The sequence below is a fragment of the Isoptericola hypogeus genome, assembly GCF_039531145.1.
GTDB lineage: Bacteria > Actinomycetota > Actinomycetes > Actinomycetales > Cellulomonadaceae > Isoptericola > Isoptericola hypogeus.
Genome location: NZ_BAAAPM010000003.1, coordinates 622,464 through 669,932, shown reverse-complemented (window position 1 = coordinate 669,932; position 47,469 = coordinate 622,464). Strand labels below are relative to the sequence as shown.

General features: G+C 74.6%; 41 protein-coding genes. 28 read left to right on the top strand and 13 right to left on the bottom strand.

The features are described from left to right. The coding region (gene ccsB / locus ABD254_RS05370; protein ID WP_344246367.1) for a c-type cytochrome biogenesis protein CcsB at positions 1–789 on the top strand (789 nt) is incomplete at its 5' end. Between the two features lie 96 nt (positions 790–885). Here ccsB and ABD254_RS05365 read toward each other — a convergent pair. Then, positions 886–1,266 carry a PLD nuclease N-terminal domain-containing protein gene (locus ABD254_RS05365; protein ID WP_344246365.1) on the bottom strand — a complete coding sequence of 127 codons (381 nt, stop codon included), beginning with the start codon at positions 1,264–1,266 and terminating at the stop codon, positions 886–888. Positions 1,267–1,360: 94 nt separating this feature from the next. On the opposite strand from ABD254_RS05365, the gene ABD254_RS05360 reads away from it, so the two are divergent. Further along, a complete protein-coding gene (locus ABD254_RS05360) occupies positions 1,361–1,705 on the top strand; it encodes a DUF4229 domain-containing protein (protein WP_344246363.1) in 345 nt (114 codons plus the stop codon). Between the two features lie 10 nt (positions 1,706–1,715). Here the strand turns inward: ABD254_RS05360 and ABD254_RS05355 are convergent, their stop codons facing one another. Both ABD254_RS05355 and ABD254_RS05350 read right to left on the bottom strand, forming a co-directional pair. Then, positions 1,716–2,585, bottom strand: a complete 870-nt coding sequence (locus ABD254_RS05355) for a 1,4-dihydroxy-2-naphthoate polyprenyltransferase (RefSeq protein WP_344246361.1) — start codon at positions 2,583–2,585, stop codon at positions 1,716–1,718. An 84-nt stretch (positions 2,586–2,669) separates the two neighbouring features. Continuing rightward, positions 2,670–4,043 carry an AMP-binding protein gene (locus tag ABD254_RS05350; RefSeq protein WP_344246359.1) on the bottom strand — a complete coding sequence of 458 codons (1,374 nt, stop codon included), beginning with the start codon at positions 4,041–4,043 and terminating at the stop codon, positions 2,670–2,672. A gap of 183 nt (positions 4,044–4,226) precedes the next feature. Between ABD254_RS05350 and ABD254_RS05345 the strand changes: the two genes are divergently transcribed. Beyond that, positions 4,227–5,351 carry a DUF3048 domain-containing protein gene (locus ABD254_RS05345; RefSeq protein ID WP_344246357.1) on the top strand — a complete coding sequence of 375 codons (1,125 nt, stop codon included), beginning with the start codon at positions 4,227–4,229 and terminating at the stop codon, positions 5,349–5,351. Between the two features lie 54 nt (positions 5,352–5,405). Beyond that, the gene (locus tag ABD254_RS05340; protein WP_344246355.1) at positions 5,406–6,461 is read left to right on the top strand and encodes a DUF3048 domain-containing protein; all 1,056 of its coding nucleotides are present in this window, start codon (positions 5,406–5,408) and stop codon (positions 6,459–6,461) included. A 125-nt stretch (positions 6,462–6,586) separates the two neighbouring features. Here the strand turns inward: ABD254_RS05340 and ABD254_RS05335 are convergent, their stop codons facing one another. The 3 genes from ABD254_RS05335 to ABD254_RS05325 are packed head-to-tail and all read right to left on the bottom strand — an operon-like array spanning position 6,587 to position 10,165. Continuing rightward, complete coding sequence (locus ABD254_RS05335; RefSeq protein ID WP_344246353.1) at positions 6,587–8,203, bottom strand: outer membrane protein assembly factor BamB family protein; 1,617 nt, start codon at positions 8,201–8,203, stop codon at positions 6,587–6,589. Positions 8,204–8,232: 29 nt separating this feature from the next. Beyond that, positions 8,233–9,210, bottom strand: coding sequence for a 1,4-dihydroxy-2-naphthoyl-CoA synthase (locus ABD254_RS05330; RefSeq protein ID WP_344246351.1), 978 nt, complete (start codon positions 9,208–9,210; stop codon positions 8,233–8,235). A gap of 4 nt (positions 9,211–9,214) precedes the next feature. Beyond that, on the bottom strand, positions 9,215–10,165 hold the full coding sequence (locus tag ABD254_RS05325; protein WP_344246349.1) for a DMT family transporter: 951 nt from the start codon (positions 10,163–10,165) through the stop codon (positions 9,215–9,217). A 67-nt stretch (positions 10,166–10,232) separates the two neighbouring features. Here ABD254_RS05325 and pdxR point away from each other — a divergent pair, with 67 nt between their 5' ends. The 5 genes from pdxR to ABD254_RS05300 all read left to right on the top strand — a co-directional run bounded on the left by pdxR (position 10,233) and on the right by ABD254_RS05300 (position 16,878). Then, positions 10,233–11,636 carry a MocR-like pyridoxine biosynthesis transcription factor PdxR gene (gene pdxR / locus ABD254_RS05320; RefSeq protein WP_344246347.1) on the top strand — a complete coding sequence of 468 codons (1,404 nt, stop codon included), beginning with the start codon at positions 10,233–10,235 and terminating at the stop codon, positions 11,634–11,636. 77 nt (positions 11,637–11,713) lie between these two features. Next, the gene (locus ABD254_RS05315; protein WP_344246345.1) at positions 11,714–11,881 is read left to right on the top strand and encodes a hypothetical protein; all 168 of its coding nucleotides are present in this window, start codon (positions 11,714–11,716) and stop codon (positions 11,879–11,881) included. A 141-nt stretch (positions 11,882–12,022) separates the two neighbouring features. Then, on the top strand, positions 12,023–13,060 hold the full coding sequence (locus ABD254_RS05310; protein ID WP_344246343.1) for an o-succinylbenzoate synthase: 1,038 nt from the start codon (positions 12,023–12,025) through the stop codon (positions 13,058–13,060). Further along, positions 13,057–14,946 carry a 2-succinyl-5-enolpyruvyl-6-hydroxy-3-cyclohexene-1-carboxylic-acid synthase gene (gene menD / locus ABD254_RS05305; RefSeq protein ID WP_344246341.1) on the top strand — a complete coding sequence of 630 codons (1,890 nt, stop codon included), beginning with the start codon at positions 13,057–13,059 and terminating at the stop codon, positions 14,944–14,946. The genes ABD254_RS05310 and menD overlap by 4 nt, the downstream gene beginning before the upstream one ends. Before the next feature lie 108 nt (positions 14,947–15,054). Next, entirely contained in the window at positions 15,055–16,878 is a 1,824-nt protein-coding gene (locus ABD254_RS05300) for a trypsin-like peptidase domain-containing protein (RefSeq protein WP_344246339.1), read from the top strand. A 232-nt stretch (positions 16,879–17,110) separates the two neighbouring features. Here ABD254_RS05300 and ABD254_RS05295 read toward each other — a convergent pair whose 3' ends face one another. Beyond that, positions 17,111–17,785: a TetR/AcrR family transcriptional regulator gene (locus ABD254_RS05295; protein WP_344246337.1), complete on the bottom strand. Its 675-nt coding sequence runs from the start codon at positions 17,783–17,785 to the stop codon at positions 17,111–17,113. A 176-nt stretch (positions 17,786–17,961) separates the two neighbouring features. Here ABD254_RS05295 and ABD254_RS05290 point away from each other — a divergent pair, with 176 nt between their 5' ends. Next, on the top strand, positions 17,962–18,552 hold the full coding sequence (locus tag ABD254_RS05290; RefSeq protein ID WP_344246335.1) for a DUF6230 family protein: 591 nt from the start codon (positions 17,962–17,964) through the stop codon (positions 18,550–18,552). 19 nt (positions 18,553–18,571) lie between these two features. Then, positions 18,572–20,044, top strand: a complete 1,473-nt coding sequence (locus ABD254_RS05285; protein WP_344246333.1) for a DUF6114 domain-containing protein — start codon at positions 18,572–18,574, stop codon at positions 20,042–20,044. 113 nt (positions 20,045–20,157) lie between these two features. Here the strand turns inward: ABD254_RS05285 and ABD254_RS05280 are convergent, their stop codons facing one another. The 3 genes from ABD254_RS05280 to ABD254_RS05270 form a co-directional block, all read right to left on the bottom strand. Beyond that, the gene (locus tag ABD254_RS05280; protein WP_344246331.1) at positions 20,158–21,579 is read right to left on the bottom strand and encodes an isochorismate synthase; all 1,422 of its coding nucleotides are present in this window, start codon (positions 21,577–21,579) and stop codon (positions 20,158–20,160) included. A 39-nt stretch (positions 21,580–21,618) separates the two neighbouring features. Continuing rightward, on the bottom strand, positions 21,619–23,190 hold the full coding sequence (locus tag ABD254_RS05275) for a nucleobase:cation symporter-2 family protein (protein ID WP_344246330.1): 1,572 nt from the start codon (positions 23,188–23,190) through the stop codon (positions 21,619–21,621). A 178-nt stretch (positions 23,191–23,368) separates the two neighbouring features. Next, positions 23,369–24,727, bottom strand: a complete 1,359-nt coding sequence (locus ABD254_RS05270) for an 8-oxoguanine deaminase (protein WP_344246328.1) — start codon at positions 24,725–24,727, stop codon at positions 23,369–23,371. A 180-nt stretch (positions 24,728–24,907) separates the two neighbouring features. Between ABD254_RS05270 and ABD254_RS05265 the strand changes: the two genes are divergently transcribed. Further along, positions 24,908–25,630, top strand: a complete 723-nt coding sequence (locus ABD254_RS05265; protein ID WP_344246326.1) for a demethylmenaquinone methyltransferase — start codon at positions 24,908–24,910, stop codon at positions 25,628–25,630. A 55-nt stretch (positions 25,631–25,685) separates the two neighbouring features. Here ABD254_RS05265 and ABD254_RS05260 read toward each other — a convergent pair whose 3' ends face one another. Further along, a complete protein-coding gene (locus ABD254_RS05260; protein WP_344246324.1) occupies positions 25,686–25,847 on the bottom strand; it encodes a YtxH domain-containing protein in 162 nt (53 codons plus the stop codon). A 312-nt stretch (positions 25,848–26,159) separates the two neighbouring features. On the opposite strand from ABD254_RS05260, the gene ABD254_RS05255 reads away from it, so the two are divergent. The 16 genes from ABD254_RS05255 (at position 26,160) to ABD254_RS05180 (ending at position 45,736) form a co-directional block, all read left to right on the top strand. After that, a complete protein-coding gene (locus ABD254_RS05255; protein ID WP_344246322.1) occupies positions 26,160–27,485 on the top strand; it encodes a geranylgeranyl reductase family protein in 1,326 nt (441 codons plus the stop codon). Positions 27,486–27,641: 156 nt separating this feature from the next. Then, positions 27,642–28,004, top strand: coding sequence for an NADH-quinone oxidoreductase subunit A (locus ABD254_RS05250; protein ID WP_344246320.1), 363 nt, complete (start codon positions 27,642–27,644; stop codon positions 28,002–28,004). 100 nt (positions 28,005–28,104) lie between these two features. Further along, positions 28,105–28,656 (top strand): NuoB/complex I 20 kDa subunit family protein, encoded by a 552-nt coding sequence (locus ABD254_RS05245; protein ID WP_344246318.1) that lies wholly within the window; start codon positions 28,105–28,107, stop codon positions 28,654–28,656. A 164-nt stretch (positions 28,657–28,820) separates the two neighbouring features. Continuing rightward, on the top strand, positions 28,821–29,546 hold the full coding sequence (locus ABD254_RS05240; protein ID WP_344248501.1) for an NADH-quinone oxidoreductase subunit C: 726 nt from the start codon (positions 28,821–28,823) through the stop codon (positions 29,544–29,546). Then, positions 29,543–30,889, top strand: a complete 1,347-nt coding sequence (locus tag ABD254_RS05235; protein WP_344246316.1) for an NADH-quinone oxidoreductase subunit D — start codon at positions 29,543–29,545, stop codon at positions 30,887–30,889. Before ABD254_RS05240 ends, ABD254_RS05235 begins: the two co-directional genes overlap by 4 nt. Further along, positions 30,886–31,896 carry an NADH-quinone oxidoreductase subunit NuoE gene (nuoE, locus tag ABD254_RS05230; protein ID WP_344246314.1) on the top strand — a complete coding sequence of 337 codons (1,011 nt, stop codon included), beginning with the start codon at positions 30,886–30,888 and terminating at the stop codon, positions 31,894–31,896. The genes ABD254_RS05235 and nuoE overlap by 4 nt, the downstream gene beginning before the upstream one ends. After that, on the top strand, positions 31,889–33,241 hold the full coding sequence (nuoF, locus tag ABD254_RS05225) for an NADH-quinone oxidoreductase subunit NuoF (protein ID WP_344246312.1): 1,353 nt from the start codon (positions 31,889–31,891) through the stop codon (positions 33,239–33,241). Before nuoE ends, nuoF begins: the two co-directional genes overlap by 8 nt. Next, the gene (locus tag ABD254_RS05220; protein ID WP_344246310.1) at positions 33,241–35,901 is read left to right on the top strand and encodes an NADH-quinone oxidoreductase subunit G; all 2,661 of its coding nucleotides are present in this window, start codon (positions 33,241–33,243) and stop codon (positions 35,899–35,901) included. Before nuoF ends, ABD254_RS05220 begins: the two co-directional genes overlap by 1 nt. Next, positions 35,898–37,262: an NADH-quinone oxidoreductase subunit NuoH gene (gene nuoH, locus ABD254_RS05215; protein ID WP_344246308.1), complete on the top strand. Its 1,365-nt coding sequence runs from the start codon at positions 35,898–35,900 to the stop codon at positions 37,260–37,262. The genes ABD254_RS05220 and nuoH overlap by 4 nt, the downstream gene beginning before the upstream one ends. Continuing rightward, complete coding sequence (gene nuoI / locus ABD254_RS05210) at positions 37,259–38,050, top strand: NADH-quinone oxidoreductase subunit NuoI (RefSeq protein ID WP_344246306.1); 792 nt, start codon at positions 37,259–37,261, stop codon at positions 38,048–38,050. Before nuoH ends, nuoI begins: the two co-directional genes overlap by 4 nt. After that, positions 38,047–38,859, top strand: coding sequence for an NADH-quinone oxidoreductase subunit J (locus tag ABD254_RS05205; RefSeq protein ID WP_344246304.1), 813 nt, complete (start codon positions 38,047–38,049; stop codon positions 38,857–38,859). The genes nuoI and ABD254_RS05205 overlap by 4 nt, the downstream gene beginning before the upstream one ends. After that, positions 38,859–39,158: an NADH-quinone oxidoreductase subunit NuoK gene (gene nuoK / locus ABD254_RS05200; protein ID WP_344246302.1), complete on the top strand. Its 300-nt coding sequence runs from the start codon at positions 38,859–38,861 to the stop codon at positions 39,156–39,158. Before ABD254_RS05205 ends, nuoK begins: the two co-directional genes overlap by 1 nt. Positions 39,159–39,174: 16 nt before the next feature. Continuing rightward, complete coding sequence (nuoL, locus tag ABD254_RS05195; protein WP_344248500.1) at positions 39,175–41,103, top strand: NADH-quinone oxidoreductase subunit L; 1,929 nt, start codon at positions 39,175–39,177, stop codon at positions 41,101–41,103. A 70-nt stretch (positions 41,104–41,173) separates the two neighbouring features. Continuing rightward, positions 41,174–42,805 carry an NADH-quinone oxidoreductase subunit M gene (locus ABD254_RS05190; protein WP_344248499.1) on the top strand — a complete coding sequence of 544 codons (1,632 nt, stop codon included), beginning with the start codon at positions 41,174–41,176 and terminating at the stop codon, positions 42,803–42,805. Further along, positions 42,802–44,589, top strand: a complete 1,788-nt coding sequence (gene nuoN, locus ABD254_RS05185) for an NADH-quinone oxidoreductase subunit NuoN (RefSeq protein WP_344246300.1) — start codon at positions 42,802–42,804, stop codon at positions 44,587–44,589. The genes ABD254_RS05190 and nuoN overlap by 4 nt, the downstream gene beginning before the upstream one ends. 145 nt (positions 44,590–44,734) lie before the next feature. After that, positions 44,735–45,736 carry a polyprenyl synthetase family protein gene (locus ABD254_RS05180; protein ID WP_344248498.1) on the top strand — a complete coding sequence of 334 codons (1,002 nt, stop codon included), beginning with the start codon at positions 44,735–44,737 and terminating at the stop codon, positions 45,734–45,736. A 52-nt stretch (positions 45,737–45,788) separates the two neighbouring features. On the opposite strand, the gene ABD254_RS05175 is transcribed toward ABD254_RS05180, so the two are convergent. Together ABD254_RS05175 and ABD254_RS05170 are read right to left on the bottom strand one after the other, a co-directional pair. Next, positions 45,789–46,379: a prepilin peptidase gene (locus ABD254_RS05175; protein ID WP_344246298.1), complete on the bottom strand. Its 591-nt coding sequence runs from the start codon at positions 46,377–46,379 to the stop codon at positions 45,789–45,791. 178 nt (positions 46,380–46,557) lie between these two features. Continuing rightward, positions 46,558–47,424: a UbiA family prenyltransferase gene (locus tag ABD254_RS05170; RefSeq protein ID WP_344246296.1), complete on the bottom strand. Its 867-nt coding sequence runs from the start codon at positions 47,422–47,424 to the stop codon at positions 46,558–46,560. Between the last annotated feature and the right edge of the window lie 45 nt (positions 47,425–47,469).

Here is a 47,469-nt window from a genome sequence, read left to right as displayed (position 1 = left end):
CCGCCCGCGCGGCGCCGGGCGGCCGGCATCGCGATGTCCACGACGTGGCTGGGCACCGCCCTGCTGCTGGTCGCCATCGTGCTGCGCGGCGTGGCTGCGGGCCGGACCCCGTGGGCGAACATGTACGAGTTCACCCTGGTGGGCACGTTCGTGGCCCTCGCGGTCTTCCTCGGCCTGAACCTGCGTCGCGACGCGCGGTTCCTCGGGCCGTTCGTCACCGGGCTCGCGGTGCTGTTCCTCGTCCTTGGGCTCAACGTGTTCTACGTGGCCGCGACCGGCGTGCAGCCGGCGCTGCAGAACTACTGGCTGGTCATCCACGTGGGCGTGGCGATCAGCGCGACGGGCATCTTCACCGTCGCCTTCGTGTCCTCGGTGCTCCAGCTGCTGCGCGACAGCCGGGACTCCGGGTCGCCGTACCTGCTGCGCCCCGGCTTCCGCTGGCTCGATCGCGTGCCCACCCCGATCTCGCTGGAGACGCTGTCCTTCCGGCTCAACTCCGTGGCCTTCGTGCTGTGGACATTCACGCTCATCGGCGGCGCGATCTGGGCCGAGCACGCCTGGGGCCGCTACTGGGGCTGGGACCCCAAGGAGGTCTGGAGCTTCGTCGTGTGGGTCGTGTACGCGGCATACCTGCACGCCCGCACGACGCGCGGCTGGGACGGCCGGCGGGCGGCGTGGTTCGTCGTCGTCGGCTACGCGTGCGTGCTGTTCAACTTCACGGGCGTGAACCTCATCTTCAACGGCAAGCACTCGTACTCGGGCCTCACCACCGACACCGCCGGCGGCTGACCGCCCCCCTCGTTGTGAGCATGAATATGGCCCGGTTCCGGCGACGGAACAGGGCCATATTCATGCTCACAACGGGAACGGGGCGGGGTCGTGCCGTCAGCCGCCGTTGCCGTTGCCGCCGTCGTCCTGCGCCGGGCCCCGGCCGGCGTCGCGCTCGCGGCGGCGCTTCTCCTGGTCGAGCTTCCACAGGAAGTCCGGGTCGTCGTCCGGGGCGACGGGACCCGACGGGCGGCGCGGCCCGCGGCCGGGACCGGTGCGCGGGCCGCGGCCCGACGGCCCGCCGCCCGGGGTGCGCCGGCTCGCCTGCTTCACGACGATCCACGCCACCGCGCCGAACACCGGCAGCAGCACGATGATGACCACCCACAGCCAGCGCGGCAGCCCGCCGCGGTCCTCCTCCTTGGACCCGGCGAGGTCGAGGAGGGCGTAGAGGGCGAGCCCCAGCACGAGGAGCGGCAGGACCACACGGACGAACATGGCTCCAGCCTAGTTCGGTGGCGGGTCGCTCATGTCACGGCGGGGTCGTCGGGCCGTGGCCGGGTCGCCCCGGAATCCCGCCTACCCTGGAGGGGTGCCCCTCGTGCTCTACACCCTCTGGCGGATCCTGCTGTTCGCCGCCGCGCTCGGCGCGGGCTACCTGCTCGGCCTGCGCAGCTGGCTGCTCGTCCTGGTGGCGGCCGTCGTCGCCTTCGCCGTCTCGTACCTGGCGCTGAGCAGGCCGCGTGACTCCGCCGCCCGGTGGCTCGCGGAGCGCGACGCGCGTCGCCGCGCGCAGCCCCGGGTGGTGCGGGACGAGGACACCGACTTCGAGGACTCCGTCGTCGACGCGGATTCGGGAGACACCGACCCCTCGACCCTTCGACAGGCCCAGGACGACGCAGGCTCAGGACGGCGAGGGGACGAGCCCGCGGGCTGAGCCCGCGCCGTCAGAGCGCCAGGCCGAGCCCGAGCAGGACGCCGTAGGCGAGCTCGAACATCCCCGTGCCGGCGAGGACGGGCACCAGCAGCCGCCCCTGCGCCCCAGCGATCACGGGGACGACCAGCAGCACGGCCGGCAGCAGCAGCACCGTGACGAGCATCGCCCACGGCGACCATGCCGCGCAGACCATCCCGAGCACGACGGGCAGCAGGATGCACGCCGCGTACGCGCGCCGGGCCCGGTGGTCGCCCATCCGCACGGCGAGCGTCCGCTTGCCCGCGACGACGTCGGTCGGGATGTCGCGGACGTTGTTGACCATGAGCAGCCCGCAGGCGATCAGCCCCACGCCCACGGCACCGAGCACCGACGGCCACGTGACCCGGTCGGCCTGCGTGTACGTGGTGCCGAGCGTCGCGACCAGCCCGAAGAAGACGAAGACGCCGACCTCGCCGAGCCCGGCGTACCCGTAGGGCCGCCGGCCGCCGGTGTAGAACCAGGCGGCGAGCACGCACGCCGCGCCGACGGCCAGCAGCCACCAGTGGCCGCTGAGGGCGCACAGCGCGAGCCCCAGCACGCCCGCGACGCCGAAGGAGCCGAACGCCGCCCACTTGACCTGTCCCGGGCGCGCGGCGCCCGACGCGGTGAGCCGCATCGGGCCCACGCGGTCGACGTCCGTGCCGCGCACCCCGTCGGAGTAGTCGTTCGCGTAGTTGACGCCGATCTGCAGCGCGAGCGCGACGCCGAGCGCGAGCACGGCCGGCAGCCACGCGAACGCGTCGACCTGGGCGGCCGCGCCGGACCCGATCAGGACGGGCGCCGCCGCCGCGGGCAGCGTCCGGGGGCGGGATCCGGCGACCCACTCGCTCGTCGTGGCCAAGGGTCCTCCGTCGGTGGTCGTGCCCGGTGCCAGGCCCGCCCTGGCGGAGCCGGGCGGCCGGACGGCCGGGGGTGCGAGCAGGGATCAGGCGTGCGCCTCGTGCTCGCGGACGAGGTCGACGACGCCGCCGCGGTCCACCTTGCCGGGGCCGCGCACGGGGAGCGCGGCGGCCCGGTACACGCGGCGGGGCGCGGACGGCCCGCCCAGCCTAGTCGTCACCGCGGCCCGCACCCGCGCCAGCTCGGCGTCGCTGACGGCCCTGAGCCGCGACTCGTCATCGTGCGTGCTGACGTGATCCTCATGGCTCGGGTTCGAGGAGAGAGCCAGCACGCTCGTTGCGGACGCCGTGACGACGGCGACCAGCGCCTGCCCCCACTCCGGGTCGGGCACGCCGACGACGCACGCCTCGCCGCCGAGGAGCTCGCCCAGCAGCGCCTCCACCGGCGCCGGGGCGACGTTCTCCCCGCCGGTGACGACGACGTCGTCCGCCCGCCCGAGCACGTGCAGCGTGCCGTCCGGGTCGACGCGCCCGAGGTCGCTGGTGCGGAACCACCGCTCGCCGGTGCCCGGGCCGGTGCGGAACGCGGCCGCCGTGGCGGCGTCGTCGCCCACGTAGCCCGCGGCCAGCGTCGGGCCGGCGAGCTCGATCACGCCCACCGCCCCGGAGCTGTCGGACCCGCGGGGCGCCTGACCGTGGCGTGGGACCGACGCGTCGTCGCGTGGGACCGACGCGTCGGGGGAGGCGAGGCGGACCCGGACGTCGCGGAGCGGGACGCCGTCGTACACGCAGCCGCCGGCCGTCTCCGACATGCCGTACGTCGTGATGACGCGCACCCCGGCCTCGCGCGCCTGCCGCAGCAGGAGCGGCGGCGTCGCAGCGCCACCGAGCAGCACTCCGGCGCACCGGGCCAGGGCGCGCAGGCCGCGCGGCGCGCCCCCCGCGGCCGCGGCCACGAGCCGGTGCACCTGGGTGGGGACCAGCGACGCGTAGACGGGGTCGTCGCCGGCGTCGCGCAGCGCGGCGTCGAGCAGGTCGGCGAACGTCTCGGGCGCGAACCGCACGCCCGGTTCGGCTGCGGTCAGCGGCGTCCCGGCCAGCACGGAGCGCACCACCACCTGCAGCCCGGCCACGTGCGTCGGCGGCAGGGCGAGCACCCAGCGGCCGGGGCCGCCGAGGCGCTCGTGCGTGGCCGTGGCCGACGCCCGCAGCGCCGGCGCCGTCAGCGCGACCTCCCGCGGGGTTCCGGTGGAGCCCGACGTGCGGACCAGGAGCGCGGTCCCGTCGGGGAGCGGGGTGCTCGTGACCCGGGGGAGCGGGACGACGGCGGGGCCGCCGTCGAGCGCCCGGCGCACGGCCGCGGTCAGGGTGTCGGTGCTCGGTTCACCGGCGGTCGGTTCACCGGCGGTCGACGCCGGCACGGCCGGTCCGGGGACGGGCGGGGGCTGGACGGGCTGCACCGGCCCAGGGTAGGCACGCTGCCGGGGAGGCTGGCGGACGGCGGGTTGGGTCCCGGGCGTCCCGCCTCGTATGGTGGGCGCTCCTCGCCCGCCGAGACCGGCCGTGCGCGGCCCTGCAGGCGCCGGCACGGCACGCGCCATCGCGTGGGGAGGTACGTAGTGAGCGTCGTCGAGGAGGACCTGATGCCCGGACCGCACGCCGACCCGGGGGCCCCCGGGGCCCGCCGGTCGCGCGCCGTCGTCGCCGTGGGAGTGGCGCTCGCGCTGCTCGCGACCGCGGGCTGCGGCGCGGGCGACGACCAGGCGCCGACCGTCACCGTCGCGCCCGACTCCGCGGCGCCCAAGGCCGCGCCGCCGAAGCCCGAGCCGAAGCCCGAACCGAAGCCGAAGCCCAGGCCGGCGCCGGTCGTGTGGCCGCTGACCGGTGGGAAGACCGGGACCAAGAAGGTGCCGAAACGCCCGGCCGTCGCCGTGAAGATCGAGAACGCCCCGGAGGCGCGCCCGCACCAGGGGCTGGAGCGGGCCGACATCGTGTGGGAGCAGGTCGTGGAGGGCGGCATCTCCCGCTTCGTGGCCGTCTACCACTCGAAGCAGCCCACCACGGTGGGGCCGGTCCGCTCGGTGCGCCCGATGGACCCGGCGATCGTGGCGCCCATGCACGGGATCCTCGCGTACTCGGGCGGGCAGCCGCCGTTCATCGAGGACGTGGGCGAGGCCGGCGTCCAGTCCGTGTACATGGACCGCGGGGACGCCGGGTTCCGGCGCAGCGGCGACCGGCTCGCGCCCCACAACGTCTACGGCAACGTGCGGACCTTCACCGCGCAGGCGAACAAGAGCCGGACGGAGCCGCCGAAGGCGCAGTTCGCGTACGCCCGCAAGGTCGGCGACGGGACGGCCGCCCAGGGCCGCAAGGTGAAGGTCGCCGACGTGCGGCTCAGCGCGTTCCAGCAGACGGTCTGGTCGTGGCAGGCCAAGGCGAAGAAGTACGCCCGCAGCGACGGCGGCTCGTCGTCGTTCTCGTCCGGCGAGCGGGTCAGGGCGCGCAACGTGCTGCTGATGTCGGTCGCGGTGGAGAACACGAGCTTCCGCGACCCCAGCGGCGCGCCCGTGCCGAAGACCGTCATGGTCGGCAAGGGGAAGGGGGCCCTGCTGTCGGGCGGCCGGGTGATCCAGGTGTTCTGGTCGAAGTCCGGCAAGGGCAAGCCGGTCAAGCTGAAGACCCGGCAGGGGGACCCCGTGCGGCTGGACCCCGGCAACCTGTGGGTCGAGCTCGTGCCACGCGGGGACGGGGACTGGCGGCTGCGCTGAGCACCCCGTCGTAGGGTGGGCTCGCACGTGACCAGGATCACCCACGGAGGCGCGATGACCCGCACGACCCCGTTCCGCACCCGGTCCGCCGCGGCCGCCGCGCTCGTCGTGCTGGCGCTGGCCGCGTGCACGTCGGGCGGCGACCCGGGGCCGGCGGTCACGCCCGGCGCCACCGTGGACAAGAGCGGCCCGCCGAGCCCCGCGGGCCCGCCGACGTGGCCCCTCACCGGGGTGCGGGCCGAGAAGGTCGCGCAGCGCCCGGCGCTCGCGGTAAAGGTCGAGAACGCGCGCGAGGCGCGGCCGCTGACCGGCCTCGAGGAAGCCGACATGGTGTGGGAGGAGGTCGTCGAGGGCGGCATCACCCGCTTCGTCGCCGTCTACCACTCGGCGATCCCGGACACCGTCGAGCCCGTGCGGTCGGTGCGGCCGATGGACCCCGCGATCGTCGCCCCGCTCGGCGGGATCCTCGCCTACTCCGGCGCGCAGCCGCCGTTCATCGAGGCGGTCGAGGACGCCGGCATCCAGTCGGTGATCATGGACCGGGGCGACGCCGGCTTCAGCCGCGACCCGGACCGCTCCGCCCCGCACGACGTGATCGGCGACATGCACGCGTTCCTCGACCAGGCCGACGACGAGCGCACGGTGCCCCCGCCCGCCCAGTTCGCGTACGCGGGCAAGGCCGGTCAGGGCACGGCGAGCGCCGAGGGAAAGGCTGCCGGCACGCTCGAGGTCGAGCTCTCGCCCGCGCAGACCACCGTGTGGGACTGGTCGGGCGACGGCGGCGAGTGGCGGCGCAGCGACGGGTCCACCGAGTCCGTCTCCACGTCGGGGGACCGGCTGGCCGCGACCAACGTGCTGGTGCTGTCGGCCAAGGTCGTGAACACCAGCTTCAAGGACCCGTCCGGCGCGCCGGTGCCCGAGACCAAGCTGGTCGGCTCCGGCAAGGGCGTGCTGGCCTCCGGCGGGAAGACCGTCGGCGTGCGGTGGTCGAAGAAGGACCTCGCGTCGCCGGTCGAGCTGACCCGCGGCGGCGAGCCCGTCGAGCTGGACCCCGGCAGCACCTGGATCGAGCTCGTGCCCCGCGGCTCCGGGAGCTGGTCGACGTCCTGACGCCGCTCGACCGACGTGACCCGCAGGTTGAGCTTGTCGAAACCGGGTCTCGACGGGCTCGACCGGCGTGTCCCGCAGGTTGAGCTTGTCGAAACCGGGTCCGACGGGCTCGGCCGGCTCGGCCGTCAGCCGAGACCCTGCACGGTGCCGCTGAAGGTCACCGGGTGCCCGCCGACCGACTCCAGCCCTTCGAGGTAGCCCTCGCCCGGCCGTTCCCACGTGGTGGCACCGTCCCGGGCGTCGACGGCGATCAGTCGGTACCCCTCGCCGCCCGTGACACCGAGCAGCAGCCGGGTGCCGTCCGTGACGGCTCCGGCGACCCACGCGTCCGAGCCGTCGGCCGACCGGTCGAGGACGTCGTCGCGGACCCACCGCTCTTCTCCGGTGGCCGCGTCGAGGCCGACCAGCCGCGTGTCGTCCTGCACCACGACCGTGCCCGCCACCCGCGCCAGCACGCCGGAGAACTCCCCGGTGGCGGCGCTCCACTCCTCGTCGCCGTCCCGCTCGACCGACGTGAGCCGCAGCCCCTGCTCGCCCTCGCCGAAGCCGGTGAGCACGAGATACGTGCCGTGCGGGTCGTCGTCGACGGTCGGCGGGATCAACCAGCCCGGCACGGTCGCGACGACCGATCCGTCGTCGTCGAGCACGGTGCTCGTCTCGCCCGCGACGACCACGCCTCCGCCGGGGAGGGGCTGCGGCCAGGCGCCGTCCGCGTCCAGGTCGAGATGCAGGCTCGTCCCGTCGGGGGCGAGGACGGCCGAGGCGCTGCACACCGACAGCGCTGTGAACGACGGGGACGCGTAGACCGAGGGGGTGGTCATCAGCGTGGGCTCGCCGACGCCGTCCTCCATATACCCGCAGTCCTGCAGGTCCTCCGCCCTCAGGGGCAGCGTGGCCTCGCCCCGCACCTCGCCGGTGAGCGCGTCCTCGAGGCGCAGCGTCGGGTCCACCCAGCCGTCGGCGCGCAGGGCCCGCAGCGTGTCCGCGGCGGGCACGTCGTCGCCCGGCCAGGCGGCGGTGGCGCCGGTCACGCCCTCGACCACCGCGATCGCGCCCGCGGCGGCGGGCACCACCACCGGTGCGTCGGCGTCGGCCCCGTCGGTCGGCTCGTCGAACGGGTCGTTCCGCGCGGCGGGCATCGGTCGTTCGCCGACGACGGCGCCGTCCGCGTCCAGCACGGCGACCGTGCGGTCGTCCGCCTCGCCGGTGAGGCAGACGGCCACGTCGGCGGGCCGGAGCTGCTCGTGCGGGAAGAAGGTCTGCGGGCCGCACGTCGGGAACGGCCCGAGGTCTCGCCGCCAGACCTCGCCGCCGTCGGCGGCGTCGACGGCCACCGCGTCCGTGCCCTCGGTCGTGAGCAGGAGGCCGCCGGGGAACGTCGCCACGACGCCGTCGCCGGCCGGGAGCTCCCAGGTCTCGGTGAGTGGCTCGGACAGGTTGCCGACCGCGCCGGGCAGGCCCCGCACCGCCTCCGCGCGCAGCCGCTCGCCCCGGGCGTCGAGCAGGGGCGGCGCCGCCACGGCGGCCGCGGCACCCAGCACGACGACGGCGGTCCCGGCCGCGACGACCGCTCGGCCCTTCCGGGACAGCCCGCCCCAGCGCTGCACCGCGCGCGAGCGGAGGGTGGGGCGGTCGGCCCCGGCCTCGTCGCGGTCCGCCGACCAGGGCGCGTCGTCGCGCTCGTCGTCGGGGACCAGCTCGAACGTCGCCATCGGCTCGGGGCGACGGAACCGCGGGGGCATTCTCGGAGCGTAGCCCGCAGGGCAGGAGGTCAGAAGGCGTACGGGAAGCGGGACCAGTCGGGGTCGCGCTTGGCGAGGAACGCGTCGCGGCCCTCGACGGCCTCGTCGGTCAGGTACGCCAGGCGGGTCGCCTCGCCGGCGAAGACCTGCTGCCCCATCAGCCCGTCGTCGGCGAGGTTGAACGCGAACTTCAGCATCCGCACCGCCTGCGGCGACTTGCCCGCGATGGTCCGCGCGTACTCGATCGCGAGCCCCTCGAGGTCGTCGTGCTCCGCGACCTCGTTGACGCCGCCCCAGCGCTCGGCGTCGTCGGCGGAGTACTCGCGGGCGAGGAAGAAGATCTCCCGGGCGCGCTTCTGGCCGACCTGCCGGGCGAGGTACGCGGAGCCGTAGCCGCCGTCGAACGACCCGACGTCCGCGTCGGTCTGCTTGAACCGCCCGTGCTCGCGGCACGCGATCGACAGGTCCGCCACGACGTGCAGCGAGTGCCCGCCCCCCGCCGCCCAGCCGTCGACGACGGCGATCACGACCTTCGGCATCGTGCGGATCAGCCGCTGCACCTCGAGGATGTGCAGCCGCCCGGCGCGGGCGGGGTCGACGGCGTCCGGGCCGTGATCCTCGCCGCCGCCGTCCTCGGCGGTCGTGTACTGGTAGCCGGACCGGCCGCGGATGCGCTGGTCGCCGCCCGAGCAGAACGCCCACCCGCCGTCCTTGGGCGAGGGGCCGTTGCCGGTGAGGAGCACGGTGCCGACGTCGGACGTCATGCGGGCGTGGTCGAGCACCCGGTACAGCTCGTCGACCGTGTGCGGGCGGAACGCGTTGCGCACCTCGGGGCGGTCGAAGGCGACGCGGACCACGGCCAGGTCGCGCACCACGACGCCCGCGTCGTCGCGCTCGACCCCCCGGTGGTAGGTGACGTCCGTGAGGGCCTCGAAGCCGGAGACCTCGCGCCAGCGGGCGGGGTCGAACGTCGCGGACACCGGGCGGGGGAGGGAAGCGCTGCTCACGCCGTCACCCTAGTTCGTCCCGGCGACGCCGGGACGGCCCGGGCGCCAGGCCGATCGCGAGCCCGGAGGCGACGACGATCGACCCGACGACGGCCTGCGGCGTCGCGGTCTCGGCGCCGAGGGCGAGCGACGTCGCGAGGGCCGCCACGGGCATCAGCCCGGCGAACAGCCCGGCCCGGGCAGCTCCGAGGCGGGCGAGCCCGCCGTACCAGAGCAGGAACGCGACCGCCGTGAGGACGACGGAGAGGTAGGCCAGGGCCACGAGCTCGCCGGCCTCGGGGACGGCGAGGAACGGACCCGGCGCCAGCAGGCCGAGCGCCACCAGCTGCGGGACGGCCGCGCAGCAGGCGTAGGCGGACACGCGCAGCGGGCCGAGCGTCGGCAGGAGCGGCACGGCGAGCAGCGAGAACGCGGCCTCGCACGCGAGGGCGCCGACGGCCAGGGCCAGCCCCAGCGGGTCGGCGGAACCGAGCCCCTCCACGACGGCGACGCCGAGCGTCACCACGACGGCCGCGGCGAGCGTGCGGGCCGCCAGCCGGCGCTCGCGCACGGCCTGGGTCACGGCCAGGACGACGGGCGTGGCCCCCACGACGGCGCCGATGAGGGACGGGTCGGCGTGCCGGGTGGCGAGCACGACGAACGCGCTGAACCCGGTCAGGCCGGTCGCGGCGAGGGCGGTCAGCCGGCCGGCCTGGCGTGGGCTCGGCAGCACGAACGGCACCCGCCGCCACCGCAGGACGGCGAGCAGGCAGAGCGCCGCGACGGCGTACCGGACGGCCTGGCCCCCGAACACCGGGTAGTCGGAGAGCGCCGCGGAGGCCACGAACGACGACCCGACGACCGACATCGCGAGGGCGCACCAGACGTAGGCGACGGCCGTCGAACCGGGCGTGCGGGCGGACGCCGCCGACGGGCGGCGGGCGACGTCGGCGCCGCTGGTCGGAGGGTGGGGCATGCCGACGACGCTACGGCGACCCTGGCTTGATGAGCAGGGCCAGTTCGTTGCTGGTTCACTGTGCCAGATGAGGCGACTGCAGCCGGACGACCTGCTCCTCGTCCTGGGTCCCCGGCCCTCGGTCGACGTCGGCGCCTGGCTGCGTGACGGCCTGCGCGAGGCGATCCGGTCGGGGCGACTGGACCACGGCGTCGTGCTGCCGTCGGCGCGGACGACGGCGTCCGGGCTGAGTCTCGCCCGCGGGACGGTGTCGTCGGCGGTGGACGAGCTCGTGGGGGAGGGGGTGCTCGTGAGCCGGCCGCGGTCGAGCGTCGTCGTCGCGGACGTCGCGCGGCCCGCGGGCGGGGAGGACGCCGCCGGCCCGGTCGTGGTGCGCCCTGCCAGCGTGGGCACCCCCGATCCGGCGCTCTTCCCCCGGGCGGCGTGGGCCCGGGCCGTGCGCGAAGCAATGCGCGACCTGCCCGACGCGGACCTCGGCTACCCGGACCCGCAGGGCCTGCTCGCGTTGCGCGAGGCGCTCGCCGCGCACCTGCGGACCACGCGTGCCGCACCCGTGTCGGCCGACGACGTCGTGGTCGTCAGCGGCGTCGCGCAGGGGTTGGCCCTGGTCGGCGGGGTGCTCGCCGGTGCCGGTGCCGGTGCCGGTGCACGTCGCGTCGTCGTCGAGGACCCGGCCTCTGCCGGCGCTCTCGAACAGCTGCGGGGCGCCGGGCTCGACGTGGTGCCGGTGCCGGTCGACGACGCGGGGATCCGGACCTCCGAGCTGCCGACGGCCGACGCGGCCCTGGTGACGCCCGCGCACCAGTACCCCCTCGGCGTCGTCCTGGCCCCGGACCGGCGTCGCGACCTGGTCGCGTGGGCGCGGGACGGCGACCGGCTGCTGCTGGAGGACGACTACGACGCCGAGCTGCGGTACGACCGGCAGCCCGTCGGTGCCCTGCGGGGCCTCGACCCGCAGCGCGTGGCCCTGATGGGCTCGGTGTCCAAGCTGCTGTCCCCGGCGCTGCGCCTGGGATGGGTCGTCGCACCGCCCGGTCTGCGCGCGGCCCTCGTGGACGCCAAGCGCCGCGCCGACCTCGGCTGCTCGGTGCCGGAGCAGGCCGCGTTCGCCAGGCTGATCGCCACGGGCGCGTATGCGCGCCACCTGCGACGGACCCGCCTCGCGTACAAGCGCCGGCGCCAGGTGCTCCTCGACGCCCTCGGCCGGGCGGCCCCGCGTCTCACGGTCGAGGGCGTGGCCGCCGGGCTGCACCTCGTCGTGCGGATGCCGGACGCCGCGGCCGAGGCCCACGCGGTGGCCGGGCTGCGCGGGCGAGGCGTGCCCGCCGACGCGCTGTCCGCGGCGTCGGCCCGGCCCGCCGCGTGGGGCGTCGTCATGGGGGTGGCGCGGGTGCACGGCGCCGTCGTCGCCGAGGTCGTCGACGTCCTGCGCGCCGCCGCTGACGGCGGTCTGGTGCCGATGGTCCGCTGACGACGCCTCGGTGACCACGGCGCGGCACGCCCGGCGGGCTCCCGGGGCGCGGGGCCGCCCGGGCGCACGATGAACCCATGAGCACGTCAGCACCCGAGGACGACGTGGTGGACCCGGCGGACGTCGCGCACGAGATCTTCGTGTACGACGCCGAGACGGTCCGCCGCGACGCCCAGCGCATCGGCGGCCGCCCGGCGCCGAGCGCCCTCGCGTTCGAGCCCGAGCTGGTCGATTTCACCGACTGAGGCGAAGGTGCAGGCAGCGGAACCGCAGCCTCAGGCGATGGCGGCACCGACTGAGGGCCCCGCGCGGGCCCGACTCGGCCGAGCGGCCTCGCGCGCGCCGCGGCCGGGCGGCCGTCGGCGCCGCTCACTTAGGCTGAGGTCGTGCCGACTCCCGACCTGCTCCCGCCCGTGGTCTGGTCGACGCCGCTGCGCACCCGGTTCCGCAACCTGGACGTGCGCGACGGAGTCCTCCTGCGTGGCGAGGCCGGCTGGGGCGAGCTGTCCCCGTTCTGGGACTACGACGACATCGAGTCGGCGACGTGGCTGCGGGCGGCGCGCGAGGCCGCCGACCTCGGGTTCCCGGCGCCCGTGCGCGACCGCGTGCCGGTCAACGTCACGGTGCCCGCCGTCGGGCCCCGGCGGGCGCGCGAGATCGTGCTCGCGTCGGGCGGCTGCCGCACGGCGAAGGTCAAGGTGGCCCAGCGCGGGCCGTCCGTGCCCGGCGGTCGGCCGGGCGAGGTCGAACCGCTGGCCGCGGAGGCCGTGCGCGTGGCCGCCGTCCGGTCCGCGTTCGACGAGCTGTACGGACCGGGGGCAGGCGCGATCCGGGTGGACGCCAACGGCGGGTGGACGCTCGACGAGGCGCTCGCCCGCATCCCGGCGCTCGACGCGGAGGCGCGCGGGCTGGAGTACGTCGAGCAGCCGTGCGCCTCCGTGCCGGAGCTCGCCGCGGTGCGGCGCCGGCTGGCCGTGAGCGTGCCCGTCGCCGCCGACGAGTCGATCCGGCGCGCCGCCGACCCGCTGCGGGTGGTGCGGGAGGACGCCGCGGACGTCGTCGTGCTCAAGGTGCAGCCGCTCGGCGGCGTGCGCGCCTGCCTGGACCTCGCCGAGCAGGTGGGGCTGCCGGTCGTCGTCTCGTCGGCGCTCGAGTCGTCGGTGGGGCTGGCGGCGGGGGTCGCGCTCGCCGCCGCCCTGCCGGACCTGCCGTACGCCTGCGGACTCGCCACGGCCCAGCTGCTGACCCGCGACGTCGTCGCCGAGCCCCTGCTCCCGACCGACGGCGCGATCGCCGTCAGGCGCCCGGAGCCCGATCCCGCCGCGTGCGCCGCCGCGGCCGCCGACGACGCCACCCGCGACCGCTGGCTCGCCCGGTACGCCCGCCTCGCCGAACTGCAGGCCCGCGACGGGGTGCCGGCATGAGAGCGCTGCCGCCGGCGCTCGCCGCGGCGCGCGCCGCGGTGACCGACCTCGCGCTCCAGGGGGTGCGCGACGTCGTGCTGGCGCCGGGATCCCGCTCCGCCCCCCTCGCGTACGCGCTGGCGGAGGCCGCGGACCGGGGGCTGCTCACCCTGCACGTGCGGGTCGACGAGCGGTCGGCGGGCTTCCTCGCGCTCGGCCTGTCGCGGGGCGCCGAACCCCTCGTGCGTGGCGTGGGCGGTGACGACGGCGACGGGCAGGTGGAGCTCCCGCGGCCGGTAGCCGTCGTCACGACGTCCGGCACGGCCGTGGCGAACCTGCACCCGGCCGTCCTGGAGGCGCACCACGCCGGCGTGCCGCTCGTGCTTCTCACCGCCGACCGCCCGCACGAGCTGCGCGGCACCGGCGCCTCCCAGACCACCGACCAGGTGGGGATCTTCGGCTCGGCCGTGCGGTACGCCGTCGACGTCCCCGCCCCCGACGGGCGCGAGGGCGAGGTGCGCGACCTCCTCGGGACCCTCGCGAGGGCGCACGCCGCGGCCCTCGGCCTGCGCGGCTCCCACCCCGGCCCGGTGCACGTCAACCTCGCGTTCCGTGACCCGCTGCACCCGGCGGCGCCGCTGGTTGAGCCTGTCGAAACCCCGGTTTCGACAAGCTCAACCAGCGAGGGCGTCTGGCCGGAGGGGTTCCGGCGCACGGTCGTCGTGCCGCCCGCCGCCGCCCCGGGCGCCGACCCCGCGCTGTACGGCGACCCGGCGTGCACGCTCGTCGTGGCGGGCGACGGCGCGGGCCCCGCGGCGCGGGCCGTCGCCGAGGCGCAGGGCCGGCCGCTGCTCGCCGAGCCGTCGTCCCGCGCGTGCGGGGGGCCGAACGCCGTCGCCGCCTACCGCTCGGTGCTGGCGCTCGAGGAGCTGACGCGCGACGTCGAGCAGGTCGTCGTCTTCGGCCGCCCGACGCTCTCGCGGCCCGTGCAGCGGCTGCTCGGGAGGCCGGACGTCGCGGTGACCGTCGTCGCGCCCGGCGGCGGCCCGTGGCCCGACGCGGCCCGCAACGCCGAGCGCGTCGTTCCGGCCCTGGCCGAGCGCTGGTCCGCGCCCGCGGGGCACGGCGACGACGCGGCCGACGTCCGCGCGGCCGGCCGGTTCCTCGCCCGCTGGCGCGCGGCGGGCCACGGCGCGGCGGGCGTCGTCGACGGCGCGACGAGCGACGCCGCGGTGGCCGACGGCCTGCTGACCGCGCCGCACGCGGCGCTCGCCGTCGCCCGCGCCGTCGCCTCCGTGCTGGGGCCGAACGACGTGCTCGTCGTCGGCTCGTCCAACCCGGTGCGCGACCTCGACCTGGTGCTCGGCCTCGACCACCCGCAGGCCGGCGACCTGCCCGACGTCGTCGCCAACCGCGGGCTGGCCGGCATCGACGGCACGGTCTCGACCGCGCTCGGCGTCGCCCACGCCGCCGCGCGGCAGGGGCGCCGCACCCGCGCGCTCGTCGGAGACCTCACGTTCCTGCACGACGTCGGCGGGCTGCTGCGCGGCCCGCACGAGCCGGCCGTCGACCTCGAGGTCGTCGTCGTCAACGACGACGGGGGATCCATCTTCGCCACCCTCGAGCACGGCGAGCTGGCGGCTTCCTCACCGGCGGGGCACGCCACGTTCGAGCGGGTCTTCGGCACGCCGCACGGCGCGAACCTCGCCCAGCTGTGCGCGGGGTACGGCGTCGACCATCAGCTCGTGCTCGACGTCGGCTCCCTGCGGCACGCGCTGCAGGCGCCGACCCGCGGCGTCCAGGTGATCGAGGTGCGCGTGCCGCGGGACGACCGGCTCGCCGAGACCCGCGACCTCGCGGCCCGGGTCGCCGCGGCCGCACGCGAGGCCGCCGAACGAGCGGCCTGACGGCGCCGCCCGGGCCCGACACGGACGTTTGCAGCAACTTCACAGGTTGAGCCAAGGACCGCACCAGGGTGGGGTGGTGTGGTGGAGGCACACTTCGAGGAGGCCACCATGAGCACCGACAACACGGGCGCACCGCAGCAGCCGTCGGGCGCCGACCGACCCCACGACCAGCATGCCGAGAACGCCCCGGAGCGTGCCGAGGCACCGGGCTCGGCCGCGACCGAGCGTCCGGCGACCGAGCGTCCGGCGACCGACGGTCCGGCGACCGACCGTCCGGCGGGCGGCTCGCCCGGCGAGCAGCCGACGCAGCGGATCCCGATGCGCCAGGACGCTGACCGGGCGGCGCAGCCGCAGGAGCAGCCGACGCAGCAGCTCCCGACGCCGCCCCAGCCGCCGCAGCAGCAGGCCCCCCACCAGCCGCGGTACGGCGCGGTCGCCCCCGGCTCCGCGTACGGGCAGCAGGGCCAGCCGTACGGCCAGGGCCAGTATGGGCAGAGCCCCTACGGCGCGCCGCAGGGGCATCAGCCGCAGCAGGCCAAGCACGGGCAGCAGGCGCCGGGCGACCCCTACGCCACCGGCCAGGGCCACGGAGCGCCGGGCCAGCCGGCCACGCAGGGTTCCCCGGCCGGCGGGACGAGCACCCGCACGGGCAAGCAGCGCTCCGTGTGGCTGCCCGTCACGTCCGCCGCCGTCGCGGCGGCGGTGCTCGCGAGCCTCGGCACGGCAGCCGCGACCGGCGCCTTCGACGACTCCGACCCGTCGTCGTCGCTCGCCGACGTCGGCACGTCGCGTGCGGCGGACGAGGCGCCGGTGTCGAGCTCGACCGCGGAGAACCCGGACTGGCAGGCGGTGACGGACGCCGTGGCGCCGTCCGTCGTCGCGATCCAGACGTCGAACGCCGAGGGCTCGGGCGTCATCTACGACGACCAGGGTCACGTGCTCACCAACAACCACGTGGTCTCGGGGGCGGAGAACGACACCGTCCAGGTCTCCCTGGCCGACGGCCGGCTGTACGAGGCGACCATCGTCGGCACCGACCCGACGACGGACCTCGCCGTGGTCCAGATCCAGGACCCGCCGGACGACCTCCAGCCGGCGGCGTTCGGCAGCTCGGACGACGTCGTCGTGGGTGACCCGGTGCTCGCCGTCGGCAACCCGCTCGGCCTCGCCAACACCGCCACCACCGGCATCGTGTCGGCCGTCGACCGGCCGGTCTCGGCGTCGGGGGAGGACGGCAGCACCGCGAGCGTGACCAACGCGATCCAGATCGACGCCGCGGTCAACCCGGGCAACTCGGGCGGCCCGCTGTTCAACTCCCAGGGTCAGGTCATCGGCATCACGTCGTCGATCGCCACGATGTCGGGCGGCATGAGCGGCAGCCAGTCGGGCTCGATCGGCCTGGGGTTCGCCATCCCGGTGAACCTCGCGGCGAACGTCGCCGACCAGCTCATCGCGGACGGCACGGCGGAGCACGCGTTCCTCGGCGTCTCGATGACGGACGGGACCGCGACCGCGGACGGCGTCACCCGCCGCGGCGCGCAGGTCGCGGAGGTCACCGCCGGCTCCCCGGCCGCCGAGGCGGGCCTCCAGGCGGGCGACGTCATCGTCGCTATCGACGACGACCCGGTCAACGGGGCGGAGTCGCTCACGGCCCACGTGCGCGAGAAGGAGGCGGACCAGCAGGTCACGCTCACCTATGTGCGGGACGGCGCGACCAGCACCGTCGACGTCACGCTCGCGGTCCGCGAGGAGACGGCGTCGACCGGGCAGGGCGAGGACCAGCAGGGCGAGGACCAGCAGGGCCAGGACCAGCAGGACCAGCAGGGCCAGGACGGCTCGGACGACGGGTCCCAGGGTTCCGACCCCACGTTGCCGGACAACATCCCGGGCTGGCTCGAGGACCTGCTCCAGGGTGGCGGCAGCGGCAGCTGACCCAGACCGCCGAGGGCGCGCGTCCCCTCGCGCCCTCGGCACCATCCCCGCACGTCGCCGTGCGGTGGCGCGGCTCCCCCCGCCGCGCCGACGGCCCCGCGGCCGAGACATCCCCCTCCCGTCTCGCCCGCGGGGCGTCGTCGTGCCCGGCGGGCACGGGTCGGCGGGCACGGGTCGGCGGGGGCCGGGTCGAAGGGGGCCGGGGCGACGGGCTCGGGTCGACGGGGCCTGGTCAGCCGACGACGGGCGGCGTCGGTGCCGACGCACGCTCCGGCGCCGATGCCGACGCACGCTCCGGCGCCGATGCCGATGCTGCCGCCGGGTGCAGCGCCGCGACGACGCCGAGGGCGCTGCGCTCGAGGAAGTCGGCGAGCTCGGCGGGCGCGACGTCCGGGTCGGTGGCTGCCTCGACGAGCGCCTGCTCGGCGAACGAGATCCACGCGTGCAGCGCGACCTCGAGCAGCGGGCTCTGCGCCACACCGATCTCCTGGAAGGCGTCGCGCAGGTGGCCGGCGAGGACGTCGCGTGCGTGCTGCACGGTGGCACGCACCTCGTCGTCCCCGCTCGCTGCGCCGCGGACCAGGGAGTAGAAGGTCGCGTCGTGGTCGCGCACGAAGTCGACGAACCGGTCGAGGGTGTCGCGGAGGCGCTCGCGCGGCGGCAGCTCCGGGCGCGGCTCGGTGGCGTGCAGCATCGCGTCCCGGGCGGTCCGCACGATGGCGGAGTGCAGCCCTTGGCGGTTGCCGAAGTAGTAGTGGACCAGGCCGGGGGAGACCCCGGCCTGCGCGGCGAGGTCCTCGACGGTGACGGCCTCGAGGGGCCGGTCTGCCAGCGCGGCGACGCCGAGCGCGACGAGCTGCTGGCGACGGTCGTCGGGGCTCATGCGGGTGCGCCGCGCTCTGGCCATGTGCCGAGCATAGGGCGCCCTGGCCGGTCTCCCGGGCGGGTCCGCGGCGGTGCGCACGGGTCGTCGCGGGCGGGTGGGCCCGGGGCAACCAACGCTATTGACGGTGCCTCAGTAAACGGCGTACCGTCGCCAGGCGTCGGCGACACAGCGGTCGCCCGTTCGTCTGTGGAGGGGAAATGAAGCTCAGCGCACTCACCCGCACGCGCCGTGGCCGTGCCGTGCTCGCCGCGGTCCCGACCGTCGCGGTGCTCGGGATCCTGATGGGCGGTGTCGCCCAGGGGGCCGTGCCGGTGTCGATGGCGATCTCGGGGCAGCAGTTCAAGATCGCAGCCGACTCCCTCGAGGGGACCGGGTTCTCGCAGTACGCCGGCGAGGCGAAGGACGTGAACGGCAAGGAGCACCCCGTCGCCATCGCCAACATCAAGGACGCGACGCTGCACAACCTGTGCCAGTCGGTGAAGGTCCCCGGCCTGCCGCTCGGGCTGCTGATCTCGGCGGGCACCGACCCGAAGAACCCGGTCAAGGCCACCGACCTGCAGATCGCCATGAGCGACCTGCGCGGCACCGCCACCTTCGGCGACATCCGCATCGGCGTCGACGCGTCCACGGTCAACACCAAGGCCCACGGCGACGAGGGCGACTTCGCGATGGACTCCGACTCGATCGACATCCAGGGCCTCAAGCAGGTCTCGTCGAGCACGTCCGCGGCGGTGTTCCAGCTCACCGACCTGCACCTGCAGATCTCCGACGGCACCGAGTGCTTCTGAGCGGCCCGGGGGAACCCACGTGAACGACGAGAACGCCATCGACGAGGCACCCGGCCGCCGTGAGCGGTTCGCCGCCTGGCGCCGCGGCCGCCCCTTCTGGGGCGGCATCCTCACGGCCCTGGCCGGTGTCGTGCTGTGGTTCTCCGGCAGGCTGCGCCTCGACGGGTTCGAGATCCAGCTCGGCATCGAGGGGATGCAGTCCACGCTGCTGCCGGTGGTGCTCGTCGCCCTCGGCGTCCTCGTCATGGCGCAGCCGCAGGTCCGCGTCTTCTACGGCGTCATCACCCTCGCGATCTCCGTCTACTCCCTGCTCGGCGTGAACCTCGGCGGGTTCGGGGTCGGGATGGTCCTCGGTGTCGTAGGCGGCATCCTCGCGGTCTCGTGGCTGCCGCAGGTCGCCGTCCCCGCCGAGTCGGCGGCGCCCTCCGCCGCGGCGCCGGTCGATCCCGCGCCGGACGGCGAGGAGGAGGTGTGCGCCGACGAGCTCCTGCCGTTCGACCACGAGCCGGCGCACGGCGGGCGGCACGTCGCGGTCATGGCGGCGGTGGCGGTGCTCGCGATCGGGGGGACGTCCGCGACGGCGACCGAGGCGGCCGGCGCCGCGCCGGCACAGGTGGGCGCGGCGGCCGACTGCTGGGACCCGCTCGGGTGGCTCGAGTGGATCTGCGGCGACGGCGACGAGGCGGCGGCGACCCCCAGTCCCTCGCCGTCCGCGACCGGTGACGCCGGAGCCGGTGGCGAGACCGGCGGCACGGGCGACGACGCCGCGGGGAGCGGGGACGACGGCGCAGCCGGCATGGGCGGCCCGGGCGACGGCGCCGCCGAGCCGGGCGGCGAAGCCGTGGACGCCGGCAACCAGAGCAAGGGCAAGGGCGCGGGCGCCGACGGCAGGAAGCCGGCGTCGGACGACGAGCCCGCGCCGGACGAGGAGGCACAGCAGACCGTCCAGGACGCTGCGGAGGTCGAGCTCGGCCCCTGCGCGCGGATCACGTTCGGCGGCGGTTACGACATCAACGTCGCGCTGCCGGGCGACTGCGGCACGCCGGAGGACGCGAACGTCTTCTCGCTCGACGGCGAGCTCGAGACGCGCGACCTGCAGCTCCCGCTCACGGGCATCAACGGGGTCGGCGTCGTGAACGTGCCGGTCACGACCGACGGCCCGCGCCGCGACGCGCTGAAGATCTCGGTGGACGAGGTGAAGGTCCCCGGGTTCTGGCTCAAGACGTACGCCGACAACGACGGGAAGCTCGGGGGCACCGTCACCGATGCCGACTACGTGTCGATGGAGGGCAACGCGCAGATGTACATCTCTTCCATCCACGCGAACCTCCCGGGTGGGGACGACGTCGCGGAGCTGGGCGAGAAGCTCGCGAGCGGCGCGTCGCTCGTCGAGATGCTGCTGGGCCTGACGGACGCCCGGATCGGGCTCATGGGCGCGACGTCCGACGTCCAGGTGTGGTCGGACTTCCGCGAGCAGGTCTGGGAGGACTGACGGCTCCCTCAGGTGCCGAACAGGCGGTTGCTCGCGCTATGCGTCCCGGATCGGGGGGAGAGCGGGAGCGACCGCCTGTTCGGCGTGAGAACTGTTCGGCGTGAGAACGGGGGTCAGTCGTCGCGGAGGGCCCAGCGCATCGGCTCGAGCTTGGCCTCGGACTCCGCGAGCTCGGCCTCCGGGTCGGAGGCGGCGACGATGCCGCACCCGGCGAAGAGCCGTACGTGCCGAGGGTCGGCCTCGGACAGCTCGGCGGAGCGCAGCGCGATGCCCCACTCGCCGTCGCCGTCGGCGCCCACCCAGCCCACCGGGCCGGCGTAGCGGGACCGGTCCATGCCCTCGATCTCGCGGATGAGGTCGCGGGCCGTGACGGTCGGGGTGCCGCAGACCGCGGCCGACGGGTGCAGCGCGGCGGCCAGGGTGAGGGAGGACGGCGCCCGGCCGGGCCGTCCGTCGCCCCCGGGACCCGCGACCCGGTCGAGGACCCCCGTGACGTCGGACGCCAGGTGCATGACGTTCGGCAGGTGCAGCACGAACGGCGAGTCCGGCACGTTCATCGAGGTGCAGAACGGCTCGAGCGCGGCCGCCACGGAGCGCACGGCGTACTCGTGCTCCTCGAGGTCCTTCGACGACCGCGCGAGCTGGGCCGCGTGCAGCAGCGCGTCGTCGTCGGACATCCCCGGCTCACGGCGGATGGTGCCCGCGAGCACGCGCGAGGTGACCAGGCCCTTCTCGCTGCGGACCAGCAGCTCGGGGGTGGCGCCGACCATCCCGGCGACGGAGAACGTCCAGCAGGCCTGGTAGCGGTCGGCCAGCCGGCGCAGCAGCCAGCGCGGGTCGACGGGGCGCTCGGCGGTCGCCACGACCTCGCGCGCCAGCACGACCTTCTCGAGCTCGCCCGCCTGGATGCGGGCGACGCCCTCGCGCACGACGGCGGGCCAGTCCTCCGCGGCGACCGAGCCGTCGGTGGTGGTGACGCGGCCGGGCGGGACGACGGGAGCGCCCCGAGTGTCCCGGAGGGCCTCCGCCCCAGGGACGGCGTCGAGGGCCCCGGTGACGGAGACGGTGGTCATCCACGCGACGTCCCCCCGCCGACCGACCAGCACGCGAGGCACCACCAGCGACCCGTCCGGGCGCGCGGGGCCGTCCTCGGTGTCGTCGTCACCCGGGCCGGCGTCGTCGAACGCGAACGTGCCGAACGCGACCGGGCCGGTGCCGGGCAGCCGGACGTCGTCGTGGACGACCGCCCGCGCGAGGGTGGCCTGCCAGGCGGCCTCCGCGTCGGCGAAGCGGCCGGGGCCGAAGGTGTCGAAGCGCAGCGCCTCGCCCCAGCCGACGATGCCGTCGCCGCGCCGCACCCAGCTCAGCGGCCGGGTGTCGGGCAGGAGGTCGACGAGGGCGGTGAGCCCGCCGGGCAAGGCGTCCAGCCGGGTGGTGCGGACGACGAGCGGGAGCGGCTCGGACGCGGGGCCGGTCGTGTCGCCGGGCACCGGGCCCGGTGACGGGCGCGGCGCCGGCAGGGGCGTGGCGGACATCGGCTCAAGGGTACGCCGACGGTCCGCCACGCCCGCGGTTCACCGGGTCTGCCCGGAGCCGGCCGTGTCGGGTCGCGGTCCGGCGGCCGGGTCGGGTCGCGGTCCGGCGGCCGGGTCGGGTCGCGGCCCGGCGGCCGGGTCGGCCGCGTGCGCCGGGTCGGCCGCGTGCGCCGGCGACCGACGGACCGAGTGGTTGATCACGTCGTCGTCGGCGAGGTCCGCGAGCTGGTCGTCGTCGACGGCCTTGCTCGCCGTGCCCCTGACGAAGACCGACGGGTCCTCGGGGGTGCCCGCCTTGATGTGGTTGAACAGGATGTTCAGCAGGATCGCCATGAGGGCGGCCGAGCTGATGCCCGAGTGGAAGATGGTGCCGAACCACGTGGGGAACTGGTCGTAGAAGTCGGGCTTGGCGATCGGGATCATGCCGAACGAGATCGACGCCGCGACGATGACGAGGTTCATCGAGTTGGCGTAGTCGACCTTCGACAGGGTGCGGATGCCGGACGCCGCGACCGAGCCGAAGAGCACCACGCCCGCGCCGCCGAGCACCGGCGTCGGCACCGCGGCCACGACCCGGCCCAGCACGGGCAGCAGGCCGAGCACGACGAGGATGACGCCGCCCGCGGAGACCACGAAGCGCGACTTCACGCCCGTGATCGCCACCAGGCCCACGTTCTGCGCGAACGCGGACTGCGTGAACGAGCCGAAGATCGGCGACACGACCGACGAGGCCATGTCCGCGCGCAGGCCGTTCGCGATGCGCTTGCGGTCCACCTTGGTGCCGACGATCTCACCGACGGCGATGATGTCCGCCGTCGTCTCCGTGAGCGTGACGAGGATGACGATGAGCATCGAGACGATCGCGGCGACCTCGAAGGTCGGGGCGCCGAACGAGAACGGCGTGGGGAAGGCGAAGACCGGGCCCTCGCCGACGCCGGAGAAGTCGGCCATCCCCAGCGCGAGGGCGATCAGGGTGCCGGCGACGATCGCGATGAGGATGGACAGCCGCGACACGACGCCGGAACCCACCTTCGACAGCAGGATGACGATCGCGAACGTGAGGAAGGCGAGGCCGATGTTGCTCACCGAGCCGTAGTCGGGCGCCTCGGCGTTGCCGCCCATCGCCCAGTTCGCCGCCACGGGCATGAGGGTCAGGCCGATCGTCGTGATGACGACGCCGGTGACCACCGGTGGGAAGAACCGGATGATCTGGGCGAAGAACGGGGTGATGAGGAAGCCGACCGCCGACGCGACCAGGACGGCGCCGAGCACGGCGGGGATCCCGCCGCCGCCCCCGACGATGGCGACCATCGTCGAGACGCCGGCGAACGAGACGCCCTGCACGAGCGGGAGCTGCGAGCCGAAGAACCGGATGCCGACCGTCTGCAGGATCGTCGCGAGGCCGCCCATGAAGAGGGAGGCGGCGATGAGCGTGCCGATCTCGGTGGACGTCAGGCCCGCGGCGCCGCCGACGATGAGCGGCGGGGCGATGATGCCGCCGTACATGGTGAGCACGTGCTGGAAGCCGTACCCGAAGGTGGCGGCGACCGGCAGGCGCTCGTCCTCGGGACGGGCGGGGGTGGACACCGTGCGTTCGGTCGACCTGGCCATAGCGGACCTCCTTGTACGCTGTGAGCCTTCCGCACTACGGAAGAAGAGTTCCACCATTCGACCGTGAAGTGTGACCTGTGTCAACCCCCTGGGCCACATCGGTCGGACCGCGCTCGCCGTCGGCCGAGCCTGTCGAGGCCAGGGCGACGGGTCTCGACAGGCTCGACCGGCGTTGCGCTCAGCCGGCGACGAGCCGGCGGGCCGCCTCGCGGTGCTCCGCGAGCAGGGCCGGCAGGTCGAGGCCGACCACCGCGCCGTCCACGACCCGCCACTCGCCGCCCACCATGACGCGGTCCGCCCGGTCGGCGCCGCACAGCAGGAGCGCCGCGACCGGGTCGTGGGAGCCCGAGAAGCGCGGCTCGTCGAGCCGCCACAGGGCGAGGTCGGCCTGCATGCCGACGGCGAGCACGCCGAGGTCGTCGCGGCCCAGGATGCGGGCCGAGCCGCGGGTGGCCCAGCCGAGGGCGCGCGCCACGGGCACCGACGCGCCGTACTTGAGGCGCTGGAGGTACAGTGCCTGGCGGGCCTCGAGGATCATCGTGGACGCGTCGTTGGACGCCGACCCGTCGACGCCGAGGCCCACGGGCGCGCCGGCGTCCTCGAGCTCCAGCACCCGCGCGATGCCGGACGCGAGCCGCATGTTCGACGTCGGGCAGTGCGCCACGCCCGTGCCCGCCGTCCCCAGGCGCTCGATCTCGCGATCGTCGAAGTGGATGCCGTGGCCCAGCCAGGCGCGGTCGGTGAGCCAGCCCACCGACTCGAGGTAGTCCACCGTGCGCATGCCGAACCGTTCCCGCAGGAAGTCCTCCTCGTCGATCGTCTCGGCGAGGTGGGTGTGCAGGCGCACGTCGTGCCGCTCGGCCAGCGCCGCCGTGTCGCGCATGGTCTCGGGCGTCACCGAGAACGGCGAGCAGGGCGCCAGGGCGATCTGGACCTGCGCGCCGGGCCCCCGCTCGTGGAACGCGGCGATCACCCGCTCGGAGTCGGCGAGGATCACGTCGGGGTCCTGCACCACCGACTGCGGGGGCAGGCCGCCGTCGTCCTGGCCGAGGCTCATCGAGCCGCGGGTCAGCGTCGCCCGCATGCCGAGCTCGCGGACGGCGGCGACCTGGATGTCGACGGCGTCGTCCAGGCCCGCGGGGAAGACGTAGTGGTGGTCGGCGGCGGTGGTGCAGCCCGAGAGCAGCAGCTCGGTGAGCGCGACCTTGGTGGCGAGCTCGTGGGCGCGCGGGTCCAGGCGCGCCCAGACCGGGTACAGGCGGGTCAGCCAGCCGAAGAGCTCGGCGTCCGCGACCGGCCCCCAGGCGCGCGTGAGGGTCTGGTAGAAGTGGTGGTGCGTGTTGATCAGGCCGGGCGTGACGACGTGCCCGGACGCGTCGAACGTCGCGTCCACCTCGGCTGCCGGCCGGCCCCCGGCCGGGACCAGCTCGGCGATCACGCCGTCGGCCACCACGACCCCGCCTCGTGCGTCGGGGGCGTCCGGGGCGTCGTCGGCGGTGAAGACGCCCAGCGGGTTGCGGATCCAGGTCGTGGTCATCGGTGCCTCCAGGCGGCGCCCCGTCGGACCTGCTCGCGGCGCCGCACCATCTCGTGCGGTACCGGCTCAGTGGGCCTGTCTGCCGATCCAGGGACCGACGGCGCGACGCCGTCGTCGCTCCGGACGCTAGGCCAGCGGGCCCGGGGCCGTCAACGATCGCGGCGTGCGACGATGACGCTCATGTCGCGCGCCAGCCTGGACAAGCAGCCCGCCGAGGTCGCGTCGATGTTCGACGGCATCGCCGAGCGCTACGACCTGGTCAACGACCTGGCGTCGCTCGGGCAGGACCGTCGCTGGCGCCGCGCCACCGTGGACGCGGTCGCGGCGACCCCCGGCGAGCGGGTCCTCGACCTCGCGGCGGGCACGGGCACCTCCAGCGAGCCGTTCGCCGACGACGGCGCGCTCGTCGTCCCGTCCGACTTCAGCCTCGGCATGCTGCGGGTGGGCAAGCAGCGGCGCCCGGACCTGTCGTTCGTGGCGGGGGACGCCACCCGGCTGCCCTTCGCGGACGCGAGCTTCGACGCCGTGACGATCAGCTTCGGCCTGCGCAACGTCGTCGAGGTGGGCGCCGCGCTGCGGGAGATGCTGCGGGTCGTGCGGCCCGGTGGCCGCGCGGTGGTCTGCGAGTTCTCCACGCCCACCTGGAGGCCGTTCCGTGTGGTGTACCAGGAATACCTCATGCGCGCGCTGCCCGTCGTGGCGGGCGCCGTGACCAGGGACCGCGGGTCGTACGACTACCTGGCGGAGTCGATCCGCGCGTGGCCCGACCAGCCGGCGCTGGCGCGGCTGATGCTCGACGCCGGCTGGGAGCGCGTCGCGTACCGCAACCTCAGCGGCGGCATCGTCGCGCTGCACCGCGGCGTCCGCCCGGCCTGGACGTCGATCGGTTCGGCAGGAGGTTGATCGGTTCGGCACTCGTTCCTGCCGAAGAGATCCACCTCCTGCCGAACCGATCCGGTCAGACCCCGGGCGCCTTGTCCCTGGCGAGGTCGGCGACCTCCGAGACCTTCTCCTGGACGCGCGGGTCGTTCCAGGTCTCGGTCGCCCAGTCCTTGGCCTTGTCGAGCTGCTGCCGGCCCTTCTCGGTGCCGAGCAGGTAGCCGAGGGCGGCTCCGATCACGAACGCTGGTCCAGCCTTCATTCCACACGCCTCCTGACGCTTCGTGGGTGGTCGCGGTTGCCGGGTCGTGGTCGTCGACGCTAAGGGCCGCGGCGCTTGCACGCACCCCCGACACGCGAGGTGACGTGCGAGGTGACGTGCGAGGTCACGCCGTCGACGGGGTGGTCGCGAGGCCGCCGTCGGGCAAGGAAGGCATACCTTCCTACACAACCCCTGGCGAACGTGACTAGAGTGCTCCCAGAGTTGTGATCGGGTTCACAAGTCGACTCCGGCACCGTCGCCGGGGGCGCTCGAGGGAGCGGAGGTGAGCACGTGCGGGCAGGCCGCGAGGACGTCGCCGACGTCATCGTCGTGGGCGCCGGACCGGCCGGTGCGTCGACGGCGCACTGGTGCGCGACCGCGGGCCTCGACGTGCTCCTGCTCGAGAAGGCTGCCTTCCCCCGGGACAAGGTGTGCGGCGACGGGCTCACGCCCCGCGCGGTCGCCGAGCTGGCGCGGATGGGCGTCGGCACGCAGGCGGAGGACGGCTGGATCCGGAACGAGGGACTGCGGGTGGTCGCCGGCGGGCGGTCGTGGGAGCTGCCCTGGCCCGACCTGGCCAGCTACCCGGGCTACGGCATGGCGCGGGCCCGGATGACGCTCGACCAGCGCCTCGCGCAGCACGCGCAGGCCGGCGGGGCCAAGCTCCTCGAGCGCACCAAGGTCACCGGCCCGCTGCTCGACGAGCGCTCCGGCCGCGTCGTGGGCGTCGTCGCACAGCCGCTCGACACCCGCGGGCGGGCCGAGGGCGCCCCCGTCCAGTTCCGCGCCCCCGTCGTGGTGGCCGCGGACGGGGTGTCCTCACGCTTCGCGACGGCGCTCGGCATCACGCGGCGCGACGACCGGCCCCTGGGCACCGCGGTGCGCACCTACTTCCGTACCCAGACGTCGGCCGGGTCCACGACCCGGCACGAGGACCCGTGGATGGAGTCCCACCTGGAGCTGTGGGACGGCGCGCCCGGCGGGTCGACCCTGCTGCCGGGCTACGGCTGGATCTTCGCGCTCGGCGACGGGACGGCGAACGTCGGCCTCGGCGCGGTCAGCTCGACGCCGGCCCGGCAGTCGGCGGGCGGGCACGACTACCGGGCCCTGCTCGACACCTGGGTGCGGAACACCCCCGCCGAGTGGGGCTTCACCGCCGAGAACCAGGTCGGTCCGGTCCGCGGGGCGGCGCTGCCCATGGGCTTCAACCGCAGCCCGCTGTACTCCGGCGGCGCGGTGCTGGTCGGCGACTCCGCCGGCATGGTCAGCCCGTTCAACGGCGAGGGCATCGCCTACGCCCTGCAGGCGGGACGGGTCGCCGCCGACGCGATCGCGCAGGCGCGCACCCGCACCACCGACGACGCCCGCGAGCGCACCCTCGGCACGTACGCCGACCGGATGCGGGCGGACCTCGGCGGCTACTACACGCTGGGCCGGGCCTTCGTGCGGCTCATCGAGCACCCGCACGTGATGCGGGCGTGCGTCCGGTACGGGCTGCCGCGTCCCGTCGTCATGCGCTTCGTCCTCAAGCTGCTGTCCGACTGCTACGAGCCGCGCGGCGGTGACTGGGTCGACCGGGTCATCGCGGGGCTCACGAGGGTGGTGCCCGCAGCATGAGCGCGAGGAGCCCCCGCGGAGGTACGCCGAGGCACGAGGTGTGCCGGAGCGAGGCACCGCAGCGATCGGGCGGAAGCGACAGGGCATGAGCGGAACCGAGCACGAGGAAGTGGTCGAGATGCCGATCCAGACGGCGCTGCAGGTGGGGGAGGGGCGATGACCAATCCGTACGTCCCGGTGCTGGTCCTCATGGGGATCGCCGCCGTGCTCGCCCTCGGGGGCGTGGCGGCGAGCGCCGTCATCGGCCCCCGGCGGTACAACCGGGCCAAGCTCGACGCCTACGAGTGCGGCATCGAGCCGACGCCGCACGCCGACGGCGGCGGGCGCCTGCCCATCAAGTACTACCTCGTCGCGATGACGTTCATCGTCTTCGACATCGAGGTGGTCTTCCTCTACCCGTGGGCCGTCGACTTCACGGTGCTCGCCGGGTTCGGGCTGGTGGCGATGCTGACGTTCCTGGCGCTCATCACCGTCCCGTTCGTCTACGAGTGGAGACGAGGCGGTTTCGACTGGGTCTGACGACCCCGCGGACCCCGGGGACATCCCGGGGCGACCGAGAACGGCAAGGACGGCAACGGTGCCGGCACGACCGGCACCCCGCTCTTCGGAAGGAGGGGACATGGGGCTGGAGGAGTCTCCGTCGGGCTTCCTGCTGACGACGATCGAGGACCTGGCGGGCTACCTGCGCAAGGCGTCGGTGTGGCCGGTCACGTTCGGGCTGGCGTGCTGTGCCATCGAGATGATGGCGGCCGGCGCGTCGCGGTTCGACCTGTCGCGGTTCGGCATGGAGGTGTTCCGCGCGTCGCCGCGCCAGGCCGACCTCATGATCGTCGCGGGCCGGGTGAGCCAGAAGATGGCACCCGTCGTACGGCAGGTCTACGACCAGATGAGCGAGCCCAAGTGGGTGCTGTCCATGGGCGTGTGCGCCTCGAGCGGCGGCATGTTCAACAACTACGCGATCGTGCAGGGCGTCGACCACATCCTGCCCGTCGACATCTACCTGCCGGGCTGCCCGCCGCGCCCGGAGATGCTCATCAACGCGATCCTCGCGCTGCACCAGCAGATCCAGGACTCGCCGCTGGGCGCCAACCGCAAGGAGGCGGCCGCGGCGGCGGAGGCCGCGGCGCTGGAGGCCACGCCGACCTTCGAGCTCAAGGGGCTGCTGCGGTGAGCGGGACGTCGGGCGGGGGAAGTGCGGAGGGCGCCGACAAGCCGGTGCCGCAGCCTGAGGGATCTGTGGGCGCGGCGAAGCCGGTGCCGCAGCCTGAGGGATCTGTGGGCGCGGCGAAGCCGGTGCCGCAGCCTGAGGAAACCGTCGGTCCGCGGTCGGCAGACCTGCTCTCGGGCAGCGGGTCCGCAGGTCGCGGCGGCCGGGGACCGGAGGTGGTCGAGGTCCGCCGGGGCATGTTCGGCGTGCAGGGGTCGGGCGACACGTCCGGGTACGGCGGGCTCGTGCAGCCCGTCGCGCTGCCGGGCACCGCGACGCGCCCCTACGGCGGCTGGTTCGACGAGGCGGTGGACGTGCTCGCCGAGGTCCTGGACGCCGGCGGCGTCGCGTTCGACGACGCCGTCGAGCGCGTCGTCGTCGACCCGCAGACCGACCCGGTGAGCCCGTACGCCGAGCTCACCCTGGACGTGGCGCGCGAGCACCTGCTCGCCGTCTGCCGGGCGCTGCGCGACGACCAGGACCTGCGCTTCGAGCTCAGCCTCGGCGTGTCCGGCGTCCACTACCCGCACGACGTGGGCCGCGAGCTGCACGCCGTGTACCACCTGACGTCGATCACCCACGGCCGGAGCCTGCGGCTCGAGGTCGCGGTGCCCGACGCCGACCCGCACCTGCCGTCCACGACGTCGGTGTACCCGACCAACGACTGGCACGAGCGCGAGACCTGGGACTTCTTCGGGATCGTCTTCGACGGGCACCCGGGGCTGGCGCGCATCGAGATGCCGGACGACTGGCCCGGCCACCCGCAGCGCAAGGACTACCCGCTCGGCGGCATCCCCGTGGAGTACAAGGGCGCCACGGTGCCGCCGCCGGACACGAGGAGGCAGTACTCATGACCGCGGGCACGTTCACGGCGACCAAGCCGCCCACGGCGGACGAGTTCGACCCCGGCATCCCGGGCTTCGAGGCCTCCGGCGGCGACTGGGACGAGATCGCGCGCGAGGCCGTCGGCGAGGAGCGGATCGTCGTCAACATGGGTCCGCAGCACCCCTCCACGCACGGCGTGCTGCGGCTCATGCTCGAGATCGACGGCGAGACGGTCACCGAGGCGCGCTGCGGCATCGGCTACCTGCACACCGGCATCGAGAAGAACATGGAGTTCCGCACCTGGACGCAGGGCACCACGTTCTGCACCCGGATGGACTACCTCGCCCCGTTCTTCCAGGAGACGGCGTTCTGCCTGGCCACGGAGCGGCTGCTCGGCATCACCGACGACCTGCCGGAGCGGGCGTCGATCATCCGGGTGCTCATGATGGAGCTCAACCGGGTCGCGTCCCACCTGGTCTGCCTGGGCACGGGCGGCAACGAGATGGGCGCGACGACGGTCATGACGATCGGGTTCACCGCCCGCGAGGAGATCCTGCGGCTGTTCGAGGCCGTCACCGGGCTGCGCATGAACCACGCGTACGTGCGCCCGGGCGGCGTCGCGCAGGACACCCCGGAGGGTTTCGAGGACCAGGTCCTCGCGGCGCTGCCGAAGATCCGGCACTACCTCGGTCAGCTCGGCGACCTCATGCTCGCCAACCCGATCTTCAAGGCGCGGCTCACCGACGTGGGCGTGCTCAGCCTCGCCGGGTGCATGGCGCTCGGGATCACGGGGCCGGTGCTGCGCTCCACCGGGCTGCCCTACGACGTGCGCAAGGCCTTCCCGTACAGCGGCTACGAGACCTACGACTTCGACGTCCCGACGTCCACGGACGCCGACTGCTACGCGCGCGTGGTGCTGCGGCTGGAGGAGTGCTACCAGTCCCTGCGGATCGTCGAGCAGTGCCTCACGCGGCTGCGCGACACGTCCGGTGCCCCCGTGATGGTCGCCGACAAGAAGATCGCGTGGCCGGCGCAGCTCGCCGTCGGTGCGGACGGGCAGGGCAACTCGCTCGACCACATCCGCCACATCATGGGCACCTCGATGGAGGCCCTCATCCACCACTTCAAGCTGGTCACGGAGGGCTTCCGGGTCCCGGCCGGCCAGGTCTGGCAGACGGTCGAGCACCCGCGCGGCGAGCTCGGCGTGCACGCGGTGTCGGACGGGGGCACCAAGCCCTACCGGGCGCACTTCCGCGACCCGTCGTTCAACAACCTCCAGGCCGTGTCGGTGATGTGCGAGGGCGGCCAGGTGGCCGACGTCGTCGTCGCCGTCGCGTCCCTGGACCCGGTGCTGGGAGGGGTGGACCGATGACGGCCGAGCCGACGAGCGCGCGCTCCGCCACGCGGTACGAAGCCGAGACCCTGTCGTCCCTGGTGGCCGACGCCGCCGAGATCAAGGCTCGCTACCCCGACCCCCGCTCCGGGCTGCTGCCCCTGCTGCACCTGGTGCAGTCGGTGGACGGCTACGTGAGCCGCGACGGGATCATGTTCTGCGCGGAGCAGCTCGAGCTGACGGCCGCGGAGGTGTCCGCCGTCGCGACCTTCTACACCCAGTACAAGCGGCACCCCAACGGCACCTACACGGTGGGGGTGTGCACCAACACGCTGTGCGCCGTGATGGGCGGGGACGCCATCTTCGACGAGCTGAGCGAGCACCTCGGGGTCGGGCACGACGAGACCACCGACGACGGCGCGATCACGCTCGAGCGCGTGGAGTGCAACGCGGCCTGCGACTACGCGCCGGTCGTGATGGTCAACTGGGAGTTCTTCGACAACCAGACGCCCGAGACGGCGACGGCGCTCGCCGACCGGCTGCGCGCCGGCCAGGAGGTCGCCCCCACCCGCGGCGCCGACAGCGTGTGCACGTTCAAGCAGATGAGCCGCGTGCTGGCCGGCTTCCCCGACGGGCGGGCCGACGAGGGCGGGCTCGCGGGGGAGCCCACGCTCGCGGGACTGCGCCTGGCGCGCGCGGCGTCCGCCGTCGACGGAGCAGGGTCGCCGGCCGAGCCCGCCAAGACGCCTTCGCCGGTCGAGCCCGTCGAGACGCCCTCGCCGGTCGAGCCCGCCGAGACGCCCTCGCCGGTCGAGCCCGCCGAGACGCCCTCGCCGGTCGAGCCTGTCGAGACCACTCAGGCGGCGGATGCGACGAGCTCAACCGACGACGTGCCGCCCGAGACGGGGACGGAGCAGTCCAGCGCCGAGCGGCAGCCCGCCGCGCCGGGGGACGACACCCCCGGCCGGTCGCCGTCGGGCGCCCCCGCGAAGCCCGAACCGGAGAAGGATTCCGAGCCGGAGAAGGAGGGCGAGGGCGATGACTGACCTGATGCCCGTGCTCACGGACACGTGGGACGCCGACCGGTCGTGGCGGCTCGCGACCTACGAGGCGGCCGGCGGGTACGCGGGGCTGCGGAAGGCCCTGACGATGGAGCCCGGCGACGTCGTGCAGGCGGTCAAGGACTCCGGCTTGCGCGGCCGCGGCGGCGCAGGCTTCCCGACCGGCATGAAGTGGGGCTTCCTGCCGCCGCCCGACGGCGGGCCGCGCTACCTCGTGGTCAACGCCGACGAGTCGGAGCCGGGCACCTGCAAGGACATCCCGCTGATGCTGGCGAGCCCGCAGCACCTCCTCGAGGGCATCGCCATCACCAGCTACGCCATCGGCTGCCACCACGCCTTCGTCTACGTGCGCGGCGAGGTGCTGCACGTGTACCGGCGGCTGCTGGCCGCCGTGCAGGAGGCCTACGACGCCGGACACCTCGGCACGGACGTGCACGGCTCCGGCTTCGACCTCGAGGTGACCGTGCACGCCGGCGCCGGCGCCTACATCTGCGGCGAGGAGACGGCGCTGCTCGACTCCCTCGAGGGCAAGCGCGGGCAGCCGCGGCTCAAGCCGCCGTTCCCCGCCGTCGCGGGCCTGTACGCGCGCCCGACGGTCGTCAACAACGTGGAGTCGATCGCGAGCGTCCCCGGCATCATCGACCGCGGGGCGGAGTGGTTCGCCTCCATGGGCACCGAGAAGTCCCAGGGCCACGGGCTGTTCTCGCTGTCCGGGCACGTCACGCGGCCCGGTCAGTACGAGGCGCCGCTGGGGATCACGCTGCGCGAGCTCCTCGACCTCGCGGGCGGCGTCCGGGCCACCCGCGAGCTGAAGTTCTGGACGCCCGGCGGGTCCTCGACGCCGATCTTCACGGCGGACCACCTCGACGTCCCGCTCGACTACGAGTCGGTGGGCAAGGCCGGGTCGATGCTCGGCACGCGCGCCCTGCAGATCTTCGACGACACCACGTGCGTGGTCCGGGCCGTGAGCCGCTGGACGGACTTCTACGCGCACGAGTCCTGCGGCAAGTGCACCCCGTGCCGCGAGGGCACGTACTGGCTGAAGCAGGTGCTGCACCGCATCGAGGCGGGCCGCGGCGAGGAGCGCGACCTCGACCTGCTGCTCGACCTGTGCGACAACATCCTCGGCCGCGCGTTCTGCGCGCTGGGCGACGGCGCGACGTCGCCCGTGACGAGCAGCATCCAGCTCTTCCGCGACGAGTACGAGGCGCACCTGGACGGGCGCGGCTGCCCGTTCGACCCGAGCGCCAGCGCGCTGTTCGCGTACACCCCCAAGCAACCGCGCACACCGAAGCAGGCCCCGGCGCTCGCCGGTACGGGAGGTCACTGATGACGGCGACCACGGACAAGCGGAACGCCTCGGACGGCGCCGTTCAGCGGGCGGTCGAGACGGTGACCTGCACGATCGACGAGATCGAGGTCACCGTGCCGAAGGGCACGCTGATCATCCGCGCGGCCGAGCAGGTGGGCATCCAGATCCCGAGGTTCTGCGACCACCCGCTGCTCGAGCCCGCGGGCGCCTGCCGGCAGTGCCTCGTCGAGGTCGCGATGCCCGACCGCGAGGGCAACGTGCGCCCGATGCCCAAGCCGCAGGCGTCCTGCACCATGACGGTCACCCCCGGCATGGTGGTCAAGACGCAGCGCACGTCGGGCGTCGCGGACAAGGCGCAGCAGGGGGTCATGGAGCTGCTGCTCATGAACCACCCGCTCGACTGCCCGGTGTGCGACAAGGGCGGCGAGTGCCCGCTGCAGAACCAGGCGATGAGCAACGGGCGCCCGGACACCCGGTTCGTCGACGTCAAGCGGACCTTCCCGAAGCCGATCCCGGTGTCGACGCAGATCCTGCTCGACCGTGAGCGCTGCATCCTGTGCCAGCGGTGCACGCGGTTCAGCGAGGAGATCGCGGGCGACGCGTTCATCGCGCTGCAGGAGCGCGGGGCCGGTCAGCAGATCGGCCGGTTCGACGAGTCGGTGCTGGACTTCGCGCCGCCGGCGTCGTCCACGTCGGTCGAGCCTGTCGAGACCACGTTCGGGGCCTCGACGAGCTCGACCGCCGGTGGGCCGTTCGCGTCGTACTACTCGGGCAACACGGTGCAGATCTGCCCGGTCGGGGCGCTCACGGGCGCGGCGTACCGGTTCCGGTCGCGCCCGTTCGACCTGGTCTCGTCGCCCGCGATCTCGGAGCACGACTCCTGCGGGTCCGCGATCCGCGTCGACCACCGGCGCGGCGTCGTGCTGCGCCGCCTGTCGGGCGAAGACCCGGCGGTCAACGAGGAGTGGATCACCGACAAGGACCGGTTCGCGTTCACGTGGCAGACCGCCCCCGACCGGCTCACCACGCCGCTCGTGCGCGACCGCACGATCGACGAGGACGGGAACGTGCTCGCGCGCGGCGCGCTGCGCCCCGCGTCGTGGGCCGAGGCGCTGGAGCTCGCGGCCGAGGGCCTGGCCGCCGCCCGCGACTCCGGCGGGGTCGGGTTGCTGCCCGGCGGCCGCCTCACGGTCGAGGACGCCTTCGCCTGGTCGCGGTTCGCACGCACGGTGCTGCGCACGCACGACGTCGACCAGCGGGCGCGGGCACACTCGGCCGAGGAGGCGGCGTTCCTCGCGCACGCCGTCGCCGGGTCGGGCGTCGGGGTGACGTTCGGCGACCTGGAGTCCGCGCCCGCGGTGCTGCTGGCCGGGCTCGAGGCGGAGGAGGAGGCCGGGGTCACGTTCCTGCGGCTGCGCAAGGGCGTGCGCGCCCACGGGCTGAAGGTCTTCGCAGTCGCGCCGTTCGCGAGCCGCGGCCTCGCCCGGCTCGACGGCACGCTGCTGCCCGCGGCCCCCGGCACGGAGGCCGAGTGGCTCGGCACGATCGCCACCCGCGCCGGTGGCGGCCTCGTCCCCGCCGACTCGGACGCCGAGACCCTCGGCGCCGTGGCCGACGCGCTCGCCCAGCCGGGCGCGGTCGTGCTGGTGGGGGAGCGGCTCGCGTCGTCGCCCGGCGCGTACGCCGCGGCCCTCCGGCTCGCCGAGGCCACCGGGGCGAGGCTGGCGTGGATCCCGCGCCGCGCCGGGGAGCGTGGCGGGGTGGAGGCGGGGCTGCTGCCCGGCCTGCTGCCGGGCGGCCGCCCGGTCGACGACGCCGGCGCGCGCGCCGAGGTGGCCGTCGCCTGGGGCCTGGACGTCGGCGTGCTGCCGGCCGGGCCGGGGCGGGACGCCGGCGAGATCCTCGACGCCCTGTCGGTCGGCCAGCTGTCCGGGGCGCTCGTCGGTGGGCTCGAGCTCGCCGACCTGCCCGACCCCGCGCACGCGCGGCGGGCCCTGAAGGCCGCACGGTTCGTCGTCGCGCTGGAGGTGCGCGCCACCGAGGCGACCGCGCTGGCGGACGTCGTGCTGCCGGTTGCGCCGCCCGTGGAGCGTGCCGGGTCGTACTGGAACTGGGAGGGACGGGTGCGGTCGTTCGGCCAGACGCTCGAGTCCGCCGCGCTGCCCGACCACCGCGTGCTCGACGCGCTGGCCGCGCAGCTGGACGTCGACCTCTGCGCGGCCACGCCGCTCGAGGCGCACCGGGCGATCGCGGCCCTGCCGGCCTGGTCCGGGGCCCGCGCGCCGGAACCCGCCGGCGAGACGGCCGAGCCGCCCGCGGTGCCGCCGGGCTCCGCAGTCCTCGCCACCTGGCATCTGCAGCTCGACGACGGCGCGCTGCAGGACGGCGAGCAGTTCCTCGCCGGCACCGCCAAGCGTCCCCTCGCCCGCATGTCGGCGGCCACGGCCGCCGCGGTGGACGTCTACGACGGCGACGACGTCACCGTGTCCACCGACCGCGGGGAGCTGACCGTGCCGGTCGCGATCACCGAGATGGTCGACCACGTCGTGTGGCTGCCGCTGGCGTCCCGCGGCTGCCGGGTGCACGAGGTGCTCGGCGCCGGGTCGGGCGACCTGGTGCGGATCGCCGCGCCGGTGGTCCAGCCCGTCGGAACCAGGGACGACGGAGGTGCCGCATGATCCCCGGGGTCGCCGCCGACTTCAGCCAGGACTGGATCTGGGTGTCGGCGATCAAGGCGGTGCTCATCGTCGTCTTCCTGCTGACCAGCGTGCTGTTCGCGATCTGGTTCGAGCGCAAGGTCGTGGCGCGGATGCAGGTGCGGCCCGGCCCCAACTGGCACGGCCCGTTCGGGCTCCTGCAGTCGCTCGCCGACGCGATGAAGCTGCTGCTCAAGGAGGACATGACCGTCACGCGGGCGGACAAGATCGTCTACCTGCTGGCGCCGATGATCTCCGTGTTCTGCGCGCTGCTCGTCTTCGCCGTCATCCCCTTCGGGCCCGAGGTGACGATCCCGTTCACCGACTACACCACCCCGGCCCAGCTCACCGACTTCCCCGTCGCCGTGCTGTACGTGCTGGCGTGCGCGTCGGTCGGCGTCTACGGCATCGTGCTCGGCGGCTGGTCGTCGGGGTCCACGTACCCGCTGCTCGGGTCGGTGCGGTCCACGGCGCAGGTGATCTCCTACGAGCTGGCGATGGGCCTGTCGCTGGTGAGCGTGTTCATCATGGCGGGGTCGATGTCGACGTCGCAGATCGTGGCGTCGCAGGCGGGCATCTGGTGGTTCCTGCCGCTGCTGCCGGCGTTCGCGGTCTACGTCATCTCGATGATCGGGGAGACCAACCGGCTGCCGTTCGACCTCCCGGAGGCCGAGGGCGAGCTGGTCTCGGGGTACATGACCGAGTACAGCTCGATGAAGTTCGCCTGGTTCTTCCTGGCCGAGTACATCAACATGCTCAACGTCTCCGCCGTGGCGACCACGCTGTTCCTGGGCGGCTGGCGGGCGCCGTGGCCCCTGTCGGCGATCGCGGACGGCGCGCTCAACACCGGCTGGTGGCCGGTCCTGTGGTTCCTGGTCAAGCTCTGGGCCGTCATGTTCGTGTTCGTCTGGGTGCGCGGCACGCTGCTGCGGCTGCGCTACGACCAGTTCATGTCCTTCGGCTGGAAGGTGCTCATCCCCGTCGCGCTGGGGTGGGTCGTGGTCCTCAGCGTCTTCCAGTACCTGGGCCTGGCGGGCGTCACCCGCACCCAGCTCGTCGTCGGGGTGCTCGTCGCCGCGGTCCTGGTGATGGGCCTGGTCTGGCTGTGGCCGAGCCGGGACGCGGGCGCCCGGTCCGGCGCGGCCCCGCCGTCCGGCGCCGGCGGTCCGGACGGCGAGTTCGACGCCTTCGCGGCCGGCTTCCCCGTGCCGCCGCTGCCCGGGCAGAAGCTGCCGCCGTCGCCGCGCGCCCGGCGCGGCGTCCCGCCCGCCGGGATCACCGCCGGCTCGGGTGCCGGCACCGGCCGCAGCACCGCCGTCGACGGATCCGAGGAGACGCGATGACCGACCAGCCGTACGAGCCGCTGCGCCCGAAGAAGGGCCCCCTCGGCGAGCTGTTCGCGCCGGTGGCGGGCTTCGGCGTGACGTTCTCGTCGATGTTCCGGCCCACCGTGACCGAGCAGTACCCGCGCACCAAGACCCCGCCGCAGCGCCGCTACCACGGTCGCCACCAGCTCAACCGGTACGCCGACGGTCTGGAGAAGTGCATCGGCTGCGAGCTGTGCGCCTGGGCGTGCCCGGCCGACGCGATCTACGTCGAGGGCGCGGACAACGCCGACCTGCCGGACGGCGGCCACCTGTCGCCCGGGGAGCGCTACGGCCGCGTCTACCAGATCAACTACCTGCGCTGCATCTTCTGCGGGCTGTGCATCGAGGCGTGCCCCACCCGGGCGCTCACGATGACCAACGACTACGAGCTCGCCGGCCCGGACCGCGCGGGGATGATCTACGAGAAGACGGACCTCCTCGCGCCGCTCGCGGAGGGCATGCTCGCGGCGCCGCACCCGATGGCCGAGGGCACCACCGACACCGAGTACTACCGCGGGGAGGTCACGGCGCCCACCGGGGCGCAGGTGGCCTGGGTGGGCGAGCACCGCCCCGACGACCCCACGCTCGACGGCGCCCGACGGGTGGTCGAGGGCGACGCGCCGCCCCCGACCCCGCGGCGGCACCGGCTGCGCGGCAGCGCGACCAAGGCCGCCGTCGCGACGCTGGAGGCGTCGACCGGCGGGCACGTCGGCGACGGCAGCGCCGCCGCGGCCGGCCCGGCTCCCGACGGGGGACGCGCATGACCGCCTCGGGCGCCGAGGCGGCCCTGTTCTGGGTGCTGGCGCCGCTCATGGTCCTGGCCGCGCTCGGCCTGCTGTTCGCGCGCAAGGCGGTGCACGCCGCGATCTGCGTGATGTTCGTGATGGTCGACCTGGCCATCCTCTACGTCGCGCAGGAGGCGGCGTTCCTCGGGGTCGTGCAGGTCGTGGTCTACACGGGCGCGGTCATGATGCTCTTCCTGTTCGTGCTGATGCTCGTGGGCATCGACGCCGCCGACTCGCTCACCGAGACCATCCGGGGGCAGCGGTGGGTCGGTCTGCTGCTCGGCGTCGGGCTCGCGGTGGTGCTGCTCGGGGTCATCTCCCGGGCGGCGTTCCCGCCCGCGGTCGGACTCGCGGAGGCGAACGCCGTGACCAACCCGGTGGCCCTCGCCCGCGTGCTGCTGGCGGACTACGTGCTCGCCATGGAGGTCGTGGGCGTGCTGCTGGTCACGGCCGCGCTCGCGGGGCTGGTGCTCACGCACAAACGTCGCCTGGCCGCCCGCCAGACCCAGCGCGCGCTCGCGGCGGCCAAGGTCGCGGCCCTGCCGACCGGCCGCACCCTCACCCCGTTGCCGGCGCCCGGCGTCTACGCGCAGAACAACGCCATGGACACGCCCGCCCTCGGTCCGGACGGGCGCCCGCTGGAGCACTCCGTGCCGCGCGTGCTGCGGATCCGGGGGCAGGAGCGCTCCGCGACGGCGGTGCTCGCCGCCGAGGAGACGCTCGTCGGGAAGGAATTGGCCGAGGCGGGCCTGCTCACCGAGGCCACCGAGGACGAGGAGGCGCGCTGATGGAGATCACCAACTACCTGGGCCTGGCGGCGATCCTCTTCGCGATCGGTGCGACCACGGTGCTGCTGCGCCGCAACGCCATCGTCGTCTTCATGGGGGTGGAGCTCATGCTCAACGCCACCAACCTCGCGTTCGTCACCTTCGCGCGGATGCACGGCGACGTCACGGGCCAGGTGCTCGCGTTCTTCGTCATGGTGGTCGCCGCCGCCGAGGTCGTCGTGGGCCTGGCGATCATCATCATGATCTTCCGCGCCCGCCGGTCGGCCTCGGTCGACGACGTCAACCTGCTGCAGAGCTGAGAGGCCCTCGATGACGATGCAGACCCTCTCCCTCGCGCCGTGGCTGGTCGCGACCCCGCTGGCGGGCGCGGTCGTGCTGCTGCTCGCCGGCCGGCGCACGAACCGGTGGGGCCACTGGCTGGGCGTGCTCGCGAGCGCCGCGACGTTCGTCGTGGGGCTCGTGATGCTGCTGGACATGCTGGGCACGCCCGCCGAGGAGCGGGTGGTCCAGCAGACCGTCGGCACCTGGATCGACGCCGGCCCGCTGCACGTGGACCTCGGCTTCCAGGTGGACCCGCTGTCGATGACGTTCGTCATGCTCGTGACGTTCGTCGGCACGCTCATCCACGTGTACTCGGTCGCGTACATGGATCACGACGTCGACCGGCGCCGGTTCTTCGCCTACCTCAACCTGTTCGTCGCGGCGATGCTGCTGCTGGTGCTCGCCGACTCCTACCTCCTGCTGTTCGTCGGCTGGGAGGGTGTGGGCCTGGCGTCGTTCCTGCTCATCGGCTTCTGGGACCGCAAGCGCGAGAACGCGGTGGCGGGCACCAAGGCGTTCGTCATGAACCGCGTCGGCGACATGGGGCTGATCGTCGCGATGATGCTCCTGCTCGCCACCTTCGGGTCGCTGGACTTCGCCACGGTGCTGCCCGCCGCGGGCGAGGCCGGGTCGGCGGTGGGCGAGCCCACGATGACGGCGATCGGGCTGATGCTCCTGCTGGCGGCGTGCGGCAAGTCGGCGCAGCTGCCGCTGCAGGCGTGGCTCGGCGACGCGATGGCAGGCCCGACGCCGGTCTCCGCGCTCATCCACGCCGCCACGATGGTGACGGCGGGCGTGTACCTGCTGGTGCGCTCGGGCCCGCTGCTGGAGGCGGCGCCGGACGCGCAGCTCGTCGTCGCGATCGTCGGCGCGCTGACCCTGCTGTTCGGGGCGGTCGTCGGTACCGCGAAGGACGACATCAAGAAGGCGCTCGCCGCGTCGACCATGTCGCAGATCGGCTACATGATGCTGGCCGCCGGGCTCGGCCCGGTCGGCTACGCGTTCGCGATCTTCCACCTGCTCACCCACGGCTTCTTCAAGGCCGGGCTGTTCCTCGGCGCCGGGTCCGTGATGCACGCGATGGACGACGACGTGAACATGCGTCGCTTCGGCGGCCTGGCGCGGCTGCTGCCGGTCACGGCGATCACGATGGGCCTCGGCTGGCTCGCGATCCTGGGAGTCCCGCCGTTCTCGGGGTTCTGGTCCAAGGACAAGATCATCGAGGCGGCGTTCGTCGGCGAGGGCTGGCGGCCGTGGGTCTTCGGCCTGGCCGCCCTGCTGGGCGCGGGCATCACGGCCTACTACATGTCGCGGCTGTTCTTCATGACCTTCGCGGGCCGCCGCCGGTGGAGCCCGGACCCCGACCAAGGCGACGCCGGCGCGGTCGTCCGCCACCCGCACGAGGCTCCGGCGCTCATGACGTGGCCGATGATCGTGCTCGCGGCGGGTTCGGTGGCACTCGGCGGCCTGCTCGCGATCGGGGACCGGTTCGTCACCTGGCTGGAGCCGGTCACCGGGCACGTCGAGCATCACGAGCCCGTGCTGCCGGTCTGGCTCCTGGTGACCCTCACGCTGCTGCTGGTCCTGGCGGGCGCGGCCCTCGCGTTCCGGCAGTTCGCCGTGGCGCCCGTACCCGTGGAGCCCCCGCGGTCCACCGCGCTCGTGCGGGCGGCGCGCGTGGACCTGCACCAGGACGACGTCAACGAGGCCCTCGTCATGCGGCCGGGGCAGTACCTCACCCGGGCGCTCGTGTACTCCGACCGCGCCGCGGTCGACGCCGGCTGGCTCGGTCTCGCGGGCGGCATCGGGCGGCTCGGCACGAGGCTGCGGCGGCTGCAGAACGGGTACGTGCGCTCCTACGCGGCCACGATGCTGGGCGGCCTGGGCGTGGTCGCGCTCGTCGTGTGGCTGCTGGCGATCTGATGGGCCGGGTGACGGGAGCTATGGCAATGACGCCGAAGTCGTCGACGACGAAGGACAGCGAAGCATGACGATGTCCACAGGGTTCCCCTGGCTCACGGTCCTCATCGTGTGGCCCCTGCTGGCGGCCGCCGCGACGGCGCTCACCGGCGTGGGGCGCGGGCGCCCGGCAGCGGGACCGGTCACCGGCGGCGGGCGGTTCGGCGCGGGCACCGCCCGCACGGTCGCGCTGGTCGGCGCGCTGGTCGAGGTCGCGCTGCTGGTCGGGGCGTTCACCGCCTTCGACACCGGGGCCGCCGGGGAGCACCAGCTCGCCGAGACGCACTCCTGGATCCCGGCGCTCGGGGCCAGCTATGCGGTCGGCGTGGACGGCGTCGGCCTGCTGCTGGTCGCCCTGTCGGTGGGGCTGGTGCCGCTGGTGATCCTCGCCGCGTGGCACGAGCAGGGCGGCGACCACGTGCGGCTGCGGCGCTACCTCGCCGTCGTGCTCGTGCTCGAGGCGTTCATGGTCGCCGTCTTCGTGGCGCGCGACGTGTTCCTCTTCTACGTGCTGTTCGAGGCGATGCTCATCCCCGCGTACTTCCTGATCGGCGGGTTCGGGCAGGGCCCGCAGCGCCGGTACGCGGCCGTGAAGTTCCTGCTCTTCTCGCTCGCGGGCGGGCTGGTCATGCTGGTGGCGGTCGTCGCCCTGTACCTGCAGGTGCCGGCCGACGCGGCGACGGGCCTGCGACCCGCCGACGCGTTCCTCACGAGCAACCTCACCGGGCTGGCGCTCGACCCCACGGCCGAGAAGCTCATGTTCTGCGCGTTCTTCCTCGCGTTCGCGATCAAGGCGCCCATGTTCCCGGTGCACACCTGGCTGCCCGACGTCGCGGGCCACGCCACCCCCGGGACGTCGACCCTGCTCATCTGCGTCCTGGACAAGGTCGGCACGTTCGGGATGCTCACGCTGTGTCTGCCGCTGTTCCCCGAGGCCAGCCGCTGGGCGGCGCCCTTCGTGATCGTGCTGGCCGTGATCTCGATCCTGTACGGCGCGATCCTCGCCATCGGGCAGAAGGACCTGCTGCGCCTGGTCGGCTACACGTCCGTGTCCCACTTCGGGTTCATCATCCTGGGCATCTTCACGTTCACGTCCCTCGGGGTCGCCGGCTCCGGCCTGATGATGCTCAACCACGGCATCTCCACCGGGGCGCTGTTCCTCATCGCCGGGTTCGCGATCGCGCGCCACCCGCGCCGCAGCCAGGAGATCGCCGACTACGGAGGCCTGCGCGCCGTGGCGCCGGTCCTCGGCGGCACGTTCCTCGTGGCCGCCCTGTCGGCGGCGGCGCTGCCCGGGCTCGCGACGTTCGTCTCCGAGGTGATGGTGTTCCTCGGGTCGTACGGGCGCTGGCCCGCGGCGGTGCTGGTGGCCGTGCCCGCCGTCGTCCTCGCCGCGGTCTACGTGCTGCAGACGTACCAGCGGATGTTCACCGGCGCCACGGTGGGCGAGCTCCAGGGGGCGCGCGACCTCGACGCCCGCGAGAAGACCGTGGCGGGGGTGCTCGTCGCGGCGCTGGTGGTGCTCGGCGTCGCCCCCGGCCCGGCGCTCGACTACGTGCGCGCGCCCGGTGAGGTGTCCGTCGAGCTCGTGGGCGAGACCGACCCTCCGCCGGCCGCGATCCCAGTGCTCGTCGACGAGCCCACCACCGAGGGGAGCGAGAAGTGAACGACTTCACCGCACCGACCATCGACTGGGCCGCGGTCTCCCCGGTGCTGATCGTGCTGGGCGCGGGCGTGCTCGGGGTGCTGCTCGAGGCGTTCGTGCCCGCCCGCGCCCGCCGCACGACACAGATCGTGCTGGCGCTCGCCGCCCTGGCGGGCTCGCTGGTGGCGATCGCGCTCCTGTGGGACCGCGTGCAGGACGGGTCCGTCGCGGTGGTGGGCGGCTCCTACGTCCTCACACCGTTCGGCCTCGGCATCCAGGCGGTGGTCGCGCTCTGCGCGCTGCTGGGCGTGCTCGTCGTCGCCGACCGCACCACGACCGGGCAGGACGCCTTCGCGCCGGCCGCGGCCGCCGTCCCCGGGACGGCGTACGAGGACGAGACTCGCCGGGCCGGCCTGCAGCAGACCGAGGTGTACCCGCTGCTGCTGTTCGCCACGGGGGGCATGCTGCTGTTCCCCGCGACCGACGACCTCATCGTCATGTTCGTGGCCCTCGAGGTGCTGTCCCTGCCGCTCTACGTGCTGTGCGCGACCGCGCGGCGCCGCCGGCTGCTCAGCCAGGAGGCCGCGTTCAAGTACTTCCTCCTGGGCGCGTTCGCCTCCGCGCTGTTCATCTTCGGCGTCGCCCTGGTCTACGGGTTCTCGGGCTCCGTGCAGCTCGAGGAGGTCGTGGCGGTGCTGGCCGACCCGTCCGCCTCCCCGCTCGGCACGATGCCCGGGCTCGTCGTGGCCGGGCTGCTGCTGGTGATGGTCGGGCTGCTGTTCAAGATCGGCGCCGCGCCGTTCCACACCTGGACGCCGGACGTCTACCAGGGGGCGCCCACGCCGATCACCGGCTTCATGGCGGCCTGCACCAAGGCGGCCGCGGCCGGCGCGCTGGTGCGCGTGGTGTTCACGCTCGCCGCCGGGCTCGACGCGGGCATCCGGCACGACGTCGAGGTCACCCTGTGGGCGGTCGCGATCCTCACGATGCTGGTCGGCACCGTCGCCGGCGCCGTGCAGACCGACGTGAAGCGCCTGCTGGCGTACTCGTCGATCGCGCACGCGGGCTTCCTGCTGGTCGGCACGGTCGGGCTCGACGAGGCCGGCTCGCGGGCGGTGCTCTTCTACCTGCTCGCCTACGGCCTGGCGACGGTCGGGGCGTTCGCGGTCGTCACGCTCGTGCGCGAGCGCACCGTCACGGCGGGGGAGCCCTCGTCGGTCGAGCCTGTCGAGACCCGGGGCGAGGTGACCGACGACGGAGTCGTGCTGGGCGAGGCCACCCGGCTCGCGCAGTGGGCCGGGCTGGGCCGCAAGGCGCCGTGGCTGACCGCGGCGTTCTCGCTGTTCCTGCTGTCCATGGCGGGCATCCCGCTCACCGCCGGGTTCCTGGCGAAGTTCGGCGTGTTCTCCGCCGCCGTCGAGGCGGGGGCGTGGCCGCTCGCCCTGCTGGGCGTGCTCGCCTCGGCCGTGTCCGTCTTCTTCTACGTGCGGATCATCGTGCTCATGGTGCTCACCCCGCCCGCCGACGACGCCGCGACGGCGGGCGAGGGGGCGGCCGGGACGACGAGCGCCGGGGGCGACCCCGGGACCGGGGCGTCGGCGGTCTCCGAGCCCGGCGGCGTCACCGCGACGATCACGGGCGCCGGGACGCGCACCGTGGTGGTCCGCACGGTCGTCACCGTGGTGGGCTCGCGCGGGCCGGCGGCCGTCGCGATCGCGCTGTGCGCGGCCGGTGTGCTGCTGCTCGGCGTCCTGCCGGCCTGGGCGCTGGACCTCGCCGGGCAGGCGTCGCAGTTCCGCTACTGACGCCGTCGGCCCGGCGGGTGAGCGACCCGACGCTCCCGGGCGCGGTTTCAGTTCCGTGTTCGGCCGCGCGGAAAGATAGGTTCGGACAGTGACTCGCGCTACCTCCGCGCCGACCTCCGGGTCGGGGCCATCGCCGCACTCGCCGTTGCCGACGGCGATCCCGCTGTCCGACCCCGCGCTCGCCGACCGGCTCGCCGAGCGGCTGACGCGGGTCGACGCCGCGCTGGACGCCGCCGTCGCCTCGGCCGACGCGCTCGCGGACGACGCGTCGCGGCACCTGGTCGCGGCGGGCGGCAAGCGGTTCCGGCCCCTGCTCACGCTGCTGGCGGGCGAGCTGGGGGACGGGTCGCGGCCCGAGCTGGTCGACGCCGCCGTCGTCGTCGAGCTGACGCAGGTCGCGTCGCTGTACCACGACGACGTGATGGACTCGGCGCCCCTGCGCCGGGGCGCGCCCGCCGCGCACACGGTGTGGGGCAACTCGGTGGCGATCCTCATCGGCGACCTGCTCTTCGCGCGCGCGTCCGCGCTCGTGGCCGGGCTCGGGCCCGAGGCCGTGGTGCTGCAGTCGCGCACGTTCGAGCGCATGTGCCTGGGCCAGCTGCACGAGACGATCGGGCCGCGCGACGGCGAGGACCCGGTGGAGCACTACCTGCAGGTGCTCAGCGACAAGACGGCGTCCCTGCTCGCGACGTCGGCCCGCCTCGGGGCGATGTTCGGCGGCGCCGCGCCGCAGGTCGTGGAGGCCGTGGCCGCGTACGGGGAGAAGGTGGGCGTCGCGTTCCAGCTCGCCGACGACGTGCTCGACATCGCCTCGAGCGGCCAGGAGTCCGGCAAGACCCCCGGCACCGACCTGCGCGAGCACGTGCCGACGATGCCGGGGCTGCTGCTGCGCCAGCGCCTCGCCCGGGGCCAGGGGACCGACGCGGACCGCGACCTGGTCGCCCGGCTCGACGGCGACCTGTCCGACGACGCCGCCCTGGCCGCCGTCGTCGCCGACCTGCGCGCGCACGACGTGCTCGGCGAGACCCGCGACCTGGCCGCGCGATGGGCGCGCGAGGCCGCGGGCGAGCTGGCGCCCCTGCCCGACGGCCCGGTCAAGGAGGCGCTCGCCGACCTGGCCGCCGCGCTCGCCGACCGCACGGTGTGATGCCGGCGCGGTTGCCGTGCGCGCGACCCATGGCGGCCGGCGCGGCGCCTCGTCAGGCGATGCTGATCACGCGCGCCGCCGTGAGGGCGAGCGCCGCCCCGCCGAGCATGTAGGGGCCGAACGCGAGCGCCGTCGTCCGGGACGCCCTGCGGGTGACGAGCAGGGCGATCGCGACCAGGCCGCCCAGCAGGAACGGCAGGAGGGCGGTCGCCCAGAGCTCCGCCCAGCCGAACCAGGCGGTGACCAGCCCGAGCAGGACGGCGAGCTTGACGTCGCCGAGGCCGAGCCCGGCCCGGTGGACGAGGTGCAGCACCAGGTAGCCGCCGCCGAGCGCGAGGGCGCCGATCAGCCCGCGGAGCGCGGCGTCCCACGTCCCGCCCGCCAGGGCCGCGAGCAGGAGCAGCGCGGCGACCACCGCGACCGTCGGGTAGGTGACGGCGTCGGGTAGCCGGTGGGTGCGGGCGTCGATGACGAACAGCGCGACCGACGCGACCGCCGCCACGACGACGGCCGGGGTGGCCCAGCCCGGTCCGCTGACCCAGACGGCCCACACGGCGGCTGCGGCGCCGCCCCACGCGACGCCGCGGCGGTACGGCGCGACCTCGGCGAGGGCGCGGCGCAGGACGGTGGGCGGCGTGGGCATGGTCGGATGCTACGGCGGGCCCGCCGCGGCGGGGCGCAGCTCGTCCACACCTCCCGCGGTGCACGGGGTCTTTTGCCTGGTCGTGTGCCTGGTCGTGTGCCTGGTCGTGCGCCGGGCCGTGCGCCAGGTCGTGCGCCAGGTCGTGCCGGCTCGGCTGGGCACGCTCACTGGTGCCCGCTCAGCGGTGGACGGCCACGGCGTCGGCAGCGAGCACGAGCTGCACGACGCACAGCGCCGCCACCGCCATGCTGAGCGCGAAGGGCGCGCGGCTGTGCGGCCGGAGCACCCCGACGACCCCCGCTGCGACGGCGGCGGCCACGGCGACGCCGGTGAGGGCGACGGTCGCGACGTCGGGGCCCCCCGGGGGGCCGAGCATGATCACCACGCTGCCGGCGGCCAGGACCACCGGCGCCAGCACGCTCGACGCCCGGCGACCGAGCCGGTGCGGCAGCCCGCGGATGCCGGTGGCCCGGTCGTCCTCGAGGTCGGGGAGCACGTTGGCGACATGCGCGCCGACCCCGAGCAGCGCGGCCGCGAGCGCCGTCCAGCCCGCCACCACCCGCCCGTCGCCGGCCGCCGCGACGACGAACGCGGGCAAGAGCCCGAAGCTCACGGCGTAGGGCAACCAGGACAGCGGCGTCGCCTTGAGCCCCGCGTTGTACGACCAGGCGCTCGCGACCGCGGCCAGGTGCAGCAGCCCCGGCACGACCCCCGTCGCCAGGGACAGCACCACGCACGCGCCCAGGGCCACCAGGGCACCCGTGCGGAGCATCGAGGGGGTGACGACGCCGCTCACCGTGGGCTTGTCGGCCCGCCCCACGCGGCGGTCCCGGGCGGCGTCCAGCCAGTCGTTGCTCCATCCGACGGAGAGCTGTCCGGCGGCGACGGCGGCGGTCACCAGCACGGCGCGCCACGCCGGGAGCCCGGCGCCCACGGCGAACACCAGCGCCAGCACGGTGACGACGGCCGCGGGGGCCGGATGCGTGGCGGCGAGCAGCCCGCGCACCCGCACCCGGAGGCCTGCCGTGCCGTCGTCGCCGCCCACCCTCCGCAACCTAGTGCCGAACACGGGCTTGGGATCGCTTTGGCG

Bases quoted from the DNA above. Each gene is read 5' to 3' on its own strand.
- ABD254_RS05175 (WP_344246298.1), bottom strand. From the start codon at position 46,379: ATGCCCACGCCGCCCACCGTCCTGCGCCGCGCCCTCGCCGAGGTCGCG.
- nuoI (WP_344246306.1), top strand. From the start codon at position 37,259: ATGACCGACCAGCCGTACGAGCCGCTGCGCCCGAAGAAGGGCCCCCTC.
- ABD254_RS05365 (WP_344246365.1), bottom strand. From the start codon at position 1,266: ATGTTCGTCCGTGTGGTCCTGCCGCTCCTCGTGCTGGGGCTCGCCCTC.
- ABD254_RS05265 (WP_344246326.1), top strand. From the start codon at position 24,908: ATGTCGCGCGCCAGCCTGGACAAGCAGCCCGCCGAGGTCGCGTCGATG.
- ABD254_RS05235 (WP_344246316.1), top strand. From the start codon at position 29,543: ATGACCGCGGGCACGTTCACGGCGACCAAGCCGCCCACGGCGGACGAG.
- ABD254_RS05250 (WP_344246320.1), top strand. From the start codon at position 27,642: ATGACCAATCCGTACGTCCCGGTGCTGGTCCTCATGGGGATCGCCGCC.
- nuoK (WP_344246302.1), top strand. From the start codon at position 38,859: ATGGAGATCACCAACTACCTGGGCCTGGCGGCGATCCTCTTCGCGATC.
- menD (WP_344246341.1), top strand. From the start codon at position 13,057: ATGAGAGCGCTGCCGCCGGCGCTCGCCGCGGCGCGCGCCGCGGTGACC.
- nuoF (WP_344246312.1), top strand. From the start codon at position 31,889: ATGACTGACCTGATGCCCGTGCTCACGGACACGTGGGACGCCGACCGG.
- ABD254_RS05245 (WP_344246318.1), top strand. From the start codon at position 28,105: ATGGGGCTGGAGGAGTCTCCGTCGGGCTTCCTGCTGACGACGATCGAG.
- ABD254_RS05270 (WP_344246328.1), bottom strand. From the start codon at position 24,727: ATGACCACGACCTGGATCCGCAACCCGCTGGGCGTCTTCACCGCCGAC.
- pdxR (WP_344246347.1), top strand. From the start codon at position 10,233: ATGAGGCGACTGCAGCCGGACGACCTGCTCCTCGTCCTGGGTCCCCGG.
- ABD254_RS05205 (WP_344246304.1), top strand. From the start codon at position 38,047: ATGACCGCCTCGGGCGCCGAGGCGGCCCTGTTCTGGGTGCTGGCGCCG.
- nuoE (WP_344246314.1), top strand. From the start codon at position 30,886: ATGACGGCCGAGCCGACGAGCGCGCGCTCCGCCACGCGGTACGAAGCC.
- nuoH (WP_344246308.1), top strand. From the start codon at position 35,898: ATGATCCCCGGGGTCGCCGCCGACTTCAGCCAGGACTGGATCTGGGTG.
- ABD254_RS05275 (WP_344246330.1), bottom strand. From the start codon at position 23,190: ATGGCCAGGTCGACCGAACGCACGGTGTCCACCCCCGCCCGTCCCGAG.
- ABD254_RS05315 (WP_344246345.1), top strand. From the start codon at position 11,714: ATGAGCACGTCAGCACCCGAGGACGACGTGGTGGACCCGGCGGACGTC.
- ABD254_RS05325 (WP_344246349.1), bottom strand. From the start codon at position 10,165: ATGCCCCACCCTCCGACCAGCGGCGCCGACGTCGCCCGCCGCCCGTCG.
- ABD254_RS05295 (WP_344246337.1), bottom strand. From the start codon at position 17,785: ATGGCCAGAGCGCGGCGCACCCGCATGAGCCCCGACGACCGTCGCCAG.
- ABD254_RS05335 (WP_344246353.1), bottom strand. From the start codon at position 8,203: ATGCCCCCGCGGTTCCGTCGCCCCGAGCCGATGGCGACGTTCGAGCTG.
- ABD254_RS05190 (WP_344248499.1), top strand. From the start codon at position 41,174: ATGTCCACAGGGTTCCCCTGGCTCACGGTCCTCATCGTGTGGCCCCTG.
- ABD254_RS05290 (WP_344246335.1), top strand. From the start codon at position 17,962: ATGAAGCTCAGCGCACTCACCCGCACGCGCCGTGGCCGTGCCGTGCTC.
- ABD254_RS05300 (WP_344246339.1), top strand. From the start codon at position 15,055: ATGAGCACCGACAACACGGGCGCACCGCAGCAGCCGTCGGGCGCCGAC.
- ABD254_RS05280 (WP_344246331.1), bottom strand. From the start codon at position 21,579: ATGTCCGCCACGCCCCTGCCGGCGCCGCGCCCGTCACCGGGCCCGGTG.
- ABD254_RS05340 (WP_344246355.1), top strand. From the start codon at position 5,406: ATGACCCGCACGACCCCGTTCCGCACCCGGTCCGCCGCGGCCGCCGCG.
- ABD254_RS05345 (WP_344246357.1), top strand. From the start codon at position 4,227: ATGCCCGGACCGCACGCCGACCCGGGGGCCCCCGGGGCCCGCCGGTCG.
- nuoL (WP_344248500.1), top strand. From the start codon at position 39,175: ATGCAGACCCTCTCCCTCGCGCCGTGGCTGGTCGCGACCCCGCTGGCG.
- ABD254_RS05220 (WP_344246310.1), top strand. From the start codon at position 33,241: ATGACGGCGACCACGGACAAGCGGAACGCCTCGGACGGCGCCGTTCAG.